The sequence below is a fragment of the Micromonospora sp. NPDC057141 genome, assembly GCF_042670805.1.
Taxonomy (GTDB): domain Bacteria; phylum Actinomycetota; class Actinomycetes; order Mycobacteriales; family Micromonosporaceae; genus Micromonospora.
Genome location: NZ_JBHUVA010000016.1, coordinates 57,672 through 104,081 on the forward strand (window position 1 = coordinate 57,672; position 46,410 = coordinate 104,081).

Sequence of the window (46,410 nt, forward strand, 5' to 3'; positions counted from 1 at the left end):
CGATCATGCCATCGAGCCGGTGCAGCTGTGCCCGGCCGAGCGCCGCGAGGACGTTGCTCAGCCGGTAGTTGTAGCCGACCTCGCAGTGCTCGTAGTGGGCGACCGGCTCGCGCGCCTGGGTGGACAACCTGCGGGCCTGGGCGATCAGTGCGGGATCGTCGCAGACCAGTGCACCGCCGCTCGACGTGGTCATGATCTTGTTGCCGTTGAACGAGAAGACGCCGAGCCGGCCGAAGGTGCCAGCGTGCCGCCCGCCGTACGACGAGCCGAGAGCCTGCGCCGAATCCTCGACGACCGGGACTCCCGCTGCCGTGCAAATCGGCAGCAGCCGCCGGTAGTCGGCGCAGCTGCCGTTGAGGTCCACCGCCACGACCGCCGCGACCCGTCGCCCACAACTGGCGAGGTCGTCGAGCAGGCCGGGCAGCAGGTCGACGTCGAGGTTACCGGTCGCGGGGTCGCAGTCGACGAAGACCGGCTTTGCTCCCGTGTACGTCACCGCGTTGGCCGTGGCCACGAACGTCAGCGTCGGCACCACGACGACCGAACCGGGCCCGGCGCCCACCGCCAACAGTGCCAGGTGCAGTGCCGCGGTCCCGCTGCTGACCCCCAGCGCGTGGCCGCAGCCCACCCGGTCGGCCAGCTCACGCTCGAAGGCGTCAAGGTCCGGCCCGGCCGGAGCCACCCAACCCGAACGCATCGCCGCGAGCACGAGAGTCTCCTCGCGGGGACCGACATCCGGCGGTGACAGGTGTACCCGCCGGGGCGCGGCGGCTTGACCACCGCAGTGCTGATCCACCATGCAGACCTCCCGAGTGACAGGTGCGGAGCACGCGGGCCGCGGGGTGCCCGGTGCCGTGTTCCACGTGTTTGCGGACAACCTCTTAACCAGGACCGGGGGAGGACGTTACGGACGCCCGGCCCGGCCGGGCGTAGAGCGCTGCCGGCCGGAAGCCGTGGCACAGGCGGGTCCGACGTGCTGCACCTGAGGGTGACCGCGCCAGCGGACGAGTCCTCGGTGGTGGCCGACCTGCTGGCAGCCGATCCGGGAGTGACCCATCTGGCCGTCCTCACCCGTGCCGGGCAGCGGAGCGGACGCGGTGGTCTGGGACGGGGTGGCCACCAAGGCCGGCGAGCAGACGGAACTGTCCGGCACCTACCTGGTGTTGATCGTGGTGGCCACCATGATCGCCGGCATCGGCGTCCTGCTCGACCAACCCGTCCTGATCGTCGGCGCGATGGTGGTCGGCCCCGAGTTCGGGCCGCTCACCGCAGGTCACGCTCACCGCAGGTCACGCTCGCCGTCGATGCGCTCCGGGCCGCGGCCTCCCGTGGCCCGCATCGGCTCGTTCAGCCCTGATCGGGATCCTCGTCCAGCCGCCGGGCGAGCAGGTCCCGCAGCGGGATCGACTCGCCGTCGCGCCCGCCCTCGCCGACGATCAGGGGGGCGGGGGAGGGCGGCGGGTCGGCTCCGAGGACCAGGGCACGCAGGCTCGCCGGGACGGTCAGCAGGTACCACCGCCCGGCGGTGTCCACCGCCCGGCTGCGGGCCCGGTCGACATACCAGCCCGTGAGCCGGGTGCGGTAGCGGGCCCGGCCGTCGTACGACCGGGCGTGCAGCCGGGTCGTCGGCAGCGCCCGCCGGGTCGCCTCGGCCACGAACCACGACACGATCTCTGCCGCCCTGGCGTGTTCGTCCGCCCGCCGCCGCTCGTCCGCCTCGGCGTGCGCGCGGACCGCCCGCCGCTGCCGCTCCCGCCACGCCGGGCCGTCGTCGTCACCCACCCGAGCGACGGTACGCGACCCGCGTGCCACCTGCGGGCCACGGCCCCGGGGAGCGGTGCGACCGCGCACCCGGGAACCTCCGCAGGTGGTGCCGGGGCGGGAACGGGTGCCGCCGGGGGCACCGGCGGCGGCCCCACCCGCGCCGATCAGGCCAGGCCGGCCCGGCGCAGCGCCTCGGCCATCGCGTCGTTGACCGGCGCGGACGCCCCGCCGCCCCGGCCCTGCCGCTGCTGCGGCCCGCCGCGCCCCTGGCCGTCGCGCGGTGGGGTATCCCGGGAGCCGCCGCGCCCGCCGGGCTGCCCGGCCCGGGGCCCGCCGCGCTCGTGGCGTCCGCCGTCCGAGCCGCCCTGCCCGCCGTCCGGGCCACCCCGGCCGGTCTCGGCCTCGTCCTCCAGCCGCAGCGTCAGCGAGATCCGCTTGCGCGGCACGTCGACGTCGAGCACCTTCACCCGGACCACGTCGCCGGACTTCACCACGTCGCGCGGGTCCTTCACAAACGTGCGCGACATCGCCGAGACGTGCACCAGGCCGTCCTGGTGCACCCCGACGTCGACGAACGCGCCGAACGCCGCCACGTTGGTGACCACGCCCTCCAGGATCATGCCGGGGGTCAGGTCGCCGATCTTCTCCACGCCCTCCACGAACGTGGCCGTGCGGAACTCCGGCCGCGGGTCACGCCCCGGCTTCTCCAGCTCGGCCAGGATGTCGGTGACGGTGGGCAGGCCGAAGGTGTCGTCGACGAAGTCGGTGGCCCGCAGCCCGCGCAGGATGGCGCTCTGCCCGATCAGGGAGCGCAGGTCCTGCCCGGTGCGGGCCAGGATCCGCCGCACCACCGGGTACGCCTCCGGGTGCACGCTGGAGGAGTCGAGCGGGTCGTCGCCGCCGGGGATGCGCAGGAAGCCCGCGCACTGCTCGAACGCCTTCGGGCCCAGCCGGGACACCTTCTTCAGATCGGTGCGGGAGCGGAACGGGCCGTTGGCGTCCCGGTGCAGCACGATGTTCTCCGCCAGCCCCGCGCCGATGCCGGAGACCCGGGTGAGCAGCGGCGCGGAGGCGGTGTTGACGTCGACGCCGACGCCGTTCACGCAGTCCTCCACCACGGCGTCCAGCGAGCGGGAGAGCTTCACCTCGGACAGGTCGTGCTGGTACTGGCCCACCCCGATCGAGCGGGGATCGATCTTGACCAGCTCGGCGAGCGGGTCCTGCAACCGGCGGGCGATGGAGACCGCGCCGCGCAGCGACACGTCCAGGCCCGGCAGCTCCTGCGAGGCGTACGCCGACGCCGAGTAGACCGACGCGCCGGCCTCCGAGACGACCACCTTCGTCAGGCTCAGCTCCGGGTGTCGCCTGATCAGCTCGCCGGCGAGCTTGTCGGTCTCCCGGCTGGCGGTGCCGTTGCCGATGGCGACCAGCTCCACGCCGTGCGCCCCGGCCAGCTTCGCGAGGGTGTCGATCGAGGCGTCCCACTGCCGGCGCGGCTCGTGCGGGTAGATCGTGTCGGTGGCGACGACCTTGCCGGTGGCGTCGACCACCGCCACCTTGACCCCGGTGCGCAGGCCCGGGTCGAGGCCCATCGTCGCCCGGGTGCCGGCGGGCGCGGCGAGCAGCAGGTCACGCAGGTTGGTGGCGAAGACCCGCACGGCCTCCTCCTCGGCCGCCTGCCACAGCCGCATCCGCAGGTCCGCCCCGAGGTGGATGAGGATCCGGGTGCGCCAGGCCCAGCGCACCGTGTCGGTCAGCCACTTGTCGCCGGGCCGCCCGGCGTCGCTGACGCCGAACCGGCCGGCGATCGCCGCCTCGTAGCGGGTCGGGCCGGTGACCGGGGCGTCTGAGTCACCCTCGGTCTCCGGGGCCATCGTCAGGTCGAGCACGCACTCCTTCTCGCCCCGGAACATCGCCAGGATCCGGTGCGAGGGCAGCTTTACGTACGGCTCGGCGAAGTCGAAGTAGTCGGCGAACTTCGCGCCGGCGGACTCCTGGCCGTCGCGTACCCGGGAGACCAGCCGGCCCCGCGACCACATCTGCTCCCGCAACGTGCCGATCAGGTCGGCGTCCTCGGCGAAGCGCTCCACGAGGATGGCCCGCGCGCCGTCCAGCGCGGCGGCGGCGTCGGCCACCCCCTTGTCGGCGTCGACGAACCCGGCGGCCCGCTCCCTCGGGTCCTCGCCCGGGTCGGCCAGCAGCGCGTCGGCGAGGGGCTCCAGCCCGGCCTCGCGGGCGATCTGCGCCCGGGTGCGCCGCTTCGGCTTGAACGGCAGGTAGATGTCCTCCAGCCGGGACTTCGAGTCGGCCGCCATGATCTGCGCTTCCAGGGCCTCGTCGAGCTTGCCCTGGCCACTGATGGACTCCAGCACCGCGGCACGGCGCTCGTCCAGCTCGCGCAGGTAGCGCAGCCGCTCCTCCAGGGTGCGCAGCTGGGCGTCGTCGAGCAGGCCGGTGGCCTCCTTGCGGTAGCGGGCGATGAACGGCACGGTGGCGCCGCCGTCGAGCAGCTCCACGGCCGCCCGGACCTGACGTTCGGCGACGCCGAGCTCGTCGGCGATCCGCTGGTGCACAGACTGGGTCACGATCTTCATCCGCCTTCGTGTGGGTTCCGCCCTGCATTGTGCCGCCCACCCCTGACGCCCCGCGCCGCACCCGCCGGGGACGACCCGACGTGCGCCACCGCCGGCTGCGCTAGCGTGGCGATCATGGAACAACCGGCTGACCCTCGGGCACGGCGGCTCTTCGGCGGCAGCGCGCGGGCCCTCGGCGACCTCGCCGTCGGCCCGTTCCGGGCCGACCGGGACCGGATCGTGGCCTCGCCCTTCTTCGCCCGCCTGGGCGGGGTCACCCAGGTGATCAGCCCGGGCGGCTCCGGCCTGCTGGTGCACAACCGGCTCACCCACAGCCTCAAGGTGGCCCAGGTGGCCCGCGCGATCGCCGAGCGGCTCACCGCCGACGAGCGCTGGCGGGACCTGCTGGACTCCCTCGGCGGCTGCGACCCCGACGTGGTGGAGGCCGCCGCCCTCGCCCACGACCTCGGGCACCCGCCGTTCGGGCACCTGGGGGAGCGGGTGCTCGACCGGCTGGCCCGCCAGCGGCTGGGCCTCGCCGACGGGTTCGAGGGCAACGCCCAGTCGTACCGGATCGTCACCAGCACCGAGATCCGCGGCGCGGCGACCACCGGCCTGGACCTGACGGCGGCGGTCCGGGCGGCCCTGCTGAAGTATCCGTGGACCCGGCTGGACCACCCGGACCCGCACCCCCGGCACCTCGTCCCGCAGCCCCGGGGCGCCGCCGCGCCCCCCGACGACCCGGACAGCGGGTCGGCGAAGTTCGGCGCGTACCGGACGGAGCTGGCCGACCTGCGGCAGGCCCGGGAGCCGTTCGCCGGGCGGATCGCCGACTGGCAGCAGACCGTGGAGGCGTCGGTGATGGACACCGCCGACGACATCGCGTACGCCATCCACGACGTCGAGGACTTCTACCGCGTCGGGGTGCTCCAGCAGGGGGCCGTGGCCGCCGAGCTGATGGCCTGGCAGCGGGAGCACGACCACCTGCGGGCGGTCACCGGCCCCGCGCTGGACGGGGTGGGCCGCAGGCCCGGGGCGGCCATCGAGCGGCTGCGCCGGCAGCTGCACCGCAAGGACGGCTGGATCGCCGACGACGAGGCGTTCGCCGCCGCCGTCGAGCACGTCCGGCAGGAACTGGTCGAAGGGCTGCTCGCGCTGCCGTTCGACGGCTCGATCGAGGCGGAGCAGTACGTCGCCCGGTTCTCCGCCCGGTGGACCACCCGGTTCGTCGACGCGATCACCGTGACCGAGTCCCCGTCGGTGCGCTCCGGGCACGTGCTGCTCGCCCCGGCCCAGTGGCACGAGGTGCAGGTGCTCAAGTTCGTCCACCACCGGTTCGTGCTGGCCCGCCCCGACCTGGCGCTGCACCAGCGGGGCCAGGCGCGGCTGCTCGGCACCCTCGTCGAGGCGCTGTGGGAGTGGCTGCTCGACCCGGAGGAGGAGTCCCGGCTGCCGCGCCGGCTGCACGACCTGGTCGAACTGGCCGAGGCGGAGCTGCACCCGCGCACCCCGGACCGGATCGGCCGGGCCCGGGGGAGGGCGATCATCGACTTCGTCGCGCAGCTCACCGACGGCCAGGCGGTGGCGATGCTGGACGCGCTGTCGGGCCGCTCCGGCGCGCTCTGGACCGACGCCTTCGTGCTCTGAGCGCCGGCGGCGGTCAGGCTCTGCGGAGGCTCAGGCTCTGGGCCTCCTCAGGCGATCGACTGCCACCAGCCGTCGACCGCCGGCGGGTCGTCGACCACCACCCGCTCGCCGGGGCGGGGCACCGCCAGCCGCACGTCGCGGGCCTTCGCCTCCGCCCAGAGCCGGTCCACCGGCTCGGACCAGTCGTGCAGGGCCAGGTTGAACGTCGCCCAGTGCACCGGCAGGAGCAGCCCGCCGCGTAGGTCGAGGTGGGCGGCGACGGCCTCCTCCGGGAACATGTGGATGCTCGGCCACGCTCGGTCGTACGCGCCGATCTGCATCAGCGTCACGTCGAACGGACCGTGCTCGGCGCCGATCTCGGCGTACCCGTCGAAGTAGCCGGAGTCGCCGGTGTAGAAGGCCCTCCGGTGTGCCCCGGCCACCACCCACGAACTCCACAGCGTGCCGTCGCGGCGCAGCCCCCGGCCGGAGAAGTGCTGGGCTGCGGTCGCGGTGATCGTCAGCCCGCCCACCCGGTGGCTCTCCGACCAGTCCAGCTCGACGATCCGCTGCTCCGGCACGCCCCACCGGTCCAGGTGCGCCCCGACCCCCAGCGGCACCAGGAACGGCGCGGACTGCCCGGCGGTCAGCGCCTGCACCGTGGCCAGGTCGAGGTGGTCGTAGTGGTCGTGGGAGATCACGATCGCGTCCACGGCGGGCAACTCGTGCAGGCCCACCGGGGGCTCGTGCAGCCGGCGCGGCCCGACCAGCGGCGACGGCGAGCACCGGTCGCTCCACACCGGGTCGACCAGCACCCGGTGGCCCTCGATCTCGATCAGCGCGGAGGCGTGGCCGTACCAGACGACGCCGAGCTCGCGTTCGGTGGCGGCGGTGGCCGGCGGGTCGACCGGGCGCAGCAGCGGGACGGCGGCGGTCGGCCGGCGTTTCTGCTTGCCGAAGATCAGCTCGCGGACCAGGTTGCGGTCGGGTGTTCCGGCCATCGTCCGGGTGCTCGCCCGGTTGCGGAAGGCGCCGTCGCGGAACTGCGGGGAGCGGGCCGCCCGCTCGGCGCGTGCCCCGGTGAGCCGCCCGCCCAGGGCGGCCGGCACGTCCCGGACCACCCAGGCCAGGCCGGCCAGGGCGGCGAGCCCGGCCGCGCCGCGCAGCCGCCGCGCCAGCGCCCGCTCGGCCGTCCGTTCCGCCTGCGTCCCCATCGTCGTCCGCCCCCTCCGCCGGTGTCCCGCAGTACACGGTAGTCCGCCGCAGCACGAGCCTGGTCCGGCCCCGCCGCTAGGTGCCGGCCGACCCGGGCGCAGAACTGCCCGACCGGGCCGAGCCCCCGAACACGGCGATGGTGCCGCCGGGCTTGAGGTACGGCCCGAGCACCTCGTACAGGTGCAGGTCGGATCCGCAGATCGCGGTGGAGGTGATCCGGACGATCGCGTCCGTCGGCTCCTCGATGCGCGGGTCCGGTACGCCCTCGACCCGGACGTCCCGCTTGCCCTTGTTACCCCCCTTGACGGCCGTTGAACCGGCTACCCCGCGACCCCGGCCGGCGCACCATCGGGGGAGCCCTCGCCCGCCCTGCCGGGGGAGGAAGGGTCTCCTGCGCGCCCTGTGGAGCTGCCCGCATAGACGGGGCATGCGGCGGCGTCCATGCGGCGCCGGCTCGCGGCGGCGGGCTGTGGGGCGGCGGGCTGTGGGGCGGTCGGTTCGCGGGGGCGCTGGCGTGCGGCGTCGGGTTCGCGGCGACTCAGGGCGCACAGCCGGGGCAGCTCCCTAGGGCCTGCGGGGCCGACCCGAGCCCGTCCCGGCCAGGGCCGGCATCAGGGTCAGGAACCCGGGATGCCACCGCGCTTGGCGGTGGCCGCCAGGTAGTCGCGGTTGAGCCGGCCGATGGTGTTCAGCGGGATGCCCTTCGGGCAGACCGCCGTGCACTCGCCGGCGTTGGTGCAGCCGCCGAAGCCCGCCTCGTCGTGCGCGTCGACCATGCCGACGACCCGGGTGTAGCGCTCCGGCTGCCCCTGCGGCAGCAGCGAGAGCTGGGTGACCTTCGCGGCGGTGAACAGCAGGCCCGAGCCGTTCGGGCAGGCCGCCACGCAGGCGCCGCAGCCGATGCAGGCGGCCGAGGAGAACGCGGCGTCGGCGTCGGCCTTGGCCACCGGCACGGAGTGCGCCTCGGGGGCGCTGCCGGTCGGCGCGGTGACGTACCCGCCGGCGGCGATGATCCGGTCGAAGGCGCCCCGGTCGACCACCAGGTCCTTGACGACCGGGAAGGCCCGGGCCCGCCACGGCTCGATGTCGATCGTGTCGCCGTCGGAGAACTGGCGCATGTGCAGCTGGCAGGCGGTGGTGCCGCGCTGCGGGCCGTGCGCGGCACCGTTGATCATGAGACCGCACATGCCGCAGATGCCCTCGCGGCAGTCGTGGTCGAACGCCACCGGCTCCTCGCCGGAGAGGATCAGCCGCTCGTTGAGCACGTCGAGCATCTCCAGGAACGACATGTCGGGGGAGACGTCGTCGACCTGGTAGGCCACCATCCGGCCCTTGTCGGCGGGGCCGGACTGGCGCCAGATGCGCAGGGTCAGGTTCACTTGTAGCTCCGCTGCGTCGGGTGCACGTACTCGAAATTCAGGTCTTCCTTGTGCAGCACGGCCGGCTCGTCGCCGCCGGCGTACTCCCAGGCCGCCACGTAGGCGAACCGGTCGTCGTCGCGCTGCGCCTCGCCGTCGGGGGTCTGGTGCTCGGCCCGGAAGTGGCCGCCGCAGGACTCCTCGCGGTGCAGGGCGTCGACGCACATCAGCTCGGCCAGCTCGAAGAAGTCGGCCACCCGGCCGGCCTTCTCCAGCGACTGGTTGAGCCCGTCGCCGTCGCCGGGGACCCGGACCCGCCTCCAGAACTCCTCGCGCAGCGCCCGGATCTCGTCGATGGCCTTGCGCAGCCCGGCCTCGTCGCGCTCCATGCCGCAGTGCTCCCACATGAGCTGGCCAAGCTCGCGGTGGAACGAGTCGACCGTCCGGTCGCCGTCGACGGCGAGCAGCCGCCGGATCCGGTCCTCGACGTCGCGCCGTGCCGCCACGGCCGCCGGGTGGCTGGCGTCGACCCGCTCGAACGGGCCGGCCGCCAGGTAGTTGGCGATCGTGTTGGGCAGCACGAAGTAGCCATCGGCGAGGCCCTGCATCAGCGCGGACGCGCCGAGCCGGTTCGCGCCGTGGTCGGAGAAGTTCGCCTCGCCGATGACGAACAGGCCGGGGATGGTCGACTGGAGGTCGTAGTCGACCCAGAGGCCGCCCATCGTGTAGTGCACGGCGGGGTAGATCCGCATCGGCACCTCGTACGGGTCCTCGCCGGTAATCCGCTCGTACATCTCGAAGAGGTTGCCGTACTTGGCCTCGATCGCCTTGCGGCCGAGCCGGTCGATGGCGTCGGCGAAGTCGAGGTAGACGCCGAGCCCGCCGGGGCCCACGCCGCGTCCGGCGTCGCAGACGTTCTTCGCCGCCCGGGAGGCGATGTCGCGGGGCACCAGGTTGCCGAAGGACGGGTAGATCCGTTCGAGGTAGTAGTCCCGCTCGTCCTCGCCGATGTCCTTCGGGGCGCGGTCGTCGCCCTTGGCCTTCGGCACCCAGACCCGGCCGTCGTTGCGCAGCGACTCGCTCATCAGCGTCAGCTTCGACTGGTGGTCGCCGGAGACGGGGATGCAGGTCGGGTGGATCTGCGTGTAGCAGGGGTTGGCGAAGTACGCGCCCCTGCGGTGCGCCCGCCAGGTGGCGGTGACGTTGCAGCCCTTGGCGTTGGTGGAGAGGTAGAAGACGTTGCCGTAGCCGCCGGAGGCCAGCACCACCGCGTCGGCGAACTCGCTGGTGATCTCGCCGGTGACCAGGTCCCGTACCACGATGCCCCGGGCCCGGCCGTCGACGACGATCAGCTCCAGCATCTCGTGGCGGGCGTTCATCTCCACGTTGCCCAGCCCGATCTGCCGCTCCAGGGCCTGGTACGCCCCGAGCAGCAGCTGCTGGCCCGTCTGGCCCCGCGCGTAGAAGGTGCGCTGCACCTGCGCGCCGCCGAAGGAGCGGGTGTCGAGCAGGCCGCCGTACTCGCGGGCGAACGGCACGCCCTGGGCGACGCACTGGTCGATGATGTTGACCGAGACCTCGGCGAGCCGGTGCACGTTGGACTCGCGGGAGCGGAAGTCGCCGCCCTTGACGGTGTCGTAGAACAGCCGGTGCACCGAGTCGCCGTCGTTGCGGTAGTTCTTGGCGGCGTTGATGCCGCCCTGCGCGGCGATCGAGTGGGCCCGGCGCGGGCTGTCCTGGTAGCAGTACGACCGGACCCGGTAGCCCTGCTCGGCGAGCGTGGCGGCGGCCGAGCCGCCGGCCAGGCCGGTGCCGACCACGATCACCGTCAGCTTGCGCCGGTTGGCCGGGTTGACCAGCTTGGCCTCGAAGCGGCGGCGGTCCCAGCGGGTCTCGATCGGCACCTGCGGGGCCCGGGCGTCGGCGATCGGGTCGCCCTCGGTGAACAGGTCCATGGTCAGGCCACCAATCCGGTGAGTACGGCGAAGGGGACCACGAGGTAGCCGGCGCAGAGCACGACGGCGAAGCCCAGCGCGGCGGCGCGCGCCCGGCGCTCGCCTGCGGGGGTCTGCTGGCCGAGGCTGCGGAACGCGCTGAACGCGCCGTGGCGCAGGTGGAAGCCGAGCGCCACGACCGCCAGGGTGTAGAAGAGGGTGACGTACCACCGGTCCGGCGCGAAGTCGGCGACCACGTTGCCGTACGGGTTGCCGGGGTCGCCCTGCGGGTTCAGGTGGCCGGTGGTCAGGTCCAGGATGTGGTAGATCACGAAGAGCAGGATGATCACCCCGCCCCAGCGCATCGTGCGGGCCGCGTAGCTGCCGTTGACCTTCTTGCGGTGTGCGTACCGGACCGGGCGGGCGGCGCGGGCGCGTAGCGCGAGCGTGGTGGCGGCCCCGATGTGGGCCAGCACGGCCGCCAGCAGCGCGGTGCGCTGGATCCACAGGAACCAGGTCGACGGCAGCACCGGCGTGCCGATGTCGCGCAGCCAGTGCGCGTAGTGGTCGAACGCGGTCTCGCCCGTGAAGATCTTCAGGTTGCCGAGCATGTGCGCGACGAGGAACAGCACCAGGAGGATGCCCGTCACCGCCATGACGGCCTTCAGGCCGACGTTGGAGCGGATGGGCGACCGGGATTTCGTGAGTACCACCACCCGGCCGACGCTAGGAGACCTGGGATCAGTCGTCCAATGCATCGACCTCGCAGTCTCGATAGCCATAGGCTATGCGAGTGCAGCTGCATCAGCTCCGGTACTTCGTCGCCGTCGCGGAACTACGACATTTCACCCAGGCTGCCGACGTCGTCGGCATCACCCAGCCGTCGTTGAGTAAGCAAATTCACGCCCTGGAGACCGGCCTCGGGGCCCCGCTGTTCGAGCGGGTGCGGGGCCGGATCGCCCTCACCGCCGCCGGCGAGGTGCTGCTCCCGCTGGCCCGGCGCATCCTCGCCGACGTCGACACCGCCACCCGGGAGGTGCAGGAGCTGGTCGGGCTGCGGCGCGGCCGGGTCCGCCTCGGCGCCACCCCGAGCCTGGCCACCTCGCTCGCCCCGCCCGTGCTGCGCCGGTTCCGCGACGCCCACCCCGCCGTCGACCTGCGGGTGGAGGAGGGCGGCTCGCAGGACCTCGTCCGCGACCTGCTGCGCGGCGACCTCGACCTCGCACTGATCATCATGCCTGCCCAGGGCGCGGACCCGGGCCTGGAAACCGAGGAGATCCTGCGGGAGAGCCTGGTGGTCGCCTCGCTCGGCGAGGTGCCCGGCACCCCGCCCTCCGGCGACCTGCGCGTCACCGACCTGCGCGGCCAGCCCCTGGTGATGTTCCGGGAGGGCTACGACCTGCGCGACGCCACCCTCCAGGCTTGCCGGGAGGCCGGTTTCGAGCCCACCCTGTCGGTCGATGGCGGCGAGATGGACGCCGTGCTGAGCTTCGTCGAGGCGGGGCTCGGGGTGGCGCTGGTGCCCGGCATGGTGGTGGCCCGCCGCCCCGGCGTCCGGGTCACCCGGCTGGCACCGCCCGGGGTGCGCCGGACCATCGCCGTGGCCCGCCGCCGCGACGTGGTGCCCACCCACGCCGGCCGCGAGCTGCGCCGGATCCTCCTGGAGTACGTGCGGACGGCCACCGAGCAGGACGAGCTGCCGCCCGGTGTGGAGCCCCGCTGAGCAGCCTTGTCTGCTCTGGGTTAAATAGTCCTTAAGAGGGTCATACAGCACCTATTCGTCTTCTTCGTCCCCTATGGTGAAGCCTTGTTGCAGGCAAGACGCCCGTCGGCCTGCCGAGGGAACAGTCCAAGCGCGCGGGCTCGCGTGGCAGGGAGGCCACCACATGAGGATCCTGGTTACCGGCGGCGCCGGCTTCATCGGCTCGCACTTCGCCCGGAGCCTGCTGGGCGGGCGGTACGTCGGCTTCGAGGACTGCCACGTCACGGTGCTCGACAAGCTCACCTACGCCAGTGACCGGAACAACCTGCCCGCCCACCACCCGCTGCTGACGTTCGTACGCGGCGACCTCTGCGACCGCCCGCTCCTGGCCGACCTGGTCCCCGGGCACGACGCCGTGGTGCACTTCGCCGCCGAGTCGCACGTCGACCGCTCGATCGACGACCCCGCCCCGTTCTTCGAGACCAACGTGATGGGCTCGCACCACCTGATGGCGGCCTGCGCCCGCGCCGCCGTCGGCCGGGTCGTGCACGTTTCCACCGACGAGGTCTACGGGTCGATCACCGAGGGCTCGTGGACCGAGCGCTGCGTGCTGGAGCCCAACTCCCCGTACGCGGCGTCCAAGGCGGCCAGCGACTGCATCGTGCGCTCGTACTGGCGTACCTACGACGTCGACGTGTCGATCACCCGCTGCGCCAACAACTACGGCCCGTACCAGCACGTGGAGAAGGTGATCCCGCGCTTCGTCACCAGCCTGCTCACCGGCGGGGACATCACCCTGCACGGCGACGGCGGCGCGGTGCGCGAGTGGCTGCACGTCGACGACCACTGCCGCGCGATCGCCCTGGTGCTGGCCAAGGGCCGCGCCGGCGAGGTCTACAACATCGGCGGCGACATCGAGCTGACCAACCGGGCGCTGGCCGAGAAGATCCTGCTGCTGGCCGGGGCCGGCTGGGACCGGGTGCGGCACGTCGCCGACCGCAAGGTGCAGGATCAGCGGTACTCCCTGGACTACACCAAGATATCTGAGGAACTGGGCTTCGAGCCGCAGATCCGGTTCGCCGACGGGCTGGCCGAGGTCTTCCACTGGTACCGGGAGAACCGGGCCTGGTGGGCGCACGCGTACCCCGAGAACCGGCCCGCCGCGCTGGCCACCGCCGTGCGGGGCCTGCCGACCGGCCGGGCCGTCCCCGCCCCGGTGCACTGACCCAGCTCAGCGGCCCTCGGCGTCGTCCATCGCCCGGTAGATCCGCTGCTCCGACACCGGGTACGGGGTGCCGAGGGCCTGGGCGAACACGTTCACCCGCAGCTCCTCGATCATCCAGCGGATCTGCCGCACCGCCGCCGACCCGCGCCGGCCCGGCGGCAGCGCGGCGAGCAGGTCGGCGTGCTCCTTCTGCACCGCCGCCACCCGGTCCTGCTGCTGGCGGTCCCGCTGCGGGTTGCCCGGCAGCCGGTCCAGCCGTCGCTCGATCGCTGTCAGGTAGCGCAGCAGGTCGGACAGGCGGGCGTATCCGGTCTCGGTGACGAACCCCTTGTGCACCAGGCCCGATAGCTGGGCCCGGATGTCGGCCAGGGCGGCCACCACGGCCAGGTTCTGGGTCTTGCCGAGGCGCTGCTCGACGGCGTACGCGGCGGCGAGCACCTGCCGCACCCGGCCCATCACCTCGACCACGGTGTCCACCAGGTCGGCGCGGACCCGCTCCCGCAGCGCGGCGAAGCCGTCGGCGTCCCAGGCCGGGCCGCCCGCCTCGGCGATCAGCTTGTCGATCGCCGCCCCGGCCGCGTCGGCGATCAGCTCCTGCACGCCGCCGTGCGGGTTGCGGCTCAGCGCCAGCTTCGCCTCGTTGGACAGCCGCCCCTGGAGGAACTTCGCCGGTGACGGCACGGTCAGCCGCAGCAGCCGCCGGGTGCCCGCCCAGTGCGCGGCGGCCTGCTCGGCCTCGGAGTCGAAGACCTTCACCCCGACCGTGGGCCCTTCGTCGACCAGCGCCGGGTACGCGGTGACCGCGTACCCGGCGCGGACCTGCTCGATGGTGCGGGGAAGATCGCCGATGCTCCATTCACGGAGGCCCGTCCGGGCGACGTCCGGGGCGGCGGCGGCCACCACCTGGCGTACCTCCTGGCGGAGCTGGCGTTGCAGCGCCGGCAGGTCCTTGCCCTCGGCGACCGGCTTGTTCTCCTCGTCGAGCACCCGGAAGCTGACCCGCAGGTGGGCGGGGAGCTTCCCCGGCTCCCAGGCGTCGCGGGGCACGGTGACCCCGGTCATCCGGCGCAGCTGCCGGGTCAGCGCGTCCAGCAGCGGCTCCTGCCCGGGGGTGATCGCCGCGAGCGCGGCCCGCGCATAGTCGGGGACGGGGACGAAGTTGCGCCGGATCGCCTTGGGCAGCGACCGGATCAGCGCGATCACCAGCTCCTCGCGCAGCCCGGGGACCTGCCAGTCGAAGCTCTCCGCCGGCACCTGGTTGAGCAGCGGCAGCGGGATGTCCACGGTCACGCCATCGGTCGGGGTGCCCGGGTCGAAGGAGTACGTCAGCGGCAGGGTGACCCCCTCGGCCCGCCACTCGTCGGGGTAGTCGGCCTCGGCGACGCCGCCCCGGCCGGCGACGACCAGCAGCTCCCGGGTGAAGGTGAGCAGGTCGGGCCGCTCCCGGCGGGCCTGCTTCCACCAGGCGTCGAAGTGCCGGCCGGAGACCACGTCTGCCGGGATCCGCTCGTCGTAGAAGGCGAAGATCGTCTCGTCGTCGACGAGGATGTCCCGCCGCCGGGCCCGGTTCTCCAGCTCCTCGATCTCGGTGAGCAGCTTGCGGTTGTCCCGCCAGAACTGGTGGTGGGTGGACCAGTCGCCCTCGACCAGGGCGTGCCGGATGAACAGCTCGCGCGACAGCGTCGGGTCGATCCGCCCGAAGTTGACCTTCCGGGCGGTGACCAGCGGGACGCCGTACAGGGTGACCTTCTCGTAGGCCAGCACCGCCGCCTGCTTCTTCTCCCAGTGCGGCTCGCTGTGGCTGCGCTTGACCAGGTGCTGGGCGAGGGGCTCGACCCACTCCGGTTCGATGCGACCGGCGACCCGCCCCCACAGCCGGGAGGTCTCCACCAGCTCGGCGGCCATCACCCAGCGCGGCGGCTTGCGGAACAGCGCCGAGCCGGGGAACAGGGCGAACTTCGCCCCCCGCGCCCCGAGGTACTCGTGCTTCTGCGGGTCCTTCAGCCCGATGTGCGACAGCAGGCCCGGCAGCAGCGACTGGTGCACCTTCGGGGTGTCGATCTCCTCCGGCAGGTCCGCGCCGGCCCCGCGCCGGCCGTCGCCCTTCTCCGCCGTACGCAGCACCTGGCGCACCTGGCTGACGATGTCCTGCCACTCGCGTACCCGCAGGTAGTTGAGGTATTCGGCCCGGCACATCCGGCGGAACGCGCTGGAGGACAGCTCCCGCTGCTGCTCGCGCAGGTGCCGCCACAGGTTCAGGTACGCGACGAAGTCCGACTCTTTGTCGGCGAACCTCGCGTGCGCCTGGTCGGCCTGGGCCTGCTTCTCGGCCGGCCGCTCGCGCGGGTCCTGGATGGACAGCGCGGCGGCGATCACGACCACCTCGGTGGCGCAGCCGTTGCGCTCGCCCTCGATCACCATCCGGGCCAGCCGGGGGTCGACCGGGAGCTGGGCCAGCCGCCGGCCCAGCGGGGTGAGCCGCTTCGCCGGGTCGGCCTCGGTCGGGTCCAGCGCGCCCAGCTCGTGCAGCAGGTGCACGCCGTCGGCGATGTTGCGCCCCTCCGGCGGGTCGATGAACGGGAACGCCGCCACGTCGCCCAGCCCGATCGAGGTCATCTGGAGGATGACCGAGGCCAGGTTGGTGCGCAGGATCTCCGGGTCGGTGAACTCGGGGCGGGAGTCGAAGTCGGACTCGTCGTAGAGGCGGATGCAGATGCCGTCCGAGGTGCGCCCGCAGCGGCCCTTGCGTTGGTTGGCCGACGCCTGCGACACCGGCTCGATGGGCAGCCGCTGCACCTTGAGTCGGCTGGAGTAGCGGGAGATCCGGGCGGTGCCCGGGTCCACCACGTACTTGATGCCGGGGACGGTCAGCGAGGTCTCCGCGACGTTGGTGGCGAGCACCACCCGCCGCGCGGTGTGCGGGGCGAACACCCTGTGCTGCTCGGCGGCCGACAGCCGCGCGTACAGCGGCAGGATCTCGGTGCCCAGCAGCGACCGTTTGGAACCGACCAGCTTGCCCAGCGCGTCGGCGGTGTCGCGGATCTCGCGCTCGCCGGAGAGGAAGACCAGGATGTCGCCTGGCCCCTCGGCGGCCAGCTCCTCGACGGCGTCGCCGATGGCCTGGATCTGGTCGCGGACGTTCTCCTCGTCGTCGCCGGAGTCGTCCTCGCTCTCGCTGATCTCGACCAGCGGCCGGTACCGCACCTCGACCGGGTACGTCCGCCCGGACACCTCGACCACCGGCGCGGGCCGGCCCTCGGCGTCGGCGAAGTGTTTCGCGAACCGGTCCGTCTCGATGGTCGCCGAGGTGATGACCACCTTGAGGTCGGGGCGGCGGGGGAGGAGCTGACGCAGGTAGCCGAGGATGAAGTCGACGTTGAGGCTGCGCTCGTGCGCCTCGTCGATGATCAACGTGTCGTACTGGCGCAGCATCCGGTCGGTCTGCAACTCGGCGAGCAGGATGCCGTCGGTCATCAGCTTGACCAGGCTGCGGTCGCTGACCTGGTCGGTGAAGCGGACCTTGTAGCCGACCGCGTCGCCCAGCTCGGTGCCCAGCTCCTCGGCGATGCGGTCGGCGACGGTGCGGGCGGCCAGCCGCCGGGGCTGGGTGTGCCCGATCAGCCCGTGCACGCCGCGCCCCAGCTCCAGGCAGATCTTGGGCAGCTGGGTCGTCTTGCCGGAGCCGGTCTCGCCGGCCACGATCACCACCTGGTGGTCGCGGATCGCGGCGGCCAGGTCGTCCTTCCGCTCGCTGACCGGCAGCCCCGCCGGGTACGTGATCACGGGCACGGCCGCGCGGCGGTCGGCGAGCCGCTGTTCGGCCCGGGCGACGTCGGCGGTGACCTCGGCGAGCGCGGCCTCGCGCCGCTGCGGGTCGCGCAGCCGGCGTACCCCGTCGAGGCGCCGCTGGAGCCGGCGCTGGTCGCGGAACATCAGGGCGGGCAGGCGACGGTGCAGCTCGCGGACGGTGTCGGACGCGGCGGGAGCGGCGGCTGCGGCGGGAGCGGCTGGATTCTGCATGTCGTCGCCAAGGATAGGCAGCCGCGTGCGGGACCGCCCCCCGGTTACCGGTCGCCCTGGCCGCTGCCCGGCCGCCGTCTAGAGTTGACCGCCGATCGACGCCGACCACGGGGGCTGGAATGAGCATGCGGGACACCGACCGGGCGCTGGTGCAGGCGGCCACGGCGGTGGCGAAGCTGCGCTGCCGCAGCGAGAACCACACCGTCGCCGCCGCCGCGCGGACCGCCGCCGGTCGGCTGTTCACCGGCGTGAACGTCCACCACGGCACCGGCGGGCCGTGCGCCGAGGTGGTGGTGATCGGGGCCGCCGCCACCCAGGGCGAGACGGAGCTGGAGACCATCGTGGCGGTGGGCGACCGGGGCCGGGGCGTCCTCGCGCCCTGCGGCCGGTGCCGGGAGGTGCTGCGGGACTACTTCCCGGCCGTCCGGGTCATCGTCGGCCCGGCGGACGCGCTGCGTGCCGTGCCGGTCGCCGAGCTGCTCGCCGAGGAGTAGGACCCCGCCTGAACCGCCGGTCTCCACTCCATCCCCTTATGGGGTTTCAGGCGCCTATCGCGGGTTGTATTCGTTACGTAAGCATTTGCGGAACCCCGACAGCGGCCTCCGTGCCCGACGGCGGTGCTCGGCGCGGCGTCCCTGCTCAGCCGGGTGGCGGCGAAGGAGTATCGACGAGCACCGGTTAGGAACTGCACTACCCTCCGGCTAAGGTAAGGCGTACCTAAGTCGAGGGAGATTCGTGACCACCGTCGCCGCGCGGCCGATCCGGGCCGGCACACCGACGACCCGGGGCCTGGGCCGCCGGGCGGCCGTCACCGTCGGCGCGGCGGCCGTGCTCGCCCTCGCCGTGCTCGCCAGCTTCGCCCTCGGCAGCCGCCCGCTCGCGCCCGACGCGGTCTGGCACGCCCTGGTCGCCCCCGACGGCGGCGACGCCACCACCATCGTCCGTTAGCTGCGGCTGCCCCGCACCGCCCTGGGCCTGCTCGTCGGGCTCGCGCTCGCCGTGGCCGGGGTGTTGTTCCAGGCGCTGACCCGCAACCCGCTCGCCGAGCCGCGCATCCTCGGCATCAGCGCCGGCGCGTCGTTCGGCGTCGTCCTCGCCATCGCCGTCTTCGGCGTCGGCACCCTCGCCGGGTACGTCTGGTTCGGCATCGCCGGGGCGTTCGTGGCCGGCCTGGCCGTCTTCGCCGTCGCCAACCGGGCCCGCGACGGCGCGTCGCCGGTCACCCTCGCGCTGACCGGCGCGGCGCTCGACGCCAGTCTCGGCGCCCTCGTGTACGCGCTGCTCAGCATCGACGCCCGCACCTTCGAGGAGTACCGGTTCTGGGTCGTCGGCGGGCTGACCGGCCGGGGCGTCGGGGTCGCCGGGCAGGTGCTGCCGTTCGTCCTCGCCGGACTCGTGCTGGCCGCCCTGGTCGCCCGGGGCCTCGACGCGCTCGCCCTCGGCGACGACGTGGCCCGGGGCCTGGGCCACCGCGTCGGGCTGGTCCGCCTCGGCGGCGGCGCGGCCGGGGTGCTGCTCACGGGCGCGGCCGTGGCGGCGGCCGGGCCGATCGCGTTCGTCGGATTGGCCGTGCCGCACCTGGCCCGCGCCCTGGTCGGCGCGGACCACCGGTGGACCCTCGCCGTCGCCGCCCTGCTCGGGCCGGCCCTGCTGCTCGGCGCCGACGTCGCGGGCCGGCTCGTCGCCCCGCCCGGCGAGGTGCCCGCCGGGGTGGTCACCGCGTTGGTCGGCGCGCCCCTGTTGGCCTTCCTGGTCCGCCGTGCCCGGGTGGTGACCGCGTGAGCGCCGTCGCCCCCGCCACTCCCGTCCGACCCGACACCTCCGTCCGACCCGCCGCCCCCGCCGGTCGCTCGCTGCTGCGGCTCGGCCCGCTGCGGGTGCCGGTGCGCCGCCGCCCCGTGCTGGTCGCCGCCGCGCTGACCGGGCTGCTCGTCGCCGCAGGGCTGCTCAGCCTCTCCCTCGGCACCCCGTACGTCGCCACGCCCGACGTGCTGCGCGCGCTCGCGGGCGCCGGCACCCCGTACGACCTGGTGGTGCTCGACCTGCGCCTGCCCCGGCTGGTGCTCGCGGCGGTGGCCGGGGCGGCCTTCGGCGTCGCCGGCACGCTGATCCAGAGCGTGGCCCGCAACCCGCTGGCCAGCCCCGACGTCATCGGCATCACCCAGGGCGCCGGGCTCGCCGCGACGGTGGCCCTCACCAGCGGGGCCGCCGCCGTGCTGGTCGCCCCGGCGGCGCTGCTCGGCGGCCTGGCCGCCGCGGTCGCGGTCTTCGCTCTCGGCGCCCGGCACGGGCTGGCCGCCCAGCGGTTCGTCCTCGCCGGGGTGGCCGTGGCCTTCGGCCTGCGCGCGCTCATCGAGGTGGTCCTGCTGACCGCCGACCCGATCGACGGGCTGCGCGCCCAGATCTGGCTGCTCGGCACCCTCGCCGGCAAGGGCTGGACGGAGGCGGCGTGGATCGCCGCGACCCTCCTGGCGCTGCTGCCGGTGCTGCTCTGGGCCGGCTGGGCGCTGAACAGCACCGCCCTGGACGACGACACGGCCCGGGGCGTCGGGGTGCGCCCGGTGGCCCGCCGGGTCACGCTGGCCGGCACCGGCGTGCTCGCCGCCGCGATGGTCACCGCGCAGGTCGGTGCCGTCGACTTCGTGGCGCTGGTCGCCCCGCAACTGGCCCGCCGGCTGGTCCGGGCCGAGCGGCCCCCGTTGCTCTGCTCCGCGCTGCTGGGGGCGCTGCTGCTGGTCCTCGCCGACCTCGCCGGCCGCCGGCTGTTCGCGCCCACCCAACTGCCGGCGGGCGTGCTGACCGCCGCGATCGGTGGACCCTACCTGATGTTCCTGCTGCTGCGTGGCCGGCGGAGGGCGTCGTGACGGCCCCCGTCCGCACCGAGCCGCCCGCCCTCTCCGGCGCACCCGACCGCGCCTCCGCGCCCGCCGACCCCTCCCGAGGAGCCGCGATGCTCTCCACCCGCGACCTGGTCGTCGGCTACGACGAGCGGACCGTCCTGGACGGCCTCGACGTGACGCTGCCCGCCGGCGCCTTCACCGTCATCGTCGGGCCAAACGCCTGCGGCAAGTCCACCCTGCTGCGCGCCATGGCCCGGCTGCTGACCCCGCGCCGGGGCACGGTGCTGCTCGACGGCACCGCGATCCGGGACCTGCCGACCCGGGAGGTCGCCCAGCGGCTCGGGGTGCTGCCGCAGAGCCCGCTGGTGCCCGAGGGGGTGACGGTCGCCGACCTGGTCGGCCGGGGCCGGCAGCCGTACCAGCGGTGGTGGCGGCAGTGGTCGGCGGCCGACAGCGCCGCCGTCGACGAGGCGATGGCCCTCGCCGACGTGGCCGGCCTCGCCGATCGCCCGGTGGACACCCTCTCCGGCGGCCAGCGGCAGCGGGTCTGGATCGCCATGACCCTCGCCCAGGACACCGAGGCGCTGCTGTTGGACGAGCCGACCACCTTCCTCGACCTGGCCCACCAGGTGGAGGTGCTGGACCTGCTGCACCGGCTACGCGCCGAACGGGGCCGCACCGTCGTCGCCGTGCTGCACGACCTCAACCAGGCCGCCCGGTACGCCGACCACCTCGTCGCCATGCGCGCCGGTGCGGTGGTCGCCGCCGGCCCGCCCCGGGAGATCCTCACCGCCGCGCTGGTCCGCGACGTCTTCGGGCTCGACTGCGTGGTGGTGCCCTGCCCGGTGAGCGGCGCGCCACTGGTCGTGCCCGCCCTCACCACCCCCTCCCCGGCGGCGGCCCCCGTCCCGTCCGGGGCCGCCGGTGGTCGGCCCGCCGCCTCCACCTCTGCTGGCTCCACATCCGGTCCTTTGGCCGGTTGAACCCCTCGGAAGGAAACCCCATGCGTCGTCTCGCCGCCGTGCTCACCGCGGCCGTCGCCCTCGGCGTCGGACTCACCGCCTGCGGTGAGAGCGACCCCGTCGCCGGCACCGCCACCGGACAGACCCGGGAGATCACCCACGCCATGGGCACCACCACGGTGCCCGCCGACCCGAAGCGGGTCGTCGTCCTCGACACCGACAAGATCGACACAGCGCTCTCGCTCGGGGTCACACCCGTCGGCGCGGCGACCGCGGGCGAGGCGAGGAGCTGGCCCACGTACTTCGGTGAGGAGAAGCTGGCCGGGATCACGGAGGTCGGGGTGCTCACCGAGCCCGACCTGGAGGCGATCAACGCCCTCAAGCCCGACCTGATCCTGGGCAGCAAGTTCCGCCAGGAGAAGTTCTACGACGAGCTGGCCGCCATCGCGCCGACGGTGTTCACCGAGAAGGTGGGCATCACCTGGAAGGAGAACTTCCTCCTCGACGGCCGGGCCCTGGGCCGGGAGCAGCAGGCCAAGGACCTGCTGGCCGCGTACGAGAAGCGGGCGAAGGACTTCGGCGCGACGCTCGGCGACGCCGCCGAGCGGACCGTCTCCATCGTGCGCTTCATCCCCGGCGCGATCCGGGTGTACGGGCCGGACTCGTTCTCCGGCATCGTCGTCGGCGACACCGGGCTCGGCCGCCCCGAGCGGCAGCGGCTGGCCGCCAAGGAGGACAAGCGGTTCGACCTGGTCAGCGCCGAGCGGGTCAACGAGGTCGACGCCGACGTCATCTTCGTGACCGCGTACGGCGAGAAGGCCGCCGCCGAGCAGGCCACCGTCACCGGGGGGACCCTGTGGAAGGGGCTGTCGGCGGTCAAGGCGGGCCGGGCGCACGTGGTCTCCGACGAGACCTGGATGACCGGGATCGGCGTCGGCGCCGCCAACAAGATCATCGACGACCTGGCGAAGTACGTCACCGCATCCTGAGCCGCCCCACCGCCCCACCGCCCCACCGCCCCACCGCCCCACCGCCCCACCGCCCCACCGCCCCATCGCCCCATCGCCCCACCGCCCTGGCCCCGTGAGCCGCGCGGGGCCAGGGCCGCCCCCGTGCCGCCCCTGCGGGCCCTCGCGCAAGATCACGCTCGGTCCGGGAAGCAGTGGCTTCGATCGCGTCGGGAGGCCACTGTTTCCCGGATCGAGCGTGATCCGGGGTCCGGGGTCCGGGGTCCGGGACGCGGGCTCGGGGGCGTGGTGCCCGGGGGTGTGGGGCGCGGTGCCGTGCGATGGGCGGGCCGTGCGGTGCGCGGGGTGCTGCCCGTCTCCCGTTCCCAGGCGCGACCGCGCCACCTCCCTCGTCGCTGTGGGAGGTGGCGCGGTGACGTGCGGGCGGGGTGGTGGCCGGGTGTCAGGCGGCGGTGGACCAGATCGCGCGGAAAGCCGCCGCCTCGCCGGCCAGCCACTGCTCGACCTGCTCGGGCTTGACGCTGTCGGGCAACCGGTGCGCCACGCCTCGCCGGACGTCGACCAGGACCGGCGCGGCGTGCGGCAGGACCGCGTCCATGTGCCGGGCCATCAGGTGCAGGGTGGCCAGGGCCGCCTCCTCGCTGGGCGGGGCCTCGTCGAAGTGCAGGCGGACCGCCTCGGCGCGGCCGTCGGCGGCGTGCCGGATGCCGAAGTGCGGGTTGATCTTCACCGGCAGGTCGCCGAGCATGGCCAGGGCGTCGCGGGTCTGCGCCAGGTCGACGCCGGTCGGCTCGCCGAGGGAGTGTAGCCAGGCCGTCGCGCCGGGCACGAGCGCCCGGTAGAGCGGCTGCCAGCGCGGCTTGACCGCGTCGGCCACCTGCGCCAGGTGGGTGCCGCCGGTGTGGAACGCGACGTCGGCCTTGAGTGCCTTGACGAATTGACCGTGCGGGTTGAAACCGTGCTTGCTGGCCCGCTGCTTGCGCAGGCCCCCGACGAAGCTGGCCTTGGAGGGCCCGGTGCGGTCGACGTACCGGGTGAAGCCGAGGAGGGTGGCGTAGGGCGGGAGGGTGCTGGAGGTGGGCGCGGTCACGGAAGTCCTCCCAGGTCAGGACTTGGTTTCGTACATACATTCTAATCGACGGGTCTGACATCGCCCAGGGAAAAGAAGGGCACCTTGCCGCAGATTTGCGTCCTGCATCAGGTTCGCCGTCGACGACATCGAGGACGTCCTCGCCCGCCTGCGCGCCCACGGCGCCGAACTCGTCGGCGAGGTGGCGTGGTACGAGGACAGACAGCTACCGGCTCTGTTACGTACGCGGCCCCGGGGCATCATCGTCGCACTGGCCCAGCAGCTCGGCTGACCGACGTCAGGGGCTGGCCAGCACGACAGGGTTGGTGAGCGCCGCCATCTGCCCGCCGGCATGGCGCACCTCCACCCGGACGAACATCGACTCCGCTGCGCTGGTGTGCCACCGGACGGCACCGGATCCGTCGCCGGGCAGGCCGCCGCGGTGCACCGCGCCTCGATCGGTGTGGAAGCTGACCGCGCCGGACGGCACGCCGCGCACGTCCACCCGTACGACGACCGGCTCGTCGCGGGTCTCCAGCCGCTGGCCGACCCCGGCGCTGCGTTCACCGGCGGAGGCCGTGAGCGACAGCTCGACGGCGGCCGAGCCGGCGATCCAGCTCCGGCCGGCCCGGATGCCGGCGAGGATCGCCGAGCTGGTCAACTCCTCGGCCAGCACGACGGCGTGCGGCACGCCGAGCTGGCCCGCCAGGTGCGTGTCGCTGCTGCCCAACGCCGGCCGCCACCGCCCACCGTGGACGTCGGCGGCCAGACCTCGACCCCATTCGGCCAGCGCCGCCTCGTTGTCGGCGTTCCAGGGCAGGTCCGAGCTCCACTGCCCGTTCCACACCTCCACCGCGTCGAACCCGCCGAACGGGTACGCGAAGACGCCGGAGGGGTACGGCGCGTGGGGATGCGCCGCCACGCAGAGCCCACCGGCCCGGTGCACCTGCTCCACCTGCCGGTCGATCACCCCGTCGCGGACGCCGTACCGCCAGTCGACGACCTGCCCCGGGGCGATGCCGAGCGCCAGCCAGTGCCCGGTCCGGGTGGTCACCTCCTGGCCCAGGATGACCAGCAGGTCGTCGCCGGCGATGGGGCCCCAGACGCCGTGCGTGTCCGACGTGTTGTGCTCGGTGATGGCGATGAAGTCCAGGCCGACCGCGCGGGCGTCGGCCACCACCTGCTCCGGCGTCAGCTCCGCACCGTTGGAGCGTGCCGAGTGGACGTGGCAGTCTCCCCGGTACCAGCCACGCCCTCGGCCATGCCGGATGCTCACGGTCAGAGCTGGCCGACGTCCGTGATCCGGACCACGGCGGCGCCGACCTCGTCGGAGGCGGCCAGGTCGACCTCGGCGCTGATCCGCCAGTCGTGGTCGTCGTCGGGGTCGTCGAGGATCTGCCGGACCGTCCACCGGTCCCGGCCCTGCTCGATCATCAGCAGCGCCGGGCCGCGGGCGTCCGGCCCGGTCCCGATCGAGTCGTACGCCTCGAAGTACGGCCCCAGCGCGTCGGCCCACGCGTCGGCGTCCCAGCCGTCGGCGGCGTCGAGTTCGCCCAGCAGATCCCAGCGGCGCAGGGCAGCCAGCTCGACCCGGCGGAACAGCGCGTTGCGTACCAGCACCCGGAACGCCCGCGCGTTGCGGGTGACCGCAGGCGGCCGGTCGTCGAGGGCGGCGTGCGCCTCGGCGGCCTCGGCGACGTCCGACGGGTTCTTCAGCCGCTCCCACTCGTCGATGAGGCTGGAGTCGACCTGGCGGACCAGCTCGTGCAGCCATTCGATGAGGTCGATCAGCTCCTCGGTCTTGGCGTCCTCGGGCACGGTCTGCCGCAGCGTCTTGTACGCGTCGGCGAGGTAGCGCAGCACGAGGCCCTCGGAGCGGGTGAGGGAGTAGAACTGCACGTACTCGGTGAAGGTCATCGCCCGCTCGTACATGTCGCGGACGACGGCCTTGGGGGAGAGCTGGTGGTCGGCGACCCAGGGGTGTCCCCGCCGGTACATCTCGTACGCGGCCTCCAGCAGCTCCGCGAGGGGCTTGGGCCAGGTCACCTCGTCGAGCAGTTCGAGGCGGGCCTCGTACTCGATGCCCTCGGCCTTCATCGCGGCGACCGCCTCGCCGCGGGCCTTGAACTGCTGCGCGGACAGCACCTGGCGGGGGTCGTCGAGGATCGACTCGATCACGCTGAGCACGTCGAGGGCGTACGACGGGCTCTCGACGTCGAGCAGTTCGATGGCGGCCAGGGCCAGCGGCGACAGCGGCTGGTTGAGCGCGAAGTCGAGCTGGAGGTCGACGGTGAGCCGGACCCGGCGGCCGGTCTCGTCGGGCTCGGGCAGCTCCTCGACCACCCCGCCGGCGCGCAGCGCCCGGTAGATGGCGATGGCCCGGCGGATGTGCCGGCGCTGGGCGGCGCGCTCCTCGTGGTTGTCGGTGAGCAGGTGCCGCATCGCGGCGAACGCGTCGCCGGGGCGGCCGATGACGTTGAGCAGCATCGAGTGGCTGACCTGGAAGCTGGACGTCAGCGGCTCCGGCTCGGCCTCGACGAGGCGGTCGAAGGTCGGCCGGCCCCAGCCGATCGAGCCCTCCGGCGGCTTCCTGCGGACCACCTTGCGCCGCTTCTTCGGGTCGTCGCCGGCCTTGGCGAGGGCCTTCTCGTTCTCGATGACGTGCTCGGGGGCCTGCACGACGACCCGGCCGAGGGTGTCGAAGCCGGCCCGGCCGGCCCGGCCGGCGATCTGGTGGAACTCGCGGTTCTTGAGCAGCCGGGTACGCACGCCGTCGTACTTGCTCAGGCCGGTGAACAGCACCGTGCGGATGGGCACGTTGATGCCGACGCCGAGCGTGTCGGTGCCGCAGATGACCTTGAGCAGGCCGGCCTGGGCGAGGGTCTCCACGAGCCGGCGGTATTTCGGCAGCATGCCGGCGTGGTGCACCCCGATGCCGTGCCGGACCAGCCTCGACAGGGTCTTGCCGAACCCGGAGGTGAACCGGAACCGGCCGATCGCCTCGGCGATCAGGTCCTTCTCGGCCCGGGTGCACACGTTGACGCTCATCAGCGCCTGGGCGCGCTCCAGGGCGGCGGCCTGGGTGAAGTGCACGACGTACACCGGGGCCTGCTTGGTCTCCAGCAGCTCCTCCAGGGTCTCGTGCAGCGGCGTCATCGCGTACGAGAAGAGGAGCGGGACCGGCCGCTCGGCCGAGCGCACGACGGCGGTCGGCCGGCCGGTGCGCCGGGTCAGGTCGTCGACGAAGCGGGTGGTGTCGCCGAGGGTCGCCGACATCAGCACGAACTGCGCCTGCGGCAGCTCGATGATCGGCACCTGCCACGCCCAGCCCCGGTCCGGCTCGGCGTAGAAGTGGAACTCGTCCATGACCACCTGGCCGACGTCGGCCCGCGCGCCCTCGCGCAGCGCGAGGTTGGCCAGGATCTCGGCGGTGCAGCAGACGATCGGGGCGTCGGCGTTGACGCTCGCGTCGCCGGTGAGCATGCCGACGTTGTCGGCGCCGAAGACCTCGCAGAGGGCGAAGAACTTCTCCGACACCAGGGCCTTGATCGGGGCGGTGTAGAAGGTCGTCCGGTTGTCGGCCAGGGCCGCGAAGTGGGCGGCGATCGCCACCAGGCTCTTGCCCGAGCCGGTCGGCGTGTTCATGATCACGTTCGCGCCGGAGACGATCTCGATGACCGCCTCCTCCTGGTGGGGGTAGAGGTCGAGGCCGCGCTCCTTCGCCCAGCCGGCGAACGCGTCGAAGAGGGTGTCGGGGTCGGCGCTTGTCGGCAGCGCGGCGGTGAGCGTCATAGCCCGTCCATCGTGCCTGCCGCAGGCCCCTCCGCGCCAACCGGATGTTTGCAGGGGCCCCCTGTACAACAGAATGCGTTCACAGGGGCCCCTGCTTGCACCTCGCGCGGCGCCTCACGCGCGGCGGTGGACCAGGTCGACCACGGGGCGGCCCGCCGTCAGGGCACGCCGCTCGAACTTGGTGACCGGCCGGTGCGCCGGGCGCGGGGCGTACCCGCCGTGCACGTCCACCAGCCCCGGGTCGGCGGTCAGCGTCTCGCGCATCGACTCCGCGTACTCGGCCCAGTCGGTGGCGCAGTGCAGCGTCCCGCCCGGTGCCAGCCGGGAACGCAGCAGCGCGACGTGCACCGGTTGGATGATCCGCCGCTTGTGGTGCCGCGACTTGGGCCACGGGTCGGGGAAGAAGACGTGCACCGCGTCCAGCGACCCGTCCGGCAGCACCCGGAGCAGGTCCAGCGCGTCGCCCCGGGCGACCCGCACGTTGCCCAGCCCGAGGCCCTCCACCAGGCCCAACAGGTTGGCGATTCCGGGCGTGTGCACCTCGACCGCCAGATAGTCTCGGCCTGGGTCGGCGGCGGCCATCGCGGCCGTGGCGTCCCCCATCCCCGACCCGATCTCCAGCACGATCGGGGCCCGGCGACCGAACAGCGCCGCCAGGTCCACGGGCGCGGCGGCGGGCTCGTCGCCGACCGTCAGGCCGTACGCCGACCAGAGCCGGTCGAGGGCGTCGACCTGACGGCCGGTCATCCGGCCCCGGCGGGGGTGGAAGGTGCGGATCCGCGACGCGTGCGGCGGCACGGTCACGACGGGGTTCGCTTCGGTGGAGGTCACAGCGGTCCAAGCGTACGCGACCAGCACGCCGGATCGGCTGTGAGGTACGACCGGGGATGAGAAGATTCATCCCGTACGGCAGGCCGGGCGGGCCGCTGCCCGGCGACGCAACACCGCGCCGGGAGGGGTCATGGGGGCAGCCACGCACCAGTGCGCCGGACCGGCCACGGGCCCCGGCGCGGGGCCGGCCGCGCGGATCGGCGCCGCGCTCGCCGTCGCCGTCGCCGCGTTCGCCGGGCCGCTCGCGGCGGGCGCGCGGGCTGCCGGGGCACCCGAGGCCGCCCCCGTGGCCGCCCCCGCCCCCGAGCCTCCGCCCGGCCCGCCCGGCCTGCCCGGTGGGCAGCCGCCCGGCTCGCAGCCCGGCTGGCTCGTCTTCGTCGAGGTCACCCCCAGCACCGTGCAGCCCGGCTACCTCGTCGGCATCCGGGCGAGCTGCCACGACAACTCGGTGCCGGCGACCGTGGTCTCCGACGCCTTCGGCCGGGTCGCGGTGCACCCGCAGCGGGGCCTGCTCACCGGCACCCCGATGGTCCGCGAGCGCATCTGGCCGGGCAACTACCGGGTCAAGCTCGAATGCCGGGGCGGCGAGACCGCCACCACGATGCTCCAGGTGGTCAAGAAGCAGCCCTCGCCCGCGCCCACCCACAAGCCGACGTACCCGCCGACCCACTACCCGACCGATCGTCCGACGTACCCGCCCACCCACCATCCCAGCCGGGGGCCGAACACCGGCTTCGGCGGCACCGCCCGGGGCGCCACCGACGGATTGCTGCTGCCCGGGGGAGTGGCGTTGACCGTGGCCGGGGTGACGATCGGCGTGGCCACGGCCCGCCGACCGCGGTCCCGCCGCGGCGGAAACCGCCGCTGAGGCCGGCAGTGGCGTCCCCGCGTACGGCACCGGGCGGGGCGTCTGCGCGTACCGCCCCGGTGGACGGTCGCCGCCGGCCCTGGTCGGTGCCGGCGGCCGTGGTCCTGGTGCTGCTCGGTGTCTTCGCCACCGGAGCTGGCCTGGGCCACGCGGCGGGGCCGTTCGAGTGGGCGACCCGGCCGGCCGAACGAGCCGCAGCCGCCGTCGACGACGCGCCCCGTCCGGCCGCCGGCCGCCCGGTGAGCCTCCAGGTGCCGGCGATCCGGGTGTCCGCGCCGGTCGGCCCGGTCGGGCAGGCCGCCGACGGGTCGATCGCGGTGCCGCCGCTGAGCGCCGCCGCCGAGACCGGCTGGTACGACCGCAGCGTGCTCCCCGGTGAGCCGGGCCGGGCCGTCATCGTCGGCCACGTCGACACCCGCGACGGCCCGGCCGTCTTCTACGACCTGGGCAGGTTGCGGGCCGGCGACCGGATCGAGGTGACCCGCGCCGACGGCAGCGTGGCGGTCTTCGCGGTGGACTCCGTCGAGCACTTCGGCAAGGACGACCTGCCCACCGACCGGGTGTACGGCGACGACGGCCCACCGGAGCTGCGGCTGATCACCTGCGGCGGCGCGTGGGTCGGCGGCCGAACGGGCTACGCCGACAACGTCATAGCCTTCGCCGCCCTGCTACCCCCACCCCGCACCCCTGACCTCGCCCCACCTCCGCTTCGGTGATCAAGAGGTTTGCGTCATCGTCGAGATCAACTCTGACGCTTTTCTCTTGATCACCGAAGCGGGGTGGGAGAGGCTGTCGTCAGGGTGAACTCGTTGCCGTCGGGGTCGGCCAGCGTCACCGTGCCGTCCGCACCGGTCTCCAGCCGGGTGGCCCCGAGGGCGACCAGCCGGCCGACCTCCGCCCGCTGGTCGCCTCCGGGTGGGGCGAGGTCGAAGCGCTGCCGGTTCCGTGCCGTCTTCGGGGCCACGGGCGGGCCACCCCACGCGACCTTGGTGCCGCCGTGTGGCGACTGGATCGCGGTCTCCTCGTGCTGGTCCCACACCAGCGGCCAGCCCAGCGCCTCGCTCCAGAACAGGCCGACCTCGCGGGTGCCGTCGCAGGCCAGCTCCCCGAGCAGGCCGCACCCGGCGAGGAAGCCGTTGCCCGGCTCGATCACGCAGAACTCGTTGCCCTCGGGGTCGGCCAGCACGACGTGCCCCTCCTCGGGGCGTTGCCCGACGTCGAGGTGACCGCCGTCGAGCGCCAGCGCGGTCGCCACCAGGTGCTGCTGGTCGGCGTGGTCGGTGCTGGTCAGGTGCAGGTGCAGGCGGTTCGGCCCCGTCTTCGTGGTCTGGCTCGGGACGAACCGGAGGCTGGGCTGGGTGTCGTCGCCGGGTAGCAGCGCGCCGCTGGCGTCCTCGGCGACCTCCCGGCCGAGCATGCCGGCCCAGAACCGGGCCAGGCGGATTGCGTCGTGCGCATCGAAGGTCACCGTGAGTCGTGTCGAGGGCATCACCGCACCGTAGCCACGGGCCGGTGGGCCGGCAACGCGGATAGCCCGGCCGGCAGGCGACCGGTCAGGCGGCGGGGCCGGCGAGGATCGGGGCGGGCCGGAAGCCCTTGACGACCAGCCAGACCCCGAGCGACAGCTCCCACGCGGCCACCGGGATGGTCATGACCGCCGAGAACACGGAGGCCTGCTCGTTGAGCCCGAACATGGTGGCCACGGCCGAGACGACGAGCAGGGGCGCCCCGACGAACCCCAGCAGGGGAATGATCCGGGGCACGAGCGCGGAGCGGTACATCAGACAGCCGAGCAGCAGCGCGTTGGCGGCGGGGACGAGGCCGGGCCCGAGCAGGAACGTCCAGTCGCGCACCGCGACGAGCGACGCGCCGATGGCGACGAGCGTGGGGGCGTCCGTGCCGGCCGTCGCGGCGAGCTCCTGCCGCAGCGTCACCACCGCCAGCAGGCTCACGACGCCCACGACGATGATCGCGGCTTCGAGGACGCGCGCGGTGACGAAGCCGAGCGCGGCGGCCTCGTGCTGGCGCTTGACCACGGGGAACAGCGCGACGGCCGTGCCTACGCAGGCGACGGCGTTGACGATGTCGAGCAGGCAGCCGGCGATCACCCGGGTGTCGCTGCCGGCGCTCACGATGTAGTCCGGATTGCTGAGCACGGGGTCGATGAGCGCCACGGCGGGGAGCGAGGCGAGGAAGGTGATCAGGTAGAACCCGCCCGCGACCAGCGCGGTCCTCCTCCTGGATGAGCCCACCGGCATCCGCGGCGCGGCTGTGGGTCCCGTGCTGGCGGCCATCTCCGCCCTCCCTCAACTTCGAGGTGTACGGCGTACACCTTCGTCGCCCACGGTAAGGTGTACGGCGTACACCGTCAAGGGCGCGACCGTGGAGGACTTGTCATGCCGGGCTTCGACGCGGCTGCGCGTGAGCGGCTGAACCGGGAACGCGTGCTGCGGGCGGCCGTGGCGCTCGCCGACGAGGCCGGAATCGCGGCGGTGAGCATGCGACGGCTCGCCCAGGACCTGGGCGTGGTGCCGATGGCGCTCTACAAGCACGTCGCCGACAAGGAGGAACTGCTCGACGGGATGGTGGACACCGTCATCGCCGGAATCGCGCCGGCGGACCCGGGCCTGGACTGGAAGGGCGAGGTGCGGCAGCGGATCCTCGCGGCGCGGCGGGTGGTGCTCCGGCACCCCTGGGCGCGGCAGGCCATCGAGTCACGCACGCACCGCACGCCAACCGTCCTGGGCTATTTGGACTCGCTGGTCGGCGCGTTCCTCGCCGGCGGCTTCACCGCCGACCTCACCCATCACGTCATGCACGCCCTGGGCAACCGGGTCTGGGGGTTCAGCCCCGAGATGTTCAACGCCCCCGAACCGGCCGCCCCGCGCGCCTTCGCCCCGGACGAGCAGGAGGCAATGGCACGCGAGTTCGCGCAGCGGTTCCCGCACATCCTGGCCATCGCCACCGCGGCCACCGAGGGCGACCTGGCGGCCGTGGGTCAGGGCTGCGACGAGCAGTTCGAGTTCGAGTTCGCCCTCGACCTGCTTCTCGACGGCGCCGAACGGCTGCACCGCGCGGGCTGGCGGTCGGCCGCGCGGGCCGTACCGTGAAGGGGTGGCCTGTCAGGACCCTTGCCCCTCGGCGGACGGCACCTGCTGGACCACCTCGAACTCCAGCAGGGTCGCGCCGGTGGAGACCGGGCGTCGCTGCTCGCCGCCCGCGTGCGCGGCCCGGGACGGCCCGGCCGCCCAGGCCTGGTACGCCTCCTCCGACGCCCACCGCGTGTAGACGAAGTAGCGCGTCTCGCCGCCGACCGGACGCAGCAGTTCGAAGCCGAGGAAACCGGGGGAGCCCTCCACCGCGCCGGCCCGCGCCGCGAACCGCCGCTCCAGCTCCTCGCCCGCGCCCTCGGGGACATCGATAGCGTTGATCTTCACGACTGCCATGGCCCCACCCTACTCAGAACGTCTCCACGGCCGGGACCAGGTCGGCGTCCACCACGATCGGGGCGTGGTCGGACGGGCCCTTGCCCTTGCGGGCCTCCCGATCGACGTACGCGGCGCGGACCGCGCGGGCGAACGGCGCGGACGCGTATACCAGGTCGATCCGCATGCCCTTGTTCTGGTGGAACATCCCGGCCCGGTAGTCCCAGTACGTGTACGGGTGCGGCCCCTTCATCGGGGTCGGCACCACGTCGCTCAGCCCCAGGTCGCGCAGGGTCGCGAGGGCGGCCCGCTCGGCCGGCGTGACGTGGGTGGAGGTGACGAACAGGGCCGGGTCCCACACGTCGGCGTCGGTCGGGGCGACGTTGAAGTCACCGCAGACGGCCAGCGGCAGCCCGCCGGTCAGCTCCTGCTCCAGCACGTCGCGCAGGGCGGCGAACCAGGCCAGCTTGTACGCGTAGTGCGGGTCGTCGGGGGCGCGGCCGTTGGGCACGTACACCGACCAGACCCGCAGCCCGTCGCAGGTGGCCGAGACGGCCCGGGCCTCCGGCTCGGGGAAGCCCGGCTCGCCGGGGAAGCCGACCGTGACGTCGGTCAGCCCGACCCGGGACAGGATCGCCACCCCGTTCCACCGGCCGTCGCTGTGGCTGGCCACCGTGTAGCCCAGCTCGCCGACCTCGGCCACCGGGAACGCCCCGTCGGGGCACTTCGTCTCCTGGAGGCAGACGACATCGGGGCCGGTGGCGGCCAGCCAGTCGAGCAGCCGGGGCAGGCGGGCCTTCACCGAGTTCACGTTCCAGGTTGCCAGGCGCATGCCTCCAGCCTGCCGTATCCCCGCCCCGGCCGCCCGGTCAGCTCCCCGGGGTGTCGCCCGGCCGGCCCTGCTCCGCCAGGAACCGCTCCAGCTCCGCGCCCAGCTCGTCGGCGGTCGGCAGGGGCCCGCCCTCGGCGGCGAGCAGGTTCCGCTCGCCCCGCCCCCGGGCGAACGCGTCGTACTGCTCCTCCAGGGCCGCGACCAGCGCGGCGGCGTCCTCGGTCTGGGCGACCTGCCGGTCGATCTCCACCCGCACCACCTCGGCGGCCGAGCGCAGGCCGTCGCGGGGCAGCAGCAGGCCGGTGCTACGCGACACCGAGGCGAGCAGCACCTCGGCGGCAGCCGGGTACTCGGCCTGGGCGACGTAGTGCGGCACGTGAGCGGCGAAGCCGAGCGCGTCGCGGCCCTGCTCACCGAGGCGGTGTTCCAGCAGGTGCCCGACGCTGCCGGGGACCTGGACGCGTTGCAGCCAGGGCTCGTATCCGGAGATCAGCTCGCGGCGGGTGGCGTGTGCCGTCACCCCGGTCGGGCGGGTGTGCGGCACCGCCATCGGGATCGAGTTGAGCCCGACGGTGAGCCGGACGTCGAGCCGGGCGGCCAGCGCGCCGACGGCGGCCACGAACCGCTCCCACTGCAGGTCCGGCTCGGGGCCGCTGAGCAGCAGGAACGGGGTCTCGTCGTCGTCGTGCAGCAGGTGCACCTCCAGCTTGGGGGCGTCGTAGTCCTCCCAGTGGTCCTCGACGAAGGTCATCGGGGGGCGCCGGGACCGGTAGTCGTAGAGCTGGTCGACGTCGAAGCTGGCGACCGGGCGCGCGTCGAGGGAGGAGAACAGCTGCTCGCGGGCCAGCCGGGTGGCGCTTCCGGCGTCGACGAAGCCGGTGAGGGCCTGGATCAGGACCAGTTGTCCGAGTTCGGGCAGATCGTCGGAGAGCTCGTAGAGCTCGTGTGGGTCGAGCACCGGTGCGGACCTCCCTGGGATGGCGCGTACGGGACCGTGACGCGCACGGCTCCCGGTTCGGGCAACGTACCCGCCATCCTCGTGCATTCCTGCGTCGGGCGGTCCCGCGTGAGATCCATGATCACGATCAGGCAACGACCCCGGGGCGTCGGGTGGTCCGCGGCGGTGGGCCGGACGGGTGAGGGGGGATCGGTCGATCGGGGAGGCGGGGTGGCGGGGGCGGGGTCGCCCGGCTTCCGGGCGGTTGTCGCCCCGCCCGGTGCGCGTCGGTGCGTACCAGAGGTTCGTCCGGCCCGTCCGGTCCGCGCCGGGCCGTGGCAGCGGTCGACCGGGTGTCCGCATCGCGGGCCCGTCGGTGTGGCGATGGCCACTCTGTGAGCCTGGGTTATCCCGGTATGACCTGCCTAGCCTCGTCGGATGCGTGACGACGGCATCCTCGACGACCAGTGCGGCCCTGAAGCGGCGGCGGACCGTTCGGACGTTTTCCCCTCGCCCGAACGGCCACCCACCACCATTGCCGGAGGCGCGCGCCCCGGGCGCCTCCGGAGTTCCCTCGCTGGCCTGATTCGTACCCGCTGCGGGTGGCTGCGTAACCTTCCGATCCCGAACGGACCGGCGGACCGGCCGGTGGCCGACGGCCCCGACCGCGTCGGCCCGGCGCTCCGGGGTGGCCGGGCGGGGGTGGCCGTTGCCGCCGGCGTGGTCTGCTGCCTGGGCCTGGCCGCCCTCGCTGAGGTCCGGGAGGGGGCAACGGACACCGGACGGACCGCGCCCCTCGCCACCGACGTGGACGTCGCCCGGCGCGCCGCCGCCGAGGCCGCCTCCCGGTCGCTGGACCGCGCGCCCGTCCCGCCGCTCGCGCCCTCGGGGAGCCCCGTGCCTGCCGCCTCGCCGTCGGCCAGCGTTTCGCCGGGCGCCGCCTCGCCGGCCGCTGCCTCGCCGTCGGCCAGCCGGAAGCGGGCCGCGCCGAAGCAGCCCGCCGACCCCGCGCCGGTGGCCGGCCTGACGAAGGCGCAGATGGCGAACGCGAAGGTGATCGTGCGGACCGGCCGCGAGCTGGGCTTCCCCCGGCAGGGGCTGGTCATCGCGGTGGCCACCGCGATGCAGGAGAGCAACCTCTACAACGTCGCCAGCGGGGTGTTGCCCGAGTCGCAGGAGTACCCGCACCAGGGCATCGGCTGGGATCACGACTCGGTCGGGCTGTTCCAGCAGCGCGCCAGCAGCGGCTGGGGTGAGGTGGGGCAGCTGATGGACCCCGCGTTCGCCACCCGGCAGTTCCTCACCGCCCTCGCGGAGATCCCGGGCTGGGAGGACCTGCCGCTGACGGTCGCGGCCCAGTCCGTGCAGATCTCCGCATACCCGGACCTCTACGCGCAGCACGAGGGGCGGGCCGCGGAGGTGGTCGACGCCTTCCTGTCCGCCGGGATGTGACCCCGGACCTTCCCGGAGGTGCCCCGCGGGACGGCCCGGAGGTGCCCCGCCTGGCCCCGCACCGGCCACAGTGGACGATTGGCGTTTGCCGGGACAGGGTACACATGACGGGGGACGACAACCCGACAGGAGGACGACATGTCAGCACTGGTGCAGCGGCTCACCCGGTTCCTCCGGTCGCCGCAGGGGCAGCAGATCGTGGACCGGGGCCGCCGTGAGCTGGCCAAGCCGGAGACGCAGCGCAAGTTGAAGCAGCTCGCCTCCCGCCTGTCCAGCCGGCGCTGACGCCGCCGTACCGTCCGTCACCGACCCCGGGAGCCTCCGTGACCGACTCCGCCCCCGTCGACGGCCAGCCCACCGTTCCCCTGCCGGTCCCGCCGCTTCCGGGACCCCCGGCACCGCCGGAGGCGGCACCGGGGGTCCCGTCGGTCGCCGCCGAGGAGGCCCCGGAGGTGCCGCCGGCCCGGCTCTGGGACCGCATGCGGGAGGACCCGCAGTACGCGCCGGAACACCTGGCCCTGGAGGCGGTGCGCCGCCTCGGGCCCGAAGCGGCCCGGTGGGCCGCCCGCGCGCGGGCGGAGCGGCCGGGCGCCCCGACGGAGGAGCTGGCCGAGCAGGCGGTCCGCCGGTTCGTCAACCGGGCCCGGCTCTCCGGGGCGGTCTCCGGCGCGGCCGGGCTCCCCGGCGCGGTGATCGACATCGGGGTGCTCGCCTGGACCCAGGCGCGGATGGTCCTGCACATCGCGGCGGCGCACGGGATCGACCCGACGCACCCGGACCGGGCCACCGACCTGCTGGTGCTGCAGAAGGTGCACAAGGTCGCCGAGACCGCCCGCCTGGCGCTGGGGGTGGCCGCCGGGCGGGAGCGCGCCGGTGCGCTCTTCGGCTCGGGCGGGCAGGCCGCGCTCGGCAAGGTGATGGTGCAGCTGGGCGTCCGGCTGGCCCAGATGGCCGGGGTCCGCGCGGCGAAGCGGATCTTCGCCAAGGTGATTCCGGGGGCCGCGATCATCCTCGGCACCTGGGTGAACTCGTCGGCGACCAAGGATCTGGCCGAGCGGTCACGGCAGCTCTACCGCAGCATGGGCCCGGCCGGGGGCGTCCCCCGGCCCCGCTGACCGGGCGCCGCTGACCCGGCTCCAGACCGGGCCACGTCAGTCGAAGCCGGCGGCGCTCCAGGTCACGTCGGCCAGCCGACCCTGGCCGGCGACGTTGGGGTGGAACCAGTCCAGCGCGTTGACCAGGTCGAGGGTGAAGCGGACGCGGTGCACCGCCCCGCCGTCGTAGCGGCACCGCGAGCCGTACGCCCGGCAGGCCGACTTCAACTGGGCGTTGTACGCGTCGATGCGGTCCCGCACCTTCGCCCGTCGCGTCACGTCGCCGGGCGCGGTCGAGGTCGCGTCGGCCAGCAGCGCGGGGCACACCCCGTGCCCCCACGCCCGCACCGCCCGGGAGTCGGTGTGCCCGACCTCCCAGAGCCGGTACAGGTCGGGGACGCTGACCACCAGCACCCGTGCCTTGGGGCGGCCCTTGCGCAGCACCCGCAGCCCCTCGTCCACCTGCTTGCGGAACGTCGCCGCGGAGGTCATCGCGTCGACGTCGTCGCGGCACGCGTCGTTCGCGCCGATCAGCACCGTCACGTAGTCGGCGCGGTCGCGGACGGCCGCCTCGGCCTGCCCGGCCAGCGCCGCGGCCAGCGCGCCCGGCTTGGCGTGGTTGTGCGCCGCGCCGCGCAGCTTGGGGTCGCGGTCGAGCAGCCGCTGGTAGTGGCTGTCCACCCGCAGCCCGTCACCGGTGGACCAGGAGTTGCGCTCGCACGAGCTGAGCATCAGGCAGGAGCCGAAGCCGGTGCTGATCGAGTCGCCGAGGGCGGCCATCACGGCCGGCGTGCCCGGGGCCGGTGACCCGCCCGACGGCCGGGGGCTGGCCTCGCCGCCGCTCTCGCAGGCGAGCGCGACCAGGGCCAGCAGGCAGGCGACGGCGGCGACCCAGCGTCGAGGCATCTTCCCCAGTCCCGCTTCCCCAGTCCCGTTGTCCCGTCGCGTGGCGGAGTGCGACAGTCAGCCAACCCTACGTGCGCCACCGGCGCGGGCGGTGGCCTGCTGTCGGCTTTCCGGCACTCGACGGCCCGGACGTTCCCGCGTGTGGTATTCGGCTCGGCCGCGCCCCGGTGCCCGGTTAACCGGGCCGATCGGGGGTAGCTCGCAGGGATGACGAGATCGCAGCCCCGCCGCGCCCGCGGCACCGTGGGCCACGCGTACAGCGCGTTGAACCTCCGCCTCGTGCTCGCCGGCTTCGGGCTCGTGACCATGGTGATCTTCGCCGTGCTGGCGGTGTGGGCCGACGTGGGGTGGCTCGGCGTCGTCTGCGCGTTCCTCGCGGTCGTGGCCGCGGTCGACCTGGTCGTCATCCAGCGCCGCCGTGCCGTGCGCCGCCGGGAATCCCCGGGCGCGCGGCACTCGCTGTTCGAGTGACAGGAGTACGAGATGTCCATCGCCACCACCAACCCCGCCACCGGACAGGTGCTCAAGTCGTACGACCCCATGTCGGACGCGCAGCTCGACGCCGCCATCGGGCAGGCCGACCTGGCGTTTGCGGACCTGCGCCGGACCACCGTCGCCCAGCGGGGCCGGTGGCTGACCGCCGCCGCCGACCTGCTCGACGCCGAGCGCGACGAGACCGCCCGGCTGATGACCACGGAGATGGGCAAGACGTACGCCGCCGCGCAGGCCGAGGTCACCAAGTGCGCTTCGGCGTGCCGGTTCTACGCCGCCCACGCCGAGCGGATGCTCGCCGACGAGCCCGCCGACGCCCGCGCCGTGAAGGCCGCCCGCGCCTTCGTGCGGTACCAGCCGCTCGGGCCGGTGCTGGCGGTGATGCCGTGGAACTTCCCGCTCTGGCAGGTCATGCGGTTCGCCGCGCCGGCCCTGATGGCCGGCAACACCGGCCTGCTCAAGCACGCCTCGAACGTGCCGCAGACCGCCCTGTACCTGGAGGACCTGTTTCGGCGCGCCGGCTTCGGTGACGGGTGCTTCACCACCCTGCTGGTCGGCTCGGACGCCGTCGACCGGATCCTGCGCGACCCCCGGGTACGCGCCGCGACCCTGACCGGCAGCGAGGGCGCCGGCCGGTCCATCGCCCAGATCGCCGGCCGGGAGCTGAAGAAGACCGTGCTGGAGCTGGGCGGCAGCGACCCGTTCGTGGTGATGCCGTCGGCCGACCTGGACCGGGCGGCCGAGGTCGCCACCACCGCCCGGTGCCAGAACAACGGCCAGTCCTGCATCGCCGCCAAGCGGTTCATCGTGCACACCGACGTCTTCGACGCGTTCGCGCAGCGGTTCGCCGCGAACATGGCCGCGCTGCGGGTCGGCGACCCGATGGACCCCGCCACCGACGTCGGCCCGCTGGCCAGCGAACGCGGCCGCGACGAGATCCACGCCCAGGTCCGCGACGCGGTCGAGCGGGGCGCCACCGTCCTGTGCGGCGGCGAGAAGCCGGCCGGGGAGGGCTGGTTCTACCCGCCGACCGTGGTCACCGACCTGCGGCCGGAGATGCGGATGTGGTGGGAGGAGGTGTTCGGGCCGGTCGCGGGGCTGTTCCGGGTGTCGTCGTACGCCGAGGCGGTCGAGGTGGCCAACGGGACCGCCTTCGGCCTCGGCGCGAACGCCTGGACCAGCGATCCGCAGGAGCAGGAGCGCTTCGCCACCGACCTGGACGCCGGCAACGTCTTCGTCAACGGGATGACCACCTCCTTCCCCGAGCTGCCGTTCGGCGGTGTGAAGAACTCCGGGTACGGCCGCGAGCTGTCCGCGCTGGGCATGCGCGAGTTCTGCAACACCAAGACCGTCTGGATGGGGCGGGGCGAGGCGACGGCCGGCGCCGGGGCGCACGCCGAGTAGCGCAGGCGGCTTGTCAAGAAGGGGCCCCTGCTCTACCGAATGCGTCAACAGGGGGCCCTTCCTTGCGCCGAAACTGCGGGCCGTGTGACCGGTGCGCGCCGGGTGGGGTCCTAGGCTCGTACCCCATGGAGTCCCTGTTCGAGGTCGTCGTCTTCCTCGCCATCGCGACGCTCGGCGCGGCGCTGGCCCGCAGGCTCGGGCTGCTCGCGCCGATCCTGCTCGTGGTGGTCGGCCTCGCGCTCTCCTTCGTGCCCGGCTTCCCCCAGGTCCGGCTGGAACCGGACCTGGTGCTGGTGGGCATCCTGCCGCCGCTGCTGTACGTGGCGGCCCTGGAGACGTCGGTGCCGGCGTTCAGGCGCAACCTGCGGCCGATCCTGCTGCTCGCCGTCGGGCTGGTGATCTTCACCGCGTTCGCGGTCGGCCTCGTGGTGCATCTGCTGCTGCCGGCGGTGCCGTTCGCCGTCTGCCTGGCCCTCGGCGCGGTGGTCGCCCCGCCGGACGCGGTCGCGGCTACCGCCGTGGCCCGCCGGATCGGCCTGCCCCGCCGGGTGGTGACCATCCTGGAGGGCGAGAGCCTGATCAACGACGCCACCGCGCTGGTGCTGCTGCGGGTGGCCACCATGGCGACGGTCGGCACCTCGGTCGGGGTCCGCGACGTGGCCTGGGAGGTGCTGATCGCCACCGGCGGCGGCATCGTGATGGGCCTGCTCGGGGTGGTGGTCTTCGGGTTCCTGCACAAGCGGATCACCGACCCGCTGCTGGACAACGCGGTGTCGCTGATCGTGCCGTTCGCGGTGGTCTTCGCCGCCGAGGAGATCCACGCCTCCGGGGTGGTCGCCGTGGTGGTAACCGGGCTCGGGATCGGGCACAAGATGCCGCTGCTGATGTCGGCGGCGTCCCGGCTGCAGATCGGTGCGTTCTGGCGGCTGGTCCGGTTCCTGCTGGAGGGGCTGGTCTTCCTGCTGGTCGGCCTCCAACTGCGCGAGGTGCTGCGGGACTTGGACGAGCCGCTGGGCTTCCTCGCCGCCATCACCGGCGCGGTGCTGCTCACCGTCTTCGTGACCCGGTTCGTCTGGCTCTTCCCGGCCACCTACCTGGCCCGCCTGGTGCCCCGGGTGCGGCAGCGGGACCCGGCCCCGCCGGTGAAGTTCCCCATCGTCATCGGCTGGGCCGGGATGCGGGGGGTGGTCACCCTGGCCGCCGCGCTGGCCCTGCCGCTGACCCTCGCGCAGGACCGCCCCTATCCCCGGCAGCTGTTCATCTGGCTGGCCTTCGCGGTGATCGTGGTGACGCTGGTCGGCCAGGGCGCGACCCTGCCGGCGGTGGCGCGCCGGCTGAAGCTGCCGCCGGACGACCCGGTGCAGGACGCGCTCTCGGCCGCGGGCGTCCAGCAGCAGGCCAGCCGCGCCGCCCGGGAGCGGCTCGACGAGCTGGCCGAGTCGGCGCCGACGGCGGTCGTGGAGCGGCTGCGCCGGGTGTCGCAGGAGCGCACCAACCTGGCGTGGGAGCGGCTCGGCGGCACCGAGCGGGAGACGCCGTCGCAGGCGTACGGTCGGCTGCGGCAGGAGATGATCGACGCGGAGCGGGAGGTGTTCCGGGCCGCCCGCGACTCCGGCCGGATACCCGAGGAGGCGCTGGTGCAGGCGTACTTCGACCTGGACCTGGAGGAGTCGCTGCTGCGGCGGAAGGGTGAGTCATGAGCTGCGAGCACCTGACGGAGGCGGGCACGGCCGAGCCTCGGACCACGACCCAGTGCCCGGACTGCGTTGCCGTCGGCAACGACGACTGGGTGCACCTGCGGTCCTGCCTGACCTGCGGGCACGTGGGCTGCTGCGACTCGTCGCCGTACCAGCACGCGTCGAAGCACTTCGCGGCCACCGGCCACCCCGTGATGCGGTCGATCCAGCCGGGGGAGGCGTGGCGCTGGTGCTTCGTCGACGAGGAGATCGGCTGAGCCCACGTCGCAGGTGAGGTGGAGCGCACGGGCTCCGGGCACAGTGGACGGTCGGCCGGCCGACGTGGCTCGTATGACGCAGCCGCTATGCGCGGATCGACCGGACCCGATCTAATATCGACGCACATCGATGATGGCGGCGGCTGCCGCCGTGACATCCGAGGAGTGCGTGTGATCCGACGACAACTGCTGCGTACGGCGGGAGCCGTGGTCGCGGCCGTCCTGGCCGCCGCCGGCGTGCTGGCCGCGACCGCCACCAGCGCCTCCGCCGTCCGCACCGTCTACTACGACGCGAGCCGGGCCGGCGAGTTCCGCACCAACTTCGACCAGGCCGCCCAGATCTGGAACAGCAACGTCAGCACCGTCCGGCTGCTGCCCGCCACCCCCGGCAACATCACCATCTACGTCGACAACGGCTGGCCCCGGGCGCAGACGACCTCGCTCGGCAACGGGCGGGTGTGGATGGGCTGGGAGGCGGTGAACCAGGGCTACGACCGGACCCGGATCGCCACCCACGAGATCGGCCACATCCTCGGCCTGCCCGACAAGCGCACCGGCCTCTGCTCCGACCTGATGTCGGGCAGCAGCGCGCCGGTGTCCTGCACCAACGCGATCCCCAGCGCCGCCGAGGCGTCCCGGGTCAACCAGCTCTTCGCCGGCCGCCTCGCCGCCTCGGCGACCGCCGGGAAGACGTACGTCTGGAACGGCGACGACACCGGCGGCGAGATCACGCCGAACGTCGTCGGCGGCGTCACCGCCTCGGAGAACTACTCCTTCCTGGTCTACAGCTCCGGCTGCACCGCATCGCTGATCAAGGCCAACTGGGTGGTCACCGCGAAGCACTGCCCGACGCCGGCCACGGTGCGGGTGGGCAGCACCAACCGCACCAGCGGCGGCACCGTCGTCGGGGTGAGCCGGGCGGTCAACCACCCCACCATCGACGTGAAGCTGTTCCAGCTCGCCAGCTCGGTCAGCTACGCGCCGGCCCCGATCCCGACCACCTCGGGCGCGGTCGGCACGGCCACCCGGATCATCGGCTGGGGCCAGACCTGCCCGACCCAGGGCTGCGGCTCCGCGCCGACGGTGGCCCGCGAGCTGGACACCTCGATCGTGGCCGACAGCCGGTGCAGCGGCATCAACGCCACGTACGAGATCTGCACCAACAACACCGGCGGCGTCGCCGGGGCCTGCTACGGCGACTCGGGCGGCCCGCAGGTGCGCAAGGTCAACGGGGTGTGGAACCTGATCGGCGCGACCAGCCGGGCCGGGAACAACAACCCGACCTGCGCCACCGGCCCGTCCATCTACGGTGACCTGCCGTCGATCCGCTCCTGGATCAACACGCAGGTCGGCGGCCTGCCCGCCTGATCCGGAGCACCACCTGCCGGCCGGAACACCGAAAGGGGTGGTCTCCCACGCGGGAGGCCACCCCTTTCCGGCAGAACGGGTCAGGACAGGGCGCAGGGCGAACCGTTGACCGTGACCAGGCCCGGTGCCGGGTTCGCGCCGCCGGCCGTGGTCGCGTTGAAGCCGAACGTCGTGCTGCCGCCCGGGTCGATCCGGGCGTTGTACGACTCGTTCTTGGCCGTCACGGTGGCCCCGGACTGGGTCACCTTCGCCATCCACGCCTCCCGCACCTTCTGGTCACCGGTGAAGGCGAACCTTGCGGTCCAGCCGTTCACCACGGCGGTGCCGGAGTTGCGGATGGTCACCTGGGCGGTGAACCCGGTGCCGCCGTGCCAGGTGCCGTAGTTGTCGTACGACACCGAGCAGGTGGGCGCCGGCACGGCCGCCGCGTCGTCCTGGTCGGCGAGGAACGAGGCCAGCCAGGTCAGCGCCGAGTTCCAGTTGATCGCGATCTCGTTCGTCGAGTACGAGTTGATGTCGTCGACATAGCAGAACATCGGCTTGCAGCCGGCGAGCAGGTTCGACGAGAACGGGTCCTGGAGGCCGGCGTTGGCGCCACCGGCGAGGGAACCGGCGGGCGGGTTGGGCGAAGCGGGGTCGAACTGGTTGGCGTACATCCGGCTGTGCTGGTTGCGCGCGGCGTGCTCGCCCCACCCGGTCACGTACGAGATGTTGAGCGCGTTGCGGCCGAACAGGTAGTCCGCCGCCTGCACGGCCCCGTCGCGGTACTTCGCGTCGCGGGTCAGGTCGAAGGCGGTGCCCAGCACGACCGCGTTGTTGGTGATGTTGCCGTTGGCGCCCCAGAAGTAGCTGTTGGCGTCGCCGGGCATCGGCAGCCCGTACGCCTGGCCGGCGGCGATCTCCAGGTAACGGTCGGCGGCTGCGGTCACCGAGGCGCGCACCCGGTTGCGCTCGGCGGTCGGCAGGCCACTGGGAACGGTGGCCAGGTCGAGCCGGCCCAGCGCGGCGACGCCCTGCCAGCCGAAGCCCTGGTCGCCGAAGACCGCGCCGGTGTGGTGCTTCGAGGCGGTCAGGTCGGTCAGGTACGCGGCCTCGCCGGTGGTCAGGAACAGCTCGGCCGCGGCCCAGTAGAACTCGTCGCTGACGTCGACGTCGTCGTACGTGCCGCCGCCGGTGCCGTCGGTGGGGCTGGCGTAGCTCGCCGGGTGGGCCTTGGCCGCCGCGTACGCGGTCTTCGCGGCGGTGCCGCAGCGGGTGGCGAACGCCGCGTCGTACGGGGCGAACAGCCGGGCGCACTGGGCGGCGACGGCGGCCAGGTTGAGCGTGGCGGCCGTGGACGGCGGGTGCAGCTCGCGCGGCTGCGGGTCGGCGGCCGGGTCGAGCGGCAGGCCCGTCCAGTTCTTGTCGTGGATCTTGTGGTGGGCCATCCCGGCCAGCGGCTTGCCGGCCGGCACCTGCATGCGCAGCAGGAACTCCAGCTCCCAGCGGGCCTCGTCGAGGATGTCCGGCACGGCGTTGCCGCGTTCGGGCACCCGCAGGGTGCTGTCGCCCAGCGCCGCGCCGGCGTCGGCGGTGGCCGCCGTCTTGGTCCGCTCGAAGGTGTTCAGCAGCTGGTAGGTGGCGATGCCGCCGTTGACCACGTACTTGCCGTGGTCGCCCGCGTCGTACCAGCCGCCGCGCACGTCCAGGGAGTAGTCGCAGACCCCCGGCTGGCAGGGCACGCTGGTGTCGCCCTGGTTGGGGGCGACGCCGAGGTGGCCGGCGGCGCGGGCGTACTCCTCGCCGACCAGGTCGCCGTCGATGGCGATGCCGCTGCGCTGGATGTAGAAGAACTGGAGGGCGTCGCTGCGCAGCTTGTCGTAGAGGGTGCCGGAGATGTCGAACGGGTGGCTGGTCTCGCCGTCGGCGACGAGCGTGTAGCCGGTGCCCGGCGTCCGGTACGACGAGAAGTCGATGGTCTGCACGTTCTGCCCGGACGCCTCGTCGACCCCGCGTGGCTTGCTCTGCCCGCTGGCCACCACCGCGCCGGCGGCGGAGCGCAGCTGCCAGGCGAACGGGGTGGTGGCCTCGGTGACCACGGTGGCGCTCTTCGGCCCGCCCGGCAGGTAGCCGACCTGGTTGACCCGCACCCGGGGGCCGGTGTCCGGCTCGTACGGCTCCGGCGGCTCGCCGCCGCGCAGCGAGACGTTGTCCAGGCAGATGGTCTGCTCGGCGGCGGCCCCGCCGACCTGGAAGATGATCTGCGCGCTCGGGTTGTCCTCGCTCGCGGTGAACGTCTTGGTGAAGTGCGCGCTGGTGCCGGTGGCGGCGGCGTCCACGCTGGCGTACTGCGTGTAGGGGGCGGCCCCGAGCTGGAGCACGGCCTTGACGTTCGCCCCGGGGGTGGCGGTGATGTCGAAGGACAGCTCGTATTCGGCGCCGGCGGTCAGCGGCACGGCGTCCTCGCCGATGCCGGCGTCCCACGGGTTGGCCAGCCCGCCGGCCACGGTGGCGCAGAGCCGGCCGTCGGTCACCCCGAGCGGGCCGGTGCCGTACGAGAACCAGGGGGAGACGCCCTCGCTGAAGTCGCCGTTCTTCAGCTGCTCGGGGGCGTCCGGTGGGACCTCGGCGTGGGCCACGCCGGCGGTGGTGCCGGTGAGGGCCAGGGTGGTCGCCGCGGCGAGTGCCGCGAGGCGGCGTCGACGTCGTCGGGATGGCGTCACGGGGGATCCTTCCGGGGGACGGGGCTGCACCGATGCTGGGAGCGCTCCCACTATCGACCTGATATTTCCAGCGGGTGTCTGCCGTGTCAATTGAGGTCGCTGAATAAGATTGGGTCGGCCCGGCCCGTCGCGTGAGATTCGCCGCGCCACGCGGCGTCGTCGCGATCTCCTAGAGACAACTGCGCCCTCCAACTGGCAGGCTGCGTGCCATGACCCTGAAGCTGCGTTCCGTCGGGGCGAGCGACCGCGGGCTGATCCGCAGCGGCAACCAGGACGCCCTGCACTCCGGCACCTGGCTCGTCGCCGTCGCCGACGGCATGGGCGGGATGGCCGCCGGCGACCTGGCCAGCCGCATCGCGATCGACGCGGTCGGACCCCTGGACCTGGCCACACCCGAGGACGCCCTCGTCGCCGCCCTGCAGAGCGGCATCGAGCAGGCGACCGCGCAGATCGCCCAGGCGGTGCGCGAGGACCCCGAGCGGCAGGGCATGGGCACCACCCTGACCGCCCTGCTCTTCGCCCGCACCGGAAGCGCCCTCGCCCTCGCCCACGTCGGCGACTCCCGCGCCTACCTCTACCGGGAGGGGGTGCTCAAGCAGATCACCCGGGACGACACCTTCGTGCAGATGCTCGTCGACCAGGGCCTGATCACCCCCGACCAGGCCGCGAGCCACCCCCGCCGGGCCGTGGTCACCCAGGCGTTGCAGGGCGGGGAGGTCTCCCCGACGTACGCGACGATGGTGCCCCGGGCCGGCGACCGCTGGCTGCTGTGCAGCGACGGCCTGTCCAACGTGGTCCGTCCGGACACCCTCGCCGAGGTGCTGGCCGGGCACCCGGACCGGGACGGGTGCGCCCGGCGGCTGATCGACCTGGCGCTGCGCGCCGGCGGCCCCGACAACGTCACCGTCGTCATCGCCGACGTGGTCGCCGAGATCATCCGGGTGATGGGTCTGCGCTGGGCGGTCGAGGACTGCTTCGAGACCGCGAAGTCCGACTGCGGACTCGACCACTACGAAGTCCGCACCTGGGACGCCTCACAGCCCTCTCACAATGACTGACAAGGCCATCGCTGACAGTGCAGAACATGCGGGGTACTC

At 73.6% G+C, this 46,410-nt stretch carries 37 protein-coding genes and 3 pseudogenes (1 of these 40 cut by a window edge); 20 read left to right on the forward strand and 20 right to left on the reverse strand.

Going from position 1 to position 46,410, the window contains the following annotated elements; genetic code table 11:
- The 3 genes from ACFT41_RS12310 to ACFT41_RS12320 all read right to left on the reverse strand — a co-directional run.
- Window positions 1–799: the 5' portion of a DegT/DnrJ/EryC1/StrS family aminotransferase gene (locus ACFT41_RS12310; RefSeq protein ID WP_377583429.1), read on the reverse strand. Its footprint begins 368 nt before the window's first position; only the first 799 of its 1,167 coding nucleotides appear in the window; its start codon is at window positions 797–799; its stop codon lies beyond the left edge, outside the window.
- Window positions 800–1,347: 548 nt separating this feature from the next.
- On the reverse strand, window positions 1,348–1,782 hold the full coding sequence (locus ACFT41_RS12315; protein ID WP_377583427.1) for a hypothetical protein: 435 nt from the start codon (window positions 1,780–1,782) through the stop codon (window positions 1,348–1,350).
- Between the two features lie 146 nt (window positions 1,783–1,928).
- Window positions 1,929–4,358 (reverse strand): Tex family protein, encoded by a 2,430-nt coding sequence (locus tag ACFT41_RS12320; RefSeq protein WP_377583425.1) that lies wholly within the window; start codon window positions 4,356–4,358, stop codon window positions 1,929–1,931.
- A 114-nt stretch (window positions 4,359–4,472) separates the two neighbouring features.
- Between ACFT41_RS12320 and ACFT41_RS12325 the strand changes: the two genes are divergently transcribed.
- A complete protein-coding gene (locus ACFT41_RS12325; RefSeq protein ID WP_377583423.1) occupies window positions 4,473–5,984 on the forward strand; it encodes a deoxyguanosinetriphosphate triphosphohydrolase family protein in 1,512 nt (503 codons plus the stop codon).
- Window positions 5,985–6,031: 47 nt separating this feature from the next.
- Here ACFT41_RS12325 and ACFT41_RS12330 read toward each other — a convergent pair whose 3' ends face one another.
- The 5 genes and pseudogenes from ACFT41_RS12330 to ACFT41_RS12350 all read right to left on the reverse strand — a co-directional run bounded on the left by ACFT41_RS12330 (window position 6,032) and on the right by ACFT41_RS12350 (window position 11,183).
- The gene (locus ACFT41_RS12330; RefSeq protein WP_377583421.1) at window positions 6,032–7,177 is read right to left on the reverse strand and encodes an MBL fold metallo-hydrolase; all 1,146 of its coding nucleotides are present in this window, start codon (window positions 7,175–7,177) and stop codon (window positions 6,032–6,034) included.
- 145 nt (window positions 7,178–7,322) lie between these two features.
- Window positions 7,323–7,466 (reverse strand): annotated as a pseudogene (locus tag ACFT41_RS12335) (glutathione-dependent formaldehyde dehydrogenase); the annotation flags it as partial.
- A 329-nt stretch (window positions 7,467–7,795) separates the two neighbouring features.
- Window positions 7,796–8,557: a succinate dehydrogenase/fumarate reductase iron-sulfur subunit gene (locus tag ACFT41_RS12340; protein ID WP_377583419.1), complete on the reverse strand. Its 762-nt coding sequence runs from the start codon at window positions 8,555–8,557 to the stop codon at window positions 7,796–7,798.
- Entirely contained in the window at window positions 8,554–10,491 is a 1,938-nt protein-coding gene (locus tag ACFT41_RS12345) for a fumarate reductase/succinate dehydrogenase flavoprotein subunit (RefSeq protein WP_377583417.1), read from the reverse strand. Before ACFT41_RS12345 ends, ACFT41_RS12340 begins: the two co-directional genes overlap by 4 nt.
- Window positions 10,492–10,493: 2 nt before the next feature.
- Complete coding sequence (locus ACFT41_RS12350; protein WP_377583527.1) at window positions 10,494–11,183, reverse strand: succinate dehydrogenase cytochrome b subunit; 690 nt, start codon at window positions 11,181–11,183, stop codon at window positions 10,494–10,496.
- Window positions 11,184–11,257: 74 nt separating this feature from the next.
- On the opposite strand from ACFT41_RS12350, the gene ACFT41_RS12355 reads away from it, so the two are divergent.
- A complete protein-coding gene (locus ACFT41_RS12355; protein ID WP_377583415.1) occupies window positions 11,258–12,193 on the forward strand; it encodes a LysR family transcriptional regulator in 936 nt (311 codons plus the stop codon).
- Window positions 12,194–12,356: 163 nt separating this feature from the next.
- A complete protein-coding gene (gene rfbB / locus ACFT41_RS12360; RefSeq protein ID WP_377583413.1) occupies window positions 12,357–13,397 on the forward strand; it encodes a dTDP-glucose 4,6-dehydratase in 1,041 nt (346 codons plus the stop codon).
- A gap of 6 nt (window positions 13,398–13,403) precedes the next feature.
- Here the strand turns inward: rfbB and hrpA are convergent, their stop codons facing one another.
- Window positions 13,404–17,417 (reverse strand): ATP-dependent RNA helicase HrpA, encoded by a 4,014-nt coding sequence (hrpA, locus tag ACFT41_RS12365; protein ID WP_377583411.1) that lies wholly within the window; start codon window positions 17,415–17,417, stop codon window positions 13,404–13,406.
- 125 nt (window positions 17,418–17,542) lie between these two features.
- Between hrpA and ACFT41_RS12370 the strand changes: the two genes are divergently transcribed.
- The 5 genes and pseudogenes from ACFT41_RS12370 to ACFT41_RS12390 all read left to right on the forward strand — a co-directional run bounded on the left by ACFT41_RS12370 (window position 17,543) and on the right by ACFT41_RS12390 (window position 22,208).
- Entirely contained in the window at window positions 17,543–17,911 is a 369-nt protein-coding gene (locus ACFT41_RS12370) for a cytidine deaminase (RefSeq protein ID WP_377583409.1), read from the forward strand.
- Window positions 17,912–18,152: 241 nt separating this feature from the next.
- Window positions 18,153–19,199, forward strand: a pseudogene (locus tag ACFT41_RS12375) (FecCD family ABC transporter permease).
- On the forward strand, window positions 19,196–20,281 hold the full coding sequence (locus tag ACFT41_RS12380) for a FecCD family ABC transporter permease (protein ID WP_377583407.1): 1,086 nt from the start codon (window positions 19,196–19,198) through the stop codon (window positions 20,279–20,281). The pseudogene ACFT41_RS12375 and the gene ACFT41_RS12380 overlap by 4 nt, the downstream one beginning before the upstream one ends.
- Before the next feature lie 86 nt (window positions 20,282–20,367).
- Window positions 20,368–21,240, forward strand: a complete 873-nt coding sequence (locus ACFT41_RS12385) for an ABC transporter ATP-binding protein (protein WP_377583525.1) — start codon at window positions 20,368–20,370, stop codon at window positions 21,238–21,240.
- 20 nt (window positions 21,241–21,260) lie between these two features.
- On the forward strand, window positions 21,261–22,208 hold the full coding sequence (locus tag ACFT41_RS12390; RefSeq protein ID WP_377583405.1) for an ABC transporter substrate-binding protein: 948 nt from the start codon (window positions 21,261–21,263) through the stop codon (window positions 22,206–22,208).
- A 421-nt stretch (window positions 22,209–22,629) separates the two neighbouring features.
- Here ACFT41_RS12390 and ACFT41_RS12395 read toward each other — a convergent pair whose 3' ends face one another.
- The 4 genes from ACFT41_RS12395 to trmB form a co-directional block, all read right to left on the reverse strand.
- The gene (locus ACFT41_RS12395) at window positions 22,630–23,277 is read right to left on the reverse strand and encodes a hypothetical protein (protein ID WP_377583403.1); all 648 of its coding nucleotides are present in this window, start codon (window positions 23,275–23,277) and stop codon (window positions 22,630–22,632) included.
- A 277-nt stretch (window positions 23,278–23,554) separates the two neighbouring features.
- Entirely contained in the window at window positions 23,555–24,532 is a 978-nt protein-coding gene (locus ACFT41_RS12400) for a CehA/McbA family metallohydrolase (RefSeq protein WP_377583401.1), read from the reverse strand.
- 2 nt (window positions 24,533–24,534) lie between these two features.
- Window positions 24,535–27,048: a DEAD/DEAH box helicase gene (locus tag ACFT41_RS12405; RefSeq protein ID WP_377583399.1), complete on the reverse strand. Its 2,514-nt coding sequence runs from the start codon at window positions 27,046–27,048 to the stop codon at window positions 24,535–24,537.
- Window positions 27,049–27,162: 114 nt separating this feature from the next.
- Window positions 27,163–27,795, reverse strand: coding sequence for a tRNA (guanosine(46)-N7)-methyltransferase TrmB (gene trmB, locus ACFT41_RS12410; protein WP_377583523.1), 633 nt, complete (start codon window positions 27,793–27,795; stop codon window positions 27,163–27,165).
- A 214-nt stretch (window positions 27,796–28,009) separates the two neighbouring features.
- Between trmB and ACFT41_RS12415 the strand changes: the two genes are divergently transcribed.
- On the forward strand, window positions 28,010–28,747 hold the full coding sequence (locus ACFT41_RS12415) for a hypothetical protein (RefSeq protein WP_377613811.1): 738 nt from the start codon (window positions 28,010–28,012) through the stop codon (window positions 28,745–28,747).
- A gap of 8 nt (window positions 28,748–28,755) precedes the next feature.
- On the forward strand, window positions 28,756–29,463 hold the full coding sequence (locus ACFT41_RS12420; RefSeq protein ID WP_377590264.1) for a class F sortase: 708 nt from the start codon (window positions 28,756–28,758) through the stop codon (window positions 29,461–29,463).
- Window positions 29,464–29,513: 50 nt separating this feature from the next.
- On the opposite strand, the gene ACFT41_RS12425 is transcribed toward ACFT41_RS12420, so the two are convergent.
- Window positions 29,514–30,236: a VOC family protein gene (locus ACFT41_RS12425; RefSeq protein WP_377590266.1), complete on the reverse strand. Its 723-nt coding sequence runs from the start codon at window positions 30,234–30,236 to the stop codon at window positions 29,514–29,516.
- Window positions 30,237–30,300: 64 nt separating this feature from the next.
- Complete coding sequence (locus tag ACFT41_RS12430; protein ID WP_377590267.1) at window positions 30,301–31,041, reverse strand: DUF4386 domain-containing protein; 741 nt, start codon at window positions 31,039–31,041, stop codon at window positions 30,301–30,303.
- Between the two features lie 102 nt (window positions 31,042–31,143).
- Between ACFT41_RS12430 and ACFT41_RS12435 the strand changes: the two genes are divergently transcribed.
- On the forward strand, window positions 31,144–31,857 hold the full coding sequence (locus tag ACFT41_RS12435; protein ID WP_377590269.1) for a TetR/AcrR family transcriptional regulator C-terminal domain-containing protein: 714 nt from the start codon (window positions 31,144–31,146) through the stop codon (window positions 31,855–31,857).
- Window positions 31,858–31,869: 12 nt separating this feature from the next.
- Here the strand turns inward: ACFT41_RS12435 and ACFT41_RS12440 are convergent, their stop codons facing one another.
- From ACFT41_RS12440 to ACFT41_RS12450, 3 genes are read right to left on the reverse strand one after another with little or no spacing between them, the layout of a single operon-like run.
- On the reverse strand, window positions 31,870–32,193 hold the full coding sequence (locus tag ACFT41_RS12440) for an antibiotic biosynthesis monooxygenase family protein (protein WP_377590271.1): 324 nt from the start codon (window positions 32,191–32,193) through the stop codon (window positions 31,870–31,872).
- 13 nt (window positions 32,194–32,206) lie between these two features.
- Window positions 32,207–33,004 carry an exodeoxyribonuclease III gene (locus ACFT41_RS12445; RefSeq protein ID WP_377590272.1) on the reverse strand — a complete coding sequence of 266 codons (798 nt, stop codon included), beginning with the start codon at window positions 33,002–33,004 and terminating at the stop codon, window positions 32,207–32,209.
- A 37-nt stretch (window positions 33,005–33,041) separates the two neighbouring features.
- A complete protein-coding gene (locus ACFT41_RS12450) occupies window positions 33,042–33,962 on the reverse strand; it encodes a proteasome assembly chaperone family protein (RefSeq protein ID WP_377590274.1) in 921 nt (306 codons plus the stop codon).
- Window positions 33,963–34,589: 627 nt separating this feature from the next.
- On the opposite strand from ACFT41_RS12450, the gene ACFT41_RS12455 reads away from it, so the two are divergent.
- The 3 genes from ACFT41_RS12455 (at window position 34,590) to ACFT41_RS12465 (ending at window position 36,508) form a co-directional block, all read left to right on the forward strand.
- Window positions 34,590–35,393, forward strand: coding sequence for a peptidase M23 (locus tag ACFT41_RS12455; RefSeq protein ID WP_377590315.1), 804 nt, complete (start codon window positions 34,590–34,592; stop codon window positions 35,391–35,393).
- A 138-nt stretch (window positions 35,394–35,531) separates the two neighbouring features.
- Window positions 35,532–35,678 (forward strand): hypothetical protein, encoded by a 147-nt coding sequence (locus tag ACFT41_RS12460; RefSeq protein ID WP_377590317.1) that lies wholly within the window; start codon window positions 35,532–35,534, stop codon window positions 35,676–35,678.
- 38 nt (window positions 35,679–35,716) lie between these two features.
- Entirely contained in the window at window positions 35,717–36,508 is a 792-nt protein-coding gene (locus tag ACFT41_RS12465; RefSeq protein WP_377590319.1) for an EcsC family protein, read from the forward strand.
- Between the two features lie 36 nt (window positions 36,509–36,544).
- Here the strand turns inward: ACFT41_RS12465 and ACFT41_RS12470 are convergent, their stop codons facing one another.
- Window positions 36,545–37,393 (reverse strand): GDSL-type esterase/lipase family protein, encoded by an 849-nt coding sequence (locus ACFT41_RS12470; RefSeq protein WP_377590321.1) that lies wholly within the window; start codon window positions 37,391–37,393, stop codon window positions 36,545–36,547.
- Window positions 37,394–37,600: 207 nt separating this feature from the next.
- Here ACFT41_RS12470 and ACFT41_RS12475 point away from each other — a divergent pair, with 207 nt between their 5' ends.
- The 5 genes from ACFT41_RS12475 (at window position 37,601) to ACFT41_RS12495 (ending at window position 42,611) form a co-directional block, all read left to right on the forward strand.
- Complete coding sequence (locus tag ACFT41_RS12475) at window positions 37,601–37,864, forward strand: DUF6343 family protein (RefSeq protein ID WP_377590323.1); 264 nt, start codon at window positions 37,601–37,603, stop codon at window positions 37,862–37,864.
- A gap of 12 nt (window positions 37,865–37,876) precedes the next feature.
- The gene (locus ACFT41_RS12480) at window positions 37,877–39,289 is read left to right on the forward strand and encodes an NADP-dependent succinic semialdehyde dehydrogenase (RefSeq protein WP_377590325.1); all 1,413 of its coding nucleotides are present in this window, start codon (window positions 37,877–37,879) and stop codon (window positions 39,287–39,289) included.
- Between the two features lie 125 nt (window positions 39,290–39,414).
- Window positions 39,415–40,989, forward strand: a complete 1,575-nt coding sequence (locus tag ACFT41_RS12485; RefSeq protein ID WP_377590115.1) for a Na+/H+ antiporter — start codon at window positions 39,415–39,417, stop codon at window positions 40,987–40,989.
- Window positions 40,986–41,243, forward strand: coding sequence for a UBP-type zinc finger domain-containing protein (locus ACFT41_RS12490; RefSeq protein WP_377590117.1), 258 nt, complete (start codon window positions 40,986–40,988; stop codon window positions 41,241–41,243). The genes ACFT41_RS12485 and ACFT41_RS12490 overlap by 4 nt, the downstream gene beginning before the upstream one ends.
- A gap of 87 nt (window positions 41,244–41,330) precedes the next feature.
- Window positions 41,331–42,611 (forward strand): snapalysin family zinc-dependent metalloprotease, encoded by a 1,281-nt coding sequence (locus tag ACFT41_RS12495; RefSeq protein ID WP_377590119.1) that lies wholly within the window; start codon window positions 41,331–41,333, stop codon window positions 42,609–42,611.
- Window positions 42,612–42,691: 80 nt separating this feature from the next.
- On the opposite strand, the gene ACFT41_RS12500 is transcribed toward ACFT41_RS12495, so the two are convergent.
- Window positions 42,692–45,313, reverse strand: coding sequence for a glycoside hydrolase family 9 protein (locus ACFT41_RS12500; protein WP_377590120.1), 2,622 nt, complete (start codon window positions 45,311–45,313; stop codon window positions 42,692–42,694).
- Window positions 45,314–45,522: 209 nt separating this feature from the next.
- Between ACFT41_RS12500 and ACFT41_RS12505 the strand changes: the two are divergent.
- A pseudogene (locus ACFT41_RS12505) lies at window positions 45,523–46,245 on the forward strand (PP2C family protein-serine/threonine phosphatase); the annotation flags it as partial.
- Window positions 46,246–46,410 lie beyond the last annotated feature (165 nt).

What these genes read in the sequence shown, in the direction of transcription:
- ACFT41_RS12390 (WP_377583405.1), top strand. Translation starts at nt 21,261, where the DNA reads ATGCGTCGTCTCGCCGCCGTGCTCACCGCGGCCGTCGCCCTCGGCGTC.
- ACFT41_RS12495 (WP_377590119.1), top strand. Translation starts at nt 41,331, where the DNA reads ATGCGCGGATCGACCGGACCCGATCTAATATCGACGCACATCGATGAT.
- ACFT41_RS12355 (WP_377583415.1), top strand. Translation starts at nt 11,258, where the DNA reads ATGCGAGTGCAGCTGCATCAGCTCCGGTACTTCGTCGCCGTCGCGGAA.
- ACFT41_RS12445 (WP_377590272.1), bottom strand. Translation starts at nt 33,004, where the DNA reads ATGCGCCTGGCAACCTGGAACGTGAACTCGGTGAAGGCCCGCCTGCCC.
- ACFT41_RS12345 (WP_377583417.1), bottom strand. Translation starts at nt 10,491, where the DNA reads ATGGACCTGTTCACCGAGGGCGACCCGATCGCCGACGCCCGGGCCCCG.
- ACFT41_RS12325 (WP_377583423.1), top strand. Translation starts at nt 4,473, where the DNA reads ATGGAACAACCGGCTGACCCTCGGGCACGGCGGCTCTTCGGCGGCAGC.
- ACFT41_RS12330 (WP_377583421.1), bottom strand. Translation starts at nt 7,177, where the DNA reads ATGGGGACGCAGGCGGAACGGACGGCCGAGCGGGCGCTGGCGCGGCGG.
- ACFT41_RS12430 (WP_377590267.1), bottom strand. Translation starts at nt 31,041, where the DNA reads ATGGCCGCCAGCACGGGACCCACAGCCGCGCCGCGGATGCCGGTGGGC.
- ACFT41_RS12485 (WP_377590115.1), top strand. Translation starts at nt 39,415, where the DNA reads ATGGAGTCCCTGTTCGAGGTCGTCGTCTTCCTCGCCATCGCGACGCTC.
- rfbB (WP_377583413.1), top strand. Translation starts at nt 12,357, where the DNA reads ATGAGGATCCTGGTTACCGGCGGCGCCGGCTTCATCGGCTCGCACTTC.
- ACFT41_RS12475 (WP_377590323.1), top strand. Translation starts at nt 37,601, where the DNA reads ATGACGAGATCGCAGCCCCGCCGCGCCCGCGGCACCGTGGGCCACGCG.
- ACFT41_RS12320 (WP_377583425.1), bottom strand. Translation starts at nt 4,358, where the DNA reads ATGAAGATCGTGACCCAGTCTGTGCACCAGCGGATCGCCGACGAGCTC.
- ACFT41_RS12425 (WP_377590266.1), bottom strand. Translation starts at nt 30,236, where the DNA reads ATGCCCTCGACACGACTCACGGTGACCTTCGATGCGCACGACGCAATC.
- ACFT41_RS12385 (WP_377583525.1), top strand. Translation starts at nt 20,368, where the DNA reads ATGCTCTCCACCCGCGACCTGGTCGTCGGCTACGACGAGCGGACCGTC.
- trmB (WP_377583523.1), bottom strand. Translation starts at nt 27,795, where the DNA reads ATGACCGGCCGTCAGGTCGACGCCCTCGACCGGCTCTGGTCGGCGTAC.
- ACFT41_RS12470 (WP_377590321.1), bottom strand. Translation starts at nt 37,393, where the DNA reads ATGCCTCGACGCTGGGTCGCCGCCGTCGCCTGCCTGCTGGCCCTGGTC.
- ACFT41_RS12415 (WP_377613811.1), top strand. Translation starts at nt 28,010, where the DNA reads ATGGGGGCAGCCACGCACCAGTGCGCCGGACCGGCCACGGGCCCCGGC.
- ACFT41_RS12435 (WP_377590269.1), top strand. Translation starts at nt 31,144, where the DNA reads ATGCCGGGCTTCGACGCGGCTGCGCGTGAGCGGCTGAACCGGGAACGC.
- ACFT41_RS12370 (WP_377583409.1), top strand. Translation starts at nt 17,543, where the DNA reads ATGCGGGACACCGACCGGGCGCTGGTGCAGGCGGCCACGGCGGTGGCG.
- ACFT41_RS12480 (WP_377590325.1), top strand. Translation starts at nt 37,877, where the DNA reads ATGTCCATCGCCACCACCAACCCCGCCACCGGACAGGTGCTCAAGTCG.
- ACFT41_RS12405 (WP_377583399.1), bottom strand. Translation starts at nt 27,048, where the DNA reads ATGACGCTCACCGCCGCGCTGCCGACAAGCGCCGACCCCGACACCCTC.
- ACFT41_RS12490 (WP_377590117.1), top strand. Translation starts at nt 40,986, where the DNA reads ATGAGCTGCGAGCACCTGACGGAGGCGGGCACGGCCGAGCCTCGGACC.
- ACFT41_RS12440 (WP_377590271.1), bottom strand. Translation starts at nt 32,193, where the DNA reads ATGGCAGTCGTGAAGATCAACGCTATCGATGTCCCCGAGGGCGCGGGC.
- hrpA (WP_377583411.1), bottom strand. Translation starts at nt 17,417, where the DNA reads ATGCAGAATCCAGCCGCTCCCGCCGCAGCCGCCGCTCCCGCCGCGTCC.
- ACFT41_RS12460 (WP_377590317.1), top strand. Translation starts at nt 35,532, where the DNA reads ATGTCAGCACTGGTGCAGCGGCTCACCCGGTTCCTCCGGTCGCCGCAG.